At 63.0% G+C, this 43,136-nt stretch carries 41 protein-coding genes and 1 pseudogene (1 of these 42 only partly in view); 26 read left to right on the top strand and 16 right to left on the bottom strand.

Going from position 1 to position 43,136, the window contains the following annotated elements:
* Positions 1-130 precede the first annotated feature (130 nt).
* The gene (locus GDJ97_RS00465) at positions 131-616 is read right to left on the bottom strand and encodes a helix-turn-helix domain-containing protein (RefSeq protein ID WP_152069271.1); all 486 of its coding nucleotides are present in this window, start codon (positions 614-616) and stop codon (positions 131-133) included.
* Positions 617-1,180: 564 nt separating this feature from the next.
* Here GDJ97_RS00465 and GDJ97_RS00460 point away from each other — a divergent pair.
* The 3 genes from GDJ97_RS00460 (at position 1,181) to GDJ97_RS00450 (ending at position 5,900) form a co-directional block, all read left to right on the top strand.
* Positions 1,181-1,897 (top strand): DUF3800 domain-containing protein, encoded by a 717-nt coding sequence (locus GDJ97_RS00460; protein WP_226808631.1) that lies wholly within the window; start codon positions 1,181-1,183, stop codon positions 1,895-1,897.
* A gap of 312 nt (positions 1,898-2,209) precedes the next feature.
* Positions 2,210-2,671, top strand: a complete 462-nt coding sequence (locus GDJ97_RS00455) for a hypothetical protein (RefSeq protein ID WP_152069270.1) — start codon at positions 2,210-2,212, stop codon at positions 2,669-2,671.
* Between the two features lie 1,066 nt (positions 2,672-3,737).
* Positions 3,738-5,900 (top strand): InlB B-repeat-containing protein, encoded by a 2,163-nt coding sequence (locus tag GDJ97_RS00450; RefSeq protein WP_226808629.1) that lies wholly within the window; start codon positions 3,738-3,740, stop codon positions 5,898-5,900.
* A gap of 1,045 nt (positions 5,901-6,945) precedes the next feature.
* Here the strand turns inward: GDJ97_RS00450 and GDJ97_RS09730 are convergent.
* Genes GDJ97_RS09730 through GDJ97_RS00435 form a run of 3 tightly spaced genes read right to left on the bottom strand, consistent with a single transcriptional unit; the run spans position 6,946 to position 8,913 of the window.
* On the bottom strand, positions 6,946-7,041 hold the full coding sequence (locus tag GDJ97_RS09730; protein WP_226808637.1) for an IS3 family transposase: 96 nt from the start codon (positions 7,039-7,041) through the stop codon (positions 6,946-6,948).
* Positions 7,010-7,975 carry an IS3 family transposase gene (locus tag GDJ97_RS09295; protein ID WP_193221239.1) on the bottom strand — a complete coding sequence of 322 codons (966 nt, stop codon included), beginning with the start codon at positions 7,973-7,975 and terminating at the stop codon, positions 7,010-7,012. Before GDJ97_RS09295 ends, GDJ97_RS09730 begins: the two co-directional genes overlap by 32 nt.
* A 20-nt stretch (positions 7,976-7,995) precedes the next feature.
* Complete coding sequence (locus GDJ97_RS00435; RefSeq protein ID WP_152069268.1) at positions 7,996-8,913, bottom strand: helix-turn-helix domain-containing protein; 918 nt, start codon at positions 8,911-8,913, stop codon at positions 7,996-7,998.
* A gap of 1,251 nt (positions 8,914-10,164) precedes the next feature.
* On the opposite strand from GDJ97_RS00435, the gene GDJ97_RS00430 reads away from it, so the two are divergent.
* The 4 genes from GDJ97_RS00430 (at position 10,165) to GDJ97_RS09285 (ending at position 12,291) form a co-directional block, all read left to right on the top strand.
* Positions 10,165-10,464 (top strand): helix-turn-helix transcriptional regulator, encoded by a 300-nt coding sequence (locus tag GDJ97_RS00430; RefSeq protein WP_152069267.1) that lies wholly within the window; start codon positions 10,165-10,167, stop codon positions 10,462-10,464.
* Positions 10,464-11,696, top strand: a complete 1,233-nt coding sequence (locus GDJ97_RS00425; RefSeq protein ID WP_152069266.1) for a type II toxin-antitoxin system HipA family toxin — start codon at positions 10,464-10,466, stop codon at positions 11,694-11,696. The genes GDJ97_RS00430 and GDJ97_RS00425 overlap by 1 nt, the downstream gene beginning before the upstream one ends.
* Before the next feature lie 127 nt (positions 11,697-11,823).
* Positions 11,824-11,994, top strand: a complete 171-nt coding sequence (locus GDJ97_RS09290) for a GNAT family N-acetyltransferase (RefSeq protein WP_226808635.1) — start codon at positions 11,824-11,826, stop codon at positions 11,992-11,994.
* A 93-nt stretch (positions 11,995-12,087) separates the two neighbouring features.
* Positions 12,088-12,291: a tRNA-dihydrouridine synthase gene (locus GDJ97_RS09285; RefSeq protein ID WP_193221240.1), complete on the top strand. Its 204-nt coding sequence runs from the start codon at positions 12,088-12,090 to the stop codon at positions 12,289-12,291.
* Here GDJ97_RS09285 and GDJ97_RS00415 read toward each other — a convergent pair.
* A complete protein-coding gene (locus GDJ97_RS00415; protein ID WP_152069265.1) occupies positions 12,261-12,599 on the bottom strand; it encodes a helix-turn-helix domain-containing protein in 339 nt (112 codons plus the stop codon). The two genes, GDJ97_RS09285 and GDJ97_RS00415, sit on opposite strands and share 31 nt — an antisense overlap.
* Before the next feature lie 210 nt (positions 12,600-12,809).
* Between GDJ97_RS00415 and GDJ97_RS00410 the strand changes: the two genes are divergently transcribed.
* The 3 genes from GDJ97_RS00410 (at position 12,810) to GDJ97_RS00400 (ending at position 15,319) form a co-directional block, all read left to right on the top strand.
* Entirely contained in the window at positions 12,810-13,451 is a 642-nt protein-coding gene (locus tag GDJ97_RS00410) for an NAD(P)-dependent oxidoreductase (protein ID WP_152069264.1), read from the top strand.
* Between the two features lie 102 nt (positions 13,452-13,553).
* Positions 13,554-14,357: a protein-ADP-ribose hydrolase gene (locus tag GDJ97_RS00405; RefSeq protein ID WP_152069263.1), complete on the top strand. Its 804-nt coding sequence runs from the start codon at positions 13,554-13,556 to the stop codon at positions 14,355-14,357.
* A gap of 38 nt (positions 14,358-14,395) precedes the next feature.
* On the top strand, positions 14,396-15,319 hold the full coding sequence (locus GDJ97_RS00400) for a Sir2 silent information regulator family NAD-dependent deacetylase (RefSeq protein WP_152069262.1): 924 nt from the start codon (positions 14,396-14,398) through the stop codon (positions 15,317-15,319).
* A gap of 25 nt (positions 15,320-15,344) precedes the next feature.
* On the opposite strand, the gene rhuM is transcribed toward GDJ97_RS00400, so the two are convergent.
* The 10 genes from rhuM to GDJ97_RS00355 form a co-directional block, all read right to left on the bottom strand.
* Entirely contained in the window at positions 15,345-15,857 is a 513-nt protein-coding gene (gene rhuM, locus GDJ97_RS00395; RefSeq protein WP_226808627.1) for a RhuM family protein, read from the bottom strand.
* Between the two features lie 188 nt (positions 15,858-16,045).
* Entirely contained in the window at positions 16,046-18,544 is a 2,499-nt protein-coding gene (locus tag GDJ97_RS00390) for a glycoside hydrolase family 3 N-terminal domain-containing protein (RefSeq protein WP_152069261.1), read from the bottom strand.
* A 234-nt stretch (positions 18,545-18,778) separates the two neighbouring features.
* The gene (locus GDJ97_RS09725) at positions 18,779-18,889 is read right to left on the bottom strand and encodes an IS3 family transposase (protein WP_373422649.1); all 111 of its coding nucleotides are present in this window, start codon (positions 18,887-18,889) and stop codon (positions 18,779-18,781) included.
* A 281-nt stretch (positions 18,890-19,170) separates the two neighbouring features.
* Entirely contained in the window at positions 19,171-20,352 is a 1,182-nt protein-coding gene (locus GDJ97_RS00385) for an ADP-ribosylglycohydrolase family protein (protein WP_152069260.1), read from the bottom strand.
* Positions 20,353-20,361: 9 nt separating this feature from the next.
* Complete coding sequence (locus GDJ97_RS00380; RefSeq protein WP_152069259.1) at positions 20,362-20,808, bottom strand: hypothetical protein; 447 nt, start codon at positions 20,806-20,808, stop codon at positions 20,362-20,364.
* Between the two features lie 22 nt (positions 20,809-20,830).
* Positions 20,831-21,307 (bottom strand): 23S rRNA (pseudouridine(1915)-N(3))-methyltransferase RlmH, encoded by a 477-nt coding sequence (locus GDJ97_RS00375; RefSeq protein WP_152069258.1) that lies wholly within the window; start codon positions 21,305-21,307, stop codon positions 20,831-20,833.
* 36 nt (positions 21,308-21,343) lie between these two features.
* Positions 21,344-21,526, bottom strand: a complete 183-nt coding sequence (locus tag GDJ97_RS00370) for an Arc family DNA binding domain-containing protein (RefSeq protein ID WP_152069257.1) — start codon at positions 21,524-21,526, stop codon at positions 21,344-21,346.
* Between the two features lie 11 nt (positions 21,527-21,537).
* A complete protein-coding gene (locus GDJ97_RS00365; RefSeq protein WP_193221237.1) occupies positions 21,538-22,554 on the bottom strand; it encodes an SPFH domain-containing protein in 1,017 nt (338 codons plus the stop codon).
* A gap of 131 nt (positions 22,555-22,685) precedes the next feature.
* Positions 22,686-22,925, bottom strand: a complete 240-nt coding sequence (locus tag GDJ97_RS00360; RefSeq protein ID WP_152069256.1) for a hypothetical protein — start codon at positions 22,923-22,925, stop codon at positions 22,686-22,688.
* A 50-nt stretch (positions 22,926-22,975) separates the two neighbouring features.
* The gene (locus GDJ97_RS00355) at positions 22,976-23,347 is read right to left on the bottom strand and encodes a VOC family protein (protein WP_152069255.1); all 372 of its coding nucleotides are present in this window, start codon (positions 23,345-23,347) and stop codon (positions 22,976-22,978) included.
* Between the two features lie 254 nt (positions 23,348-23,601).
* On the opposite strand from GDJ97_RS00355, the gene rpmF reads away from it, so the two are divergent.
* The 12 genes from rpmF (at position 23,602) to GDJ97_RS00295 (ending at position 36,682) form a co-directional block, all read left to right on the top strand.
* Positions 23,602-23,781 carry a 50S ribosomal protein L32 gene (gene rpmF, locus GDJ97_RS00350; protein ID WP_152069254.1) on the top strand — a complete coding sequence of 60 codons (180 nt, stop codon included), beginning with the start codon at positions 23,602-23,604 and terminating at the stop codon, positions 23,779-23,781.
* 105 nt (positions 23,782-23,886) lie between these two features.
* Positions 23,887-24,918 (top strand): phosphate acyltransferase PlsX, encoded by a 1,032-nt coding sequence (plsX, locus tag GDJ97_RS00345; RefSeq protein WP_152069253.1) that lies wholly within the window; start codon positions 23,887-23,889, stop codon positions 24,916-24,918.
* Positions 24,919-24,993: 75 nt separating this feature from the next.
* Entirely contained in the window at positions 24,994-25,236 is a 243-nt protein-coding gene (locus GDJ97_RS00340) for an acyl carrier protein (RefSeq protein WP_152069252.1), read from the top strand.
* A 6-nt stretch (positions 25,237-25,242) separates the two neighbouring features.
* Complete coding sequence (gene rnc / locus GDJ97_RS00335) at positions 25,243-25,968, top strand: ribonuclease III (RefSeq protein ID WP_152069251.1); 726 nt, start codon at positions 25,243-25,245, stop codon at positions 25,966-25,968.
* A gap of 3 nt (positions 25,969-25,971) precedes the next feature.
* Positions 25,972-29,505, top strand: a complete 3,534-nt coding sequence (smc, locus tag GDJ97_RS00330; RefSeq protein WP_152069250.1) for a chromosome segregation protein SMC — start codon at positions 25,972-25,974, stop codon at positions 29,503-29,505.
* Between the two features lie 63 nt (positions 29,506-29,568).
* The gene (ftsY, locus tag GDJ97_RS00325; protein ID WP_152069249.1) at positions 29,569-30,480 is read left to right on the top strand and encodes a signal recognition particle-docking protein FtsY; all 912 of its coding nucleotides are present in this window, start codon (positions 29,569-29,571) and stop codon (positions 30,478-30,480) included.
* A 209-nt stretch (positions 30,481-30,689) separates the two neighbouring features.
* Positions 30,690-32,189, top strand: coding sequence for a signal recognition particle protein (gene ffh / locus GDJ97_RS00320; protein ID WP_152069248.1), 1,500 nt, complete (start codon positions 30,690-30,692; stop codon positions 32,187-32,189).
* Positions 32,190-32,482: 293 nt separating this feature from the next.
* Positions 32,483-33,424 carry a hypothetical protein gene (locus GDJ97_RS00315; protein ID WP_152069247.1) on the top strand — a complete coding sequence of 314 codons (942 nt, stop codon included), beginning with the start codon at positions 32,483-32,485 and terminating at the stop codon, positions 33,422-33,424.
* Positions 33,425-33,698: 274 nt separating this feature from the next.
* Entirely contained in the window at positions 33,699-34,547 is an 849-nt protein-coding gene (thyA, locus tag GDJ97_RS00310) for a thymidylate synthase (RefSeq protein ID WP_152069246.1), read from the top strand.
* Between the two features lie 59 nt (positions 34,548-34,606).
* Positions 34,607-35,119: a dihydrofolate reductase gene (locus tag GDJ97_RS00305; protein ID WP_152069245.1), complete on the top strand. Its 513-nt coding sequence runs from the start codon at positions 34,607-34,609 to the stop codon at positions 35,117-35,119.
* A gap of 33 nt (positions 35,120-35,152) precedes the next feature.
* Positions 35,153-35,737 (top strand): flavodoxin domain-containing protein, encoded by a 585-nt coding sequence (locus GDJ97_RS00300; RefSeq protein WP_152069244.1) that lies wholly within the window; start codon positions 35,153-35,155, stop codon positions 35,735-35,737.
* A 9-nt stretch (positions 35,738-35,746) separates the two neighbouring features.
* Positions 35,747-36,682 (top strand): RNA methyltransferase, encoded by a 936-nt coding sequence (locus GDJ97_RS00295; protein WP_152069243.1) that lies wholly within the window; start codon positions 35,747-35,749, stop codon positions 36,680-36,682.
* Here the strand turns inward: GDJ97_RS00295 and GDJ97_RS00290 are convergent.
* Positions 36,658-37,170 (bottom strand): annotated as a pseudogene (locus GDJ97_RS00290) (hypothetical protein); the annotation flags it as partial. The gene GDJ97_RS00295 and the pseudogene GDJ97_RS00290 overlap by 25 nt on opposite strands.
* Positions 37,171-37,490: 320 nt before the next feature.
* On the opposite strand from GDJ97_RS00290, the gene ftsH reads away from it, so the two are divergent.
* The 4 genes from ftsH to ileS form a co-directional block, all read left to right on the top strand.
* Complete coding sequence (gene ftsH, locus GDJ97_RS00285) at positions 37,491-39,428, top strand: ATP-dependent zinc metalloprotease FtsH (protein ID WP_193221236.1); 1,938 nt, start codon at positions 37,491-37,493, stop codon at positions 39,426-39,428.
* Between the two features lie 78 nt (positions 39,429-39,506).
* Positions 39,507-40,343 (top strand): NYN domain-containing protein, encoded by an 837-nt coding sequence (locus GDJ97_RS00280; RefSeq protein WP_152069242.1) that lies wholly within the window; start codon positions 39,507-39,509, stop codon positions 40,341-40,343.
* A gap of 45 nt (positions 40,344-40,388) precedes the next feature.
* The gene (locus GDJ97_RS00275) at positions 40,389-40,865 is read left to right on the top strand and encodes a DUF523 domain-containing protein (protein WP_152069241.1); all 477 of its coding nucleotides are present in this window, start codon (positions 40,389-40,391) and stop codon (positions 40,863-40,865) included.
* A 307-nt stretch (positions 40,866-41,172) separates the two neighbouring features.
* Positions 41,173-43,136 carry the 5' portion of an isoleucine--tRNA ligase gene (gene ileS, locus GDJ97_RS00270; protein ID WP_152069240.1) on the top strand. The gene runs 820 nt beyond the window's last position, so only the first 1,964 of its 2,784 coding nucleotides appear in the window; it begins with the start codon at positions 41,173-41,175; its stop codon lies off the right edge, out of view.

Here is a 43,136-nt window from a genome sequence, read left to right as displayed (position 1 = left end):
GCTATGACCGGCCGCTCGGTCGCCTGCCTGTCGGAGGGAGGGTTCGCCTCGTGGTAGTAGTAGGTGGAACGCGACATCCCCATGAGCTTCAGGAGCGTGGAGAGTGGGTATTCCCGCCTCAGCGACTTCACTATCTCGTGCTTCCGCCTGTTGCCGAGAGATCCGTCGCCGAGGCGGCCATTCGTTTTAAGATCTCCACCTCCATCTCGAGGCGGGCGCACCGCTGCTCGAGGGTCTCCTCTCTCGCGGGCTCCTTCCTCCTTCGCCCCGGCGGACGGACGACGAGGGCGTCCTCGCCTCCCTCTCGGTACCGCTTCACCCAGTCCCGTATCTGCGCGCCGTTGCGCGCGCCATGCTCGAGGGCGAGGGCTTTGCAGTCGCCCTCGCCGCGGAGATAGGCTTCCACGACGCGAAGCTTGAACTCCTGGGGGTAGCGGTTGTTCTTCCTCGGCCTGTCTATGGCCCCGGCGCCGCCTTGGTCGATCCTCTCCCTCCGAAGCTTCACGGTCGACTTCGTAAGACCGAACTCGTGTTGCAGCGCGGTGATGGTCGCGCCATCGGCGTACCTGTCCGCAAAGCGCCGCTTGAACTCAGCGGAGTAATCCTTGCTCAGCAAATCAACCCCCTAACGCAGAAGACCCCTATAGGAGAAGCAGAACATTGTCTGTCCAACTATAGGGGTTCACTGCACTCGATGGCTTCAGTTTTTGCCGCCCCGACATTCCAGTTGCATCCAGTTTCCGCTGCCGTCTTGAACCGATTGCCGCCAAACAACACCATGTCGTGTTTCATCGCCTTCGGGGACAAAAGCCGGAACAACCTCAAAAACTTTTTCAAACTCAGGGCTTCAAGTTTTTGTTTTTGTCCCAAAGAGCGCAGCGGGGCGCCTTTGGAGGCTCGATAGCGCCGAAAACACCCTTTTGAAACTCAACCGCTCTTTACCGCGCAAGCCACCAGCTTCAACCGCAAGTGAATCAACGCTAGCGGCTTTCGAGCCGTTCGCAAAACCGCAAGTCGGAGATCTGCGATATCGGCAGGAAAAGGGAGTAGCCTCAGGTGGCTTTCCTGTAAGTCGCCGAACGGGTTGGGGTTTCGCTATTGGCGCAATCTATTCGCGCGCTTGAATTTACGCGCAGCCCATGATATAAAATAATTGGTTTTCCGCAAGGAAGGCTTCCAAGTGCCGGGGACGTTTTCCCCGGCTTTTTTCTTATTCAGGAGAGCGATGCGAGAACTCAGCATCTTCGTCGACGAGTCGGGAAGCGACGGCCTCTCCGACCGATACTATCTGCTTACCGTCGTTATGCACGACCAATCGGACAGCATCGCGGAATCGATCAAGGCATACGAGGACGCCCTCCGCGCCAAGGAACTCCCGGACATACCCTTCCATGCGTCGCCGCTCATGAACGGCAAGGACCTGTACTCCAGACTCGACCTAAGGACGCGCAAGATGCTGCTCGGCTCGTTCCGAGTTTTCTTCCGCCACATACCCGTGAGGTACCACACATTCGCATATGCGACCAAACAGTTCGCCTCGCTCGACAAGCTCGCGGGAACGATGCGAAGGGACATCGTGAACTTCCTGTTCGACAACCTCGCGGAGCTGCAGGCCTACGACGCGGTCAAGGTCTACTACGACAACGGCCAGCACTCCATCGCCGAGTCTCTCCACCTCGCAATCGAGTACGCACTGTCGAAGGACGCAATAGTCTACCGCTCCGCACAGCCCTCCGAGTACCGGCTTTCGCAGGCGGCGGACTACATTTGCACCATGGAACTCACAGCGATCAAGTACGCAGACCATACAGCTACCGCTACGGACGAGAAGTTCTTCGGAAAGTGGTCAGACTTCAAGAAGGGCATTCTTAAGGAGACGCGCAAGAAGCTCGTCTAATGAAACACCAGCATCGAGTATTCGTTATGGAATTTCGCTGACACGTACCGCCGCTATTAATTTCACGCATTCGCGAAGCAGGCCGGACCTATGCCACCGACCATCTTCCCTAACGGCCTCCGGTCAGCTGACTTTTCGGCGAATGCATAAAATGAATCCAGAACATGACGCGACGGCTGAAAAAAAGAAAAAGGAGTTCATGGCCCATCTAGCCCTGCCCATGTGGGAACAGCCTTTCGAATAGCTGCGACGGGAACGAGACGGACTATTATTTCGTCGAGTACGGAGTCCTCGAAGCCCATCAGGACGACTTTGCCTTTTTTCGAGCTTGAGTACAACGACCTGTCAACCGAAATCTGGAAGTGCGGCGTCTGCGACAGGATGATGCTCTTCGACGGCCCGAGCGCCAGGGTTTCGCGTTACATGAGGCGTATCGACGCCGAATCGCTCGGCAAAGACGAGTTCGCCCGCGAGCACAAGAGCGGAGTCTGCTTCAACAACCTCCCGTTCAACGAGGTTGATTGGTTCCTCGACCGCAAGCACGAATCGAGTGGAGAACCGGACTACGAAATCCTCGGCAGCCCCGGCGAGCCGGACAGGGACCCGCTGTTCACTTGCCGCATGATGGGAGAGCGGATATTCAGCCACGAGAACGGAAGGTTCCGCAACTGGTGGCATGCGGACCTGTACGACGACCTCATCGCCCCCTACTCGCCTTTCAGGGACGGAGATAAGGATGCGGCCCCGATGAAAGCCTGGAGACAATACAACTAGGTCTGGCGGAGCGAGGAATAGCCGCGTCCCTCGCCATCGGTCGCTGTACGCAAGAGCCGACGTTGGCGAGCAGCAGCTCAATCGCTGCAACCACGATTTGAGTTTCACGGGCCCCGAATCGACCTCGTTTCGTCCTCGGGGACAAAAACCGCGCGTCTACTCACTTGGAATGAATCCTTACTCTCATTCCCCCGAATACCGCCCCGTACTTTGCCATCTTGAAATACGGGGGGGTAAATAGCGAAATCACAGGTGAACGGGGTAAAAAGGCGAAGAAAAAGCCCCCGTCCCAACGCAGGAACGGAGGCCAGATTATCGAATTAACTCATCATTTTCGCTGGTGGCTTTGCCGTGGCTTTCGTACGAAACGAAACTCAGCGACACAGTGCGGCATTCAAAAGAGCAGACCAAGGCCCTATCGGCTCATTTCCACTCTTTCACACTCGTTTACCGTAGCGTCATTCCAGTTAATTTCAGTTGGGTCGTCGGTCTTGGCCGGCATGCCGCCGAATCCCTCCGCGTGTCCTCGTATAGGCGTTTGAGACAAATCCTGGCACAAATCCGTAAACTATTTCGAAACCGAAAACCCGCAGTTTCATTTTTGTCCCGAGGACAAAACGAGTAGGTTTTGGAGCTCGAAATGAACGCAAAAAACAACCGTTTATCTTCTTTGGTGCCTGTTTAGCAAGGTGAATCGTAGCCAGTGGCTTTAACACCTTGCATTTCCGCAGGTCATGAGGGATACCCAAGAGCGGTGACTGAAAGAATCGTCGCAGGCGGCTTCGTTTGCAAATTTGAACGTGGCCTCGATCCGTGACTTGTGAAGTCACTGTTCCTGTCAGTTGCCCGTTTGTCATCGAATCTGTCGTCTTTGATAAGCACACATTTCTCTGATATACATTGGCGCAATAAGACAGAACGTAAATTATGTGGCATTCTCTGCATTTTACATCTTGTTTTTGTAAAAATAAGCTATCAAATAGTATTTTGACTGGCTGGTAGCGTTATAGGAGGCGAAACCAATATGAAAAAGCGAAGAGAAGCATTTGATGTGAAAAGGAAAGTAATGCCGTGGTTGTTGGCACTGAGTTTGCTCATGACCATATTCCCGGTTGCCGCATTTGCGACTGCCGGAAAGAGCACGGGGGGGGCAGGTGACTCGACCACTCCGGAAGCTGCCATTTATCTCGACCAACAGCATGGCGCAGATGAAAATGACGGACTGAGCAAAACGACTGCTGTAAAGACGATCGAAAAGGCAAACGCGCTTGCAAACGAAAAAAATATCAAAGATATTTGCCTTTCATCTTGTTATGAGGTCGCGGGGACAGAAGTTTGGGATCTTGGCGGAAAGACACTGCACCGCTATGGGTTCGGCGGCTATATAATCGAACTCGCCGATGCGTCCGCCTCACTGACACTGAGTAACATTGTGATTGATGGTGCGGAGTACGCTGCGGATGCAACGCACGCCGCGGAGACCGACTCGATCATCAAGGCGGCAAACGGTGGCACCATCGTACTGAAGAGCGGCGCTATTTTACAAAACAACAGGGCAGCTCAGTTTGGGTCCGGCATTTTTGCGAATAACGGCGTCAACATAACAATGGAGGACGGCGCGACCATTCGTAATAATACAAACTACAACTACGAATTGGGCGGCGGCGTTCTGATCGGCAACCGCAGTACCTTCACCATGAACGGCGGCGAGATCAGCGGCAATACGGCAAACGGCGGTGGCGGTGTCGCAGTCATCGGCTCAACGATGGTTATGAACGGTGGCACGATTTCCAACAATAGCACCTACCGGACATCCGGTCAGGGCAGCTACGGCGCCGGCGTTTATGTTGCAGACTATGCCAACGCAAGCGGCGGAGATACCTTGTTTAAGCCTGCACCGGCTTCTTTTGAAATGAACGGAGGCAGCATTAGGGAGAACACGGCGCTTGATTACGGCGGAGGTGTTCTCACCTTCCCCCAGCAAGGTCAGAAAATCACAATCAATATTAACAACGGCGATATTTCCGGCAATAAGGTTACAGGGGGAAGCGGCGGCGCAGTCGCAGCCTTCTTCGGCGTAACTGAGCTGAATATCAAGGACGGTACGCTAACAGGAAACAGCGCTCAAAACTACGGCGGCGGCGTTTTTCTGTATGATGCAACGAATGTAACGATTTCCGGCGGTACGATTTCCAAAAACAAGGCCTCGCAGGGTGGCGGCGTATACTTGTGGCCATCATCCGCTGCTAAACAAACTGGCGGTTCTATTGAAAACAATGTTGCAAACGTAGGCGGCGGCGTCTGCGGTGGTACCTATACCATGACGGGCGGCGTCATCAAGAACAACAACAACTCCCTGACTGAGACAAAGAGACGTGCGGCCAAAGGTGACGGTGTTTATGTAGGAACTGCCTTCAATCTGGGAGACGATGCTGAGGTCAGCACGAACAATGATGTCTACCTGGTACAGGGCAGCAGTATTCCCAAGGAAGGCCGTTATATCAATGTGATCTCCCCGTATACGGGCGCGAGCACCGCAAAACCGATTCAGATCCACAGCGAGGATCGCACGGTAGAGGATACAGAAATTGGTACGCAGCTTGTTCGTTATACGACGGACGCAGGCGGTGAAGCTGCGGCAGCGACGGCCGATGCGGACGGTGTTTTCGTCCCGAGCTGGAAAATGCCGAAGGGCCTGGTCATTGGACAGAGCAAGGGGGCAGGAAAGACCGACTGGATGACCTATGTATCGGCCGCCAAGATCCGGTATCAGTGGGTCAGCACAGATAATCCTACCGATGTAGCACCCCCCGCGAATGACTATATCCGTAACGGGGCAGCCTATACGGCGAAGGCACAGCAGAAGTCTCAGCAGGGCTACAGCTTTGATGGCTGGTACACGGATGAACGGTGTACGCTTCCGTATGCGGACGGTACGGTTCTGAACACGGACACCGTTCTGTATGGTAAGTGGACCAAGGATAGCGAAACTCCTAACCAGCCGAGCACGCCGGATGTGCCGAGCAAGCCGGAAGCCCCTGTCACACCGAACCAGCCGAGCAAGCCGGATGTGCCGAGCAGCCCCGGTGCGCAGGCTCAATTACCCCAGACAGGTGATCCGATGAATTCGGCGCTGTGGATTTCCCTGATGGGACTGTCTTTGGCAGGATTGCTTGGTTCGCTGGTCGTTGCGAAAAAGAACAACTATCGCGGCAAACAGATGAAATAGGCCATTAGGAGGCTGGGAGATTCCCAGCCTCTTTTTTAAGTTAGACGACTACAAACATGAAAAGAAAACAGCAGATTGCAGCAGAGATGGCAATCGTGTTTCTGGTCATATTTCTGATACAAGTGCATATACGCAGTGGGAAACCAAAGAACGGAAGGATCGATGCGTGGATTCGCTGATGGCGTGCTCAGCTTCAGCATAAGTGGATTTTCTCAGGGATACTCCTCTTTCGAGATCAGCAAAGACGGAGGGGCCTACTCTTACCGCCACAGCCAGTCGCGCCTTTTGGAGCAGAGAGAGAACCAGGGGATATTGAACAAAACGCAAGTTGATGCGCTCATGGCATTCCTCCGCCCTTGGCAGCAACGATTGGTTCACCTACTGCAATTCACCAGTGCTCGACGGAGAACAATGGAGCCTCTTCGACGGACACAGCTCGCACGGAGGCTCAAATGCATATCCCAAAGGTTTCGAAAAGCTATTGAGGTATTTGGGCGGCGAATTCAGCTGCGCGGAGATGAGACCGGAGGTCGGCGAGACCTACGACGGACCAACCGAGATGGAAGGCCTCGCGATGCTGCTTTTTTAATCTGCCGAGTGTCGAAGAGGTCAACCGAGGGCTCGAAGACGGTAAGGCTAACGACGGTTTTCATGAGGAGTGGCTGCAAACCATAGAGGATATAAAGCGCGATTTTCTACACGACGTATACGCCTTCGCGGAAGCATATCCTGAGTACAAGCGCTATAGCGATATTCTGACGCAGCATGGGTTGGAACTCGATATCGAGCAGATCATGGATCAGGACGTGTCCAAAGCAGATGCGAAGCTGGTCGTGGCCTCGATGATTGCAATCGCAAGATCCGATTGCTGGTGCGAGTGCGACGATTTCGGAAGATGCGTCGAGAACGGCACTTTCGCGCTTTGGACAAAAAGACATCGCGAGCTTTTGTAAAAAAAAGGGGGGGTGCGGACGAATAGTTGGACCATTCGGTCCGGTTAGGAGTTGGAGTGGGAAGGAGAAACTGGACCTTCTTTTAAGGACCCTCAAGCGTATTGCCGCCCGTATTCCACTGGAGACATGTAGTCCAAGGCGGAATGCATGCGCACCCTATTGCAATAGGGCTCTACGTACTTGAAGATGTCCTGCTCGGCCTCGTCCCTCGTCCCATAAGCTCCTTTCTTCCACCAATTCCCTTTTCAGCGTCTTGAAGAACGACTCGGCCACCGCGTCGTCCAGCGGCGTGCCGGGCCTTGATACCGACTGGACTATGCCATGCGAGCCCAGGCGCCGTTGGAGGGAGCGCGAGACGTACCGCGCGCCCTGGCCGTCATGGAAGACGAGGCCGCCGCCGTCCGGCGGGCCCTCCCTGCCGACCGCCTGCCCCATCGCGTCGATCGCGACCCTCTCGGTGATGCGCTCGGACATCGACCGGCCCGCGACCTTGCGGGAGAAGGCGTCTATCACGGCTGCGAGATAGAGCCGCCCCTCTCCTGTGGGTATGCAGGTGATGCCGCCCACCCGAAGCCTGTTGCGCCCGCCTACGGCGAAAGCGCGCTCCACCGGGTTCAGCCGGGGGCCTCCCGGCTCGACCTTCTTCTGGACGCGGTGCTTCCGGGTCGCGCCCTTTCCGGCAAGTCCGAGCTTCCGCATGGTGCGGAGCACGCGCTTCTCGCTCACGGCGATGCCGCTCTTTCGCAGCTCGTGGTCGATGCGCCGGTAGCCGTAACGGCCCTTGTGCCGCTCGAAGGCCTCGCCCACGACGCCCCTGTACGAGTTGTACCTGTGGTAGTCGGTCTCGCGGCGGATGCCGCAGCGGATCCCCATCTCCTGCATCATCTTGAGCACGGTCTTGTCGGCGACGCGCGCGCCCAGCTCGGCGCGCAGGCACATGGCCACCTGCCGGTGGCCGCAGCCGTTCGGCGTGCGCGAGAAGATCTCCGCGACCGCCCCGCGCAGCTCCGGCCTGGTCGGCCTGGCCGGGTGCGCAAGCGCGTAGTAGTACGTGGACCTCGCGAGCCCCGAGCACGCAAGCAGGCGCCCCAGGTCGTGCCCGTCCGACCGCAGCGCGGCCACCGCCTCGGCCCTCGCCCTGGTCAGAGACCGCCCCTCTCGACCAGGGCGCGCAATTTTTTTAGGTACGCGACCTCGGTCTCGAGCCTTCGGCAGCGCTCCTCGAGCTCCTGCTCGCGGGTGAGCCCGCGCGGCTTGGCCTTCGAGCCCCTGGGCCTGCCCTTCGGCTTGGGCCTGAGCGCCTCGGCCCCGCCCTCGCGGTAGAGCCTGCACCATCGGTCGAGCGGCGTCATCGACATGATGCCGAACTCGGCCATCGCCGCGGGCTTCGCCATGCCGTCTTCGACGACGGCCCTCGCGGCGGCGAGCTTCTGCTCGTATGTATACCTGGCCTGACTGCCATCCATGGTCAGCAGCACCTCGCTTCCGAACGCGCGGTATATCTGCTGCCATTTTCTCACGGCCGCTTCCGGAACGGACAGCCTTTTTGCGGCCGCCGCGCGCCCCGAGCCATTCGCGAAGAGCTCGGCCGCCAGCCTCCTCGTCTCGACATCGTGCTTCACCCTGAGATCGATGCGCATAAGAAAACCTCCCATTTCTCGCGTCCAAGAAATGGGAGGCAGTTCACCCGCGGGCTCCTTCCTCCTTCGCCCCGGCGGACGGACGCCGAGGGCGTCCTCGCCTCCCTCTCGGTACCGCTTCACCCAGTCCCGTATCTGCGCGCCGTTGCGCGCGCCATGCTCGAGGGCGAGGGCTTTGCAGTCGCCCTCGCCGCGGAGATGGGCTTCCACGACGCGAAGCTTGAACTCCTGGGGGTAGCGGTTGTTCTTCCTCGGCCTGTCTATGGCCCCGGCGCCGCCTTGGTCGATCCTCTCCCTCCGAAGCTTCACGGTCGACTTCGTAAGACCGAACTCGTGTTGCAGCGCGGTGATGGTCGCGCCATCGGCGTACCTGTCCGCAAAGCGCCGCTTGAACTCAGCGGAGTAATCCTTGCTCAGCAAATCAACCCCCTAACGCAGAAGACCCCTATAGGAGAAGCAGAACATTGTCTGTCCAACTATAGGGGTTCACTGCACTATAGGGGTTCACTGCATTTCTTGGACTTGAAAGTGAAGTCCGAGAAACGGGAGGCTTTCTTGACCATATACGACGAGACCCTCAGGGCGAGGGCGGCCGACCCCCTCGAGGAGGGCGCCGGCTGCGAGTCGACGGCGAAGGCGCCCGGGCATCAGCCGCGAGGCTGTGGGAAAACGGCGGCAGGCGTACCGAGCGACCGGGAGGGACGGGCCGCCGGGCATGGGGCATGGGACTTGCGGCTGGGAGGCGAAGGTCGCGCGCCTGAACAGCCTCACGCGCTTGTTGCGCTCGCGGTCCGACAGCTCGCGTTCGAGCAAGTCGGCGACGCACCTCATCTGGGCCGCGCTGGAGTTCTCGAGGAACCAATCGACCGTCTCGTTCGAGAAGTACATGGACCTCGCCTTGGAGCGGAACTGCCCCGCGTCGGCCTTGGACCTTACCGCCATGGTCACACCGACCTCCCGATGGCTGTGTCGTACACGCGCGGGTTCACCGGGTCGTCGTAGGCGACCGCAGCGGGGCCTCGCCAGAGGCCGCTATCGCGACCGACGCCGCGCAAGGCCGACGACCCGGGGCCGCGGCGCGCGGTCCGGGAGGAGCTCGACGCGCATTGGTCGCCCGAGCAGATCTCCGGCCGGCTTCGCCGCGGGCTCCCCGATAATGGCGCCATGGACGCTTGTCGCGAGGCCATATACCAGGCCGTCTGCGCCCAATCGAGGGACCGGCTCGGGCACGGTGCCGGGCAGGTGAGGGACGCCATAGCCAAGAAGATGGCCCGCCTGCCCGAGCCCATGCTGGATTGGCTACCTTCACGCTCGGGCTGCCTGCAGTTTGAGCGGGTTATTGCTATCTCGGGGCGCTTCCCGGCTGGACAACTTGGCTCGTGGGACGGAAGGGACGGGGGTACGTCAATTGTCCGCGAGCAACGATGCCATGAATGCAAATCAGCCAGTAGAAGCTGTAAATCGACTACTAGCAACTACGGCAATCGACCAGTAGGGATGTTCGGACGATTTTCTGCTCGTCTCTAGCTTCGGCTTCTCGACTGCGATCTCGTGCAGCTGGTTCTCGATAACCAAGGTGTGCCATATCTGAAGGTACTATCAATAACAGAAAGAAATGCTATGGTAACCTAATACAACAGTAAAAATCATTTCTGTTATGAGAGAAGTCCTATGGCCGGAAGAACACCCATACCAGTCGCTCGCGCGGAGCGCACCATCGCATCGAACCTAGAGCTCGCTCGCCGGCAGCAGCGGATCACGGTGGAGCTTCTGGCCGAGCGCGCCAACATCTCGGTGCCCACGCTGCGCCGCATCCTCAACGAGGGCAAGGGCTCGCTCGAGAACTTCCTGCGCGTGGCGCGTATCCTCGGGTTTCTCGACGGCGTGACCGCCTCGACAGACCCGCTCAACACGCCCCTCGGCCGCATCCGTGCCGAGGAGGACGTTCCCAAGCGCGTGAGGAGGATTTGATGGAACTACTGGTTACGGTTCAGATTGCGGGGGAGGATGTTCCGGCCGGCCGGCTCTTCCAGAATGTCCGTAACGGAGCAGAGACAGCCTCGTTCTCCTATTCGGAGGCTTACCTCGCGCATCCGGGGGCCTTCGCCCTCTCGCCGGATATGCCGCTCTCCCGCGGTAGCTTCCATTCCGAGGGGCTTCGGGACCTTCGTGCGTTCGAGGATTGCATGCCGGATCGCTGGGGGAGAAACCTGCTTATGCGTGCTGAGCGGAATGAAGCCCTTCGGGAGCGGAGGGCGGCCCGCTCGCTCTTCGAGTGCGACATGCTTGCTGGTGTGGGGGACGAAACGCGCCAGGGAGCCGTGCGCATCTGGGGCCCCGACGGCTTGCGTGCACTGGCGCCGTCGAACCAGGGGGTGCCGCGCGAGGTGAGCGTGCTCCAGCTACTCGAGGAGGCGGATCTTGCGGCGACCGACATGGATGCCGACGTGCGTGACTTGGTGGCGGCGGGATCGAGTCTCGGCGGCGCGCGCCCAAAAGCCTCTGTGCGTGGCGAGCGCGGCGCGCTTTGCATCGCGAAGTTCCCCAAAGTGGATGAGAGCGCGATTGACGATGTATGCGCGTGGGAGCGCGTGTCGCTCCAGCTGATGGAGCGAGCGGGAATCGTGGTGCCTGCCTCCAGGCTTCTCCGGGTGAGCGGAAGGTCAGTTCTTCTATTGGAGCGCTTTGACCGTATAGGCGACACGCGGGTGCCTTATCTGAGCGGACTGAGCGCCATTCAGGGGAATGACGGAGGGCGGTACTCGTACCTCGACTTGGTCGAGTTCCTCGAAGAGGAGGGGGCCGCGCCGGACGATGACATCCCAGAGCTGTGGAAGCGCGCGCTTTTCACCTGCGCGATCGGCAATACCGATAATCACATGAGGAACCAAGGGCTGCTTCGCGATGTCAACGGGTGGCGGCTGTCTCCCGCATTTGACGTCAACCCTTCAAAGGGAGACCAGTCGAAGTACCTTGCGTCTGCGGTTGGGTTCGATGATGCTCGCGCGGACCCGTCAACATGTCTGGAGGTATGCGAGTACTACCGGGTGAGTGCCAGAGCGGCGAAGCGCGTAGCCCGCGATATGGCGCTTGTGCTCTCCGACTGGCAGAAGGCCGCCTCTTCGAACGGCATATCGAAGGCATCCATCGACGCTATGGCATCCTGTTTCGAGAGCGGCATCGACCGGTTGAGGACTCTATAGCTGATTGTTGAATTCCTATGCAGCGACGTTCAAGGGCGACGGTTCGCTCGTCGGTGCCATAGCGTTCAAGGACCGCTCATCCAGCGATTTCGTTCAAGGCGACTCGGAACGCGAGCTCGGGTACTGAATCGGTAGGCCGTATTGGGGGAGGGGCTTCGCCACTGAGGCGATGCGTGCCATGATCGCCTATGGCCGCGATGAACTGTGCCTTTCCTGTATCTGGGCGGGGCATTGCGCGGGGAATCTCGCGTCTCGGCGCGTCCACGCCGCATGCTTCGGAGCTCTCGACCGCTACTAGACGCCGTTCGTCGCGCCGCCGCGCGCGGGGTCCACATCCGGTGGGCGCGCGGCTCGCGAGGTCGATTCGGAGTGCAACCGCGGGCTCAACGTCATCCTGCAGCTGCTCACGAAGGACGCCGACAAGTTCGTGTATGCTGCGGGGCTGCTTGCGGATATGGGCTACCGGGAGGTCAACCTCAACCTGGGATGTCCCTCGGGAACGGTCTTCAACAAGGGAAGGGGCTCGGGCCTCTTGCACGACCCCGAGGCGATCGATGCGTTCGCCTACGCTTCTGCGCGCACCCGCGCTTGGTAGCTCTCGCCCCAGGCGAGCATGGCATCCAGCACGGGCCGCATGCTCTCGCCGAGCGGTGTGAGCGAGTACTCCACGCGAGGCGGCACCTCGGCGTAGACGGTGCGGCAGACGAGGCCGTCTGCCTCCATCTGGCGTAGGCTTTGCGTGAGCATCTTCTGCGACACCTTGCCCACGGAGCGCTGGAGCTCGCCGAAGCGCATGGTCCCGCGGCCGAGCAGGTCGCGCAGGACGAGCACCTTCCAGCGGCTCGTGATGAGCGCGAGCGTGGTCTCCACGGGGCAAGCGGGAAGGGTCTCCTTGGTTAGCATTGCGCCTCCATAATTCCAACACAAACAAAACTGCTGATAAATATCAATAGTTACCGATAGGTATCTACCGTACTATACGGTGCTTACTTACCTATGGCGTGCGTTATCGGGATTATAGCCCCAGCAAGCGGGAGGGCAAGAAGCCCGACCGAAGAGACGGCGGGAGGGCCCGCCGAAGATATGGGGTGAACCCCGGATAGGAGCGCAGTCATGAAGGTCGCAGTCATCGCAGCCAACGGCAAGGCCGGCCAGCTCATCACCAAGGAGGCCGTGGATCGCGGTCACGACGTTACCGCCATCGTGCGTGGGAAGAATAAGTCCGCGTCGAGCAAAGCCATCGAGGGCAAGGACATCCTCTCGCTCGTGAAGGCCGACCTTGCGGGCTTCGACGTCGTTATCGACGCCTTTGGGGCCTGGACGCCCGAGACTCTGGGCGACCACGTCAAGACCTCGCAGCATCTTGCCGACCTGCTCTCCGGCACCGATACCCGCCTGCTGATCGTCGGCGGCGCGGGCAGCCTCTACGTGGACCCCGAGCACTCGGTGCAGCTCGTCGATACACCGGATTTCCCGGCAGAGTTCGTGCCCCTGGCGAGCGCCCAGCGCGACGAGCTCACCGAGATTCGCAAGCGCGACGACGTGCGCTGGACCTTCGTCTCCCCGGCGGCAGACTTCGTGGCCGACGGCTCGCGTACCGGCGAGTACATCCTCGCGGGCGAGGAGCTCACGACGAACGCCGCAGGTGCCTCGTCCATCTCCTACGCCGACTACGCCATCGCGATGGTCGACGAGGCCGAGCGCACGGGCTCCGATGCCCACGTGGGCGAGCGCATTTCCGTGCTCGGTAAGTAGCGGGTTGTTGCCGCAGCCCTCCGATGCCCCCAGGCAAGCTGATTTGCTTGGGGGTATCGCGGGGGCTACCCGATTGGATTGGCTGAGGGTGGGAAGGGCTTGATGACGCAAACGGAGCGGTTGCATTGGCTGGTTGCGTATCTACTGGACGAGCGCGACGAGCACCTGGGCGCGCAGGCGCCTGCGGGCGAGGGTCTCTACCGGCTCTACCGCTCGCTCGTGAACGTGCGCCCACCTGCGGAAATCTCCGATGAGTACCTACGCATCGAGGACGCTTACTTGCAGGGGCGCCTGCAAGAGCGCGGAATCGCCGAGGCATGTGAAGCGGAATCCGTAGGCGGCCTCTTGCTGTGGCGCGGGGATATCACGCGGCTTCGGACGGACGCCATCGTGAACGCTGCCAACTCTCAGGGGCTCGGATGCTTCGTTCCCTGCCATGGATGCATCGATAACGCCATCCACACGGCGGCGGGTACGCGTCTGCGCCTTGCCGATGCCGAGGAGTTGGCGCTACGAAGCAGGCACGGTCTGCCCTCGGAGCTGTTAACCGGCGATGCCATGGTCACGCCCGGGTTCAACCTGCCGACACGCTACGTCATCCATACCGTGGGGCCTATCGTGCGTGGTGCCGTGCCCAACGCAGACGATCGCGCAAAGCTCGCTCGATGCTACGAGAGCTGTCTCGACATCGCCGCGATGCGCGGGCTTCCCAGCATCGCCTTCTGCTGTATCTCTACGGGCGAATTTCATTTCCCTCGCGACCAAGCGGCGTGCATCGCCGTGCGCACGGTTCGCACGTGGATTACGCGGGCGCGGGAGGAGGCGCGTCCGGTTCCCAGGGTTATCTTCGACGTGTTCGATGCCGAGGACGAACGCATCTATCGCTCGGTGCTACAGGGTTCGTAGCGCGGAGGAGCGTCTGCTATATAAGATAGGAAGGTTATATGTTCTCATCACGCCTCGTGTTCGCGAGCACGGCGGTCCGTGGCCGCGAGCGTGCGCTCGAGCGCTTGCACAAAGCCCTCGACGAGGTAGATGCCGTGGTCGTCGGCGCTGGCGCGGGGCTCTCCACCTCCGCTGGCTTCACCTATGCAGGCGAGCGCTTCGAGCGGCATTTCCACCCCTGGCGTCTGTGCTATGGCTTCACGGACATGTACGCGGGCGGGTTTCACCCGTACTCCTCGCTTGAGGAGTTCTGGGGTTTCTGGTGCCGGAACATCCTGGTCAACCGCTATATGGATGCGCCGAGGCCCGTCTACGACATCCTTTTTGACCTGCTCGAGGGCAAGGATTACTTCGTCCTCACCACCAATGTGGACCATTGCTTCCAGAAGGCTGGGGTCGACCGCCACCGGCTCTTCTACACGCAGGGTGACTACGGTCTTTTCCAGTGCTCAAGGCCCTGCCACAAGAAAACGTATGATAACGAGGCGCAGGTGCGGGAGATGTGTGCCGCGCTCGACGCTCATATTGCCGAACAACTCAAGGTTGGCATCCCGGAGAACGAACTTGACCTCGCCATCCCTTCCTCCCTCGTGCCCCGCTGCCCCGTGTGCGGCGCGCCCATGACCACAAACCTGCGCTGCGACGAAACCTTCGTGGAGGACGAGGGCTGGCATGCCGCCGCCGTGCGTTACCGGGAGTTCCTCCGGCGCCACGAGGGCATGCGCGTGCTCTACCTCGAGCTTGGCGTGGGCGGCAACACGCCCGGCATCATCAAGTACCCGTTCTGGCAGATGACCTCGGCGAACCCACTGACCACCTACGCGTGCGTCAACCACGGGGAGGCTTGCTGCCCCGGGCCCCTCGAGCGCCAGGCCATCCTTGTCGATGGCGATATCGGTGATGCATTGTCGGTATTGGTGTAACCGGTCACGCTTCGCCCCAAACGGATCATTTATGTGTGGGAGCCTTGCCTGCGGGCGCGTGAAGGGTGCCGGAGTCATAGTCGTTGAGGAATTCAAGGCTGGGAAGGTAATCGTTGAGTAGCTCGGACGATCCTGCAATCTTGGGAACGTCCGCGCGCTCAAGATTCTTTTCGACGGTCTTGAGCGTATCGAGGTGCTTTTGATTTACGGTATAGCCTTGGACGAGGTGCTGTTTGAGCACGAAGTTCGCCCAGCGCTGGAAATAGATGCCCTGTTGGGACTTCACGCGGTAGCCCACGGACAGGATTATGTCGAGGTTGTAGTGCTCCGCTTCGCGCTCAACGGTTTGCCTGCCTTCATTTTGAACTATTGCGTTTTTTATTGGCATTACCATACGGGTGCCGTGTACCGGGGCGCGGACGGCAAGTTTCGCTACGACTACGCCTTTGGCGACGATGCGGGCGAGAGCGGCATCGTTGCCTGCGCGGTGAGTGCGGCCCTGTGCCGTCGCAATCAACGATAGCCAGCGGTGCAGCACGGCGGGGCAACCCCTGTACCGCGCCGTCGCGGTAACAGCTTGAAGACGGGCAGGCGGCGCACCGGGACCTTCCCCGGTGCGCGGCCTGCCCAATAAGGTGACGATGAACCCGGTACTCTGACACGTAAAGGGGCCGAGAGGGAAATCAACCCCTCCCGGCCCCTGAGCATGAACCTTTCAGGTTCGCGCTACAGCTGATCGTCCGAGCTGTTGGAATTCACATACGTCGCGGCGGTGCCCAGACCCACGGCCGCGATGCCGGTAGCGGCCGTAGCCGCAACGGCGGCTGTCGTGAAGTCGCCGGTCTTCGGCAGCTTACCGCCCGTGGCGGGCGTCTTACCGTTCCCCTTGCCGTCGTTGGGCTTGCTGCCGTTGCCGTCGCTGGGCTTGTTGCCACTGCCGACGTCGTCGCCCACCTTCACCAGGGCGGCACGAGCGTTCTTGAGCGCCTTGAGCGCGGCGTCGACCTGCTCCTGCGTGGCGTCCGCGTTGTCCAGGACGGTGTGCGCCTCTTCCAGGCGCTTGGCGAGCGCCGCCCACGAAGCCGCCGTGTAGAGCTTCTCGTCCTTGGCGAGGTTCTGCTCGATGTCGGTGACCTCCTGGGATAGGTCTCTCTTGTTCGTGGCGGTCGTGTCGTTCACCGCGGGGTAGGTGATGCTCGTGCCGATCGCGTACTTCACCTTGGTGGTGTCGATCACCGTGGCGCCTGTGTCATCCTTCTTCACCTCGAACACGTCGACGGGGAGTTTGCCACCCGCCGCATGCCCGCCGAAGATGACCTCCACGCCCGCAGGGACGTTGGGGCCGAAGGCGGCGCTCGGCGCCAGCCCCTCGGTGGGGTCCATGCCCTTGTTGCCGTAGACCGCCACGACAGCCGGGGACTCGTCGTATACCGCCACGTCGTAGGGCTTGGAGATGCTCATGACCACCACGGGCTTGCCGGCCTTGTTGGCGGCGCGCACTACCTGCAGCGGGAGGTACACACGAGTGAGCGACTCGTCCTCGGTGTTCAGGCCCGCGGAGTTGCCGATCTCGGAGATGACCACCACGTGGCTGGCCTTCTCGATCTTGGCCGTGATGTCAGCGATCGCAGACTTCGCGTCCTGGTAGTCGCTTGCGTAGGCGAGCGACGCGTACGTCACGTCGGCGGGGATGACCTTATCGTTGATGAGACGGCGCATGGAGAGCTCCATGCCCGGCTTCTCGTTGGTGTACGCCGCGACGAGAAGCACGTTGTCGCCCGACTTCGGGCGGAAGGGCAGGACGCTGTTCTCGTTGCGCACGACGGTGACGGCGTCGTCGGCCACCCGGCGCTCGATGGCGCGGTTCTCATCGCTGCCTACCTGTGCCTGGGCGTTGGCGAGCGCCTCGACGAAGGACGGGCTGGCCGTGTCGTAGCCGAGGATGCCGCGGTTCTTCTTCAGGGTCAGGATGCGCGTGACGGAGGCGTTCAGCTGCTCGTCGGTGATGGTGGTATCGTCCACGACGTCCTGGATGAGCTGCTCGAGCACCGCGACGTCGGCCGTGCTGCGCATGATGAGCGGCATGAGGGCGATGTCCACGCCGGCCTTGAAGGCGCGCTTGACGGCATCGGTCTCGCCGAAGTGGTCGGCGATGGCCTGCATGTTCAGGGCGTCGGTGACGCTTACGCCCCTAAAGCCCATCTCGGTGCGCAGGATGTCGGTCATGAACACGTGCGAGAGCGTGGCGGGCAGGTAGATCTGTGTGCTGTCGGCCTTCGACGTAACCTGGGTGGTCTCTACCTTCGGGTACTGGATGTGCGCGGTCATGACCATGTCTACGCCGTTTTCGATGGCGGCCCGGAAGGGGATGAACTCGAGGGCCTCGAGCTCATCCTTGGTCTTGTTGATGAGCGGCAGACCCGTGTGAGAGTCGGAGGACGCGTCACCGTGGCCGGGGAAGTGCTTGGCGGCAGTGGCCACGTTGTGCGCTTGGATGCCCTTCATCATGGGAACGCCCAGCTGGGAGACGAGCTGCGGGTCGCTCGAGAAGGAGCGCAGGCCGATGACGGGGTTGTTGGGGTTGTTGTTGGTGTCGAACACGGGCGCGAAGTTGACATTGATGTGCAGCGCGTTGAGCTCGCGACCGATGACCTCGCCGCAGTCACGTGCGTCCTCGGTGCTGCGCGTGGCGCCCACTGCCATGTTGCCCGGCAGGGCCGTGCCGCTGCCTAGGCGATAGACGATGCCTCCCTCCTGGTCGATGGTGAGCAGCAGGGGGATGTCGCCGAATGTATCGCCGGCGGAGTTCTTAAGGGCCGCCGCCTGGAGGTCCATCGTGAGCTTGAGGGTCTGCTTGGTCTCTTTGACGTTGTTGGCGAACAGGATGACGCCGCCGAAGTGATACTTGTCGAGAATGCCCGCGACCTCGTCGTTCATTTCGGTGAAGTCGGGGTTGTTTTTGTCGTTCGTGTCGGAGGAGCCGCCCTTGGCCCACTTGCGGAAGTCGGGCATGAGCATCTGCTCGATCTTCTGGCGACGGGTCATGCCGTTCACGATGTCGGCGATGCTCGCGTTAGCGACGGAGGTCGCGGCGAACGCGGGACGCGGGTTCAGTCCGAGGCCGGCGAGCACGGCGAAGCCGACGAGTCCCGACGCGACGAACGCGCGGCGCGTCGGGAGGTACTGCTCAGATGCGGCGCGTCGGGAGGTGAGCGGTGCGGACATATGGTCTCCTGTCTCCTAAATCGAGTGCGCCCGCCACGGCGGTCGCACTCATTGGCGTATACCAAATTTATGGCAGCTTAGGTTCTAATCTGCCATCGCACCTACACTATTTTGTGAGCGGTTAAATGCAATGGATACACGGCAATATAACGGTTCGGCAACGTCGTGGTTGCACACGTTGACAAAACGACCCGACCGCTTGGGAGTGCGGTGGTGATCCTGGACCGGCTCTTCCTATGCCGCCAGTCCCAGTTTCCTGCGGTACCGCATCGGGCTCTTGTAGCCCAGGTCGCTCTTCCGGCGCTTGTCGCGGTACCAAGCCAGGTAGCCATCCAGCATCTCCATGAACTCCCCCGTGCAAGCAGCGTCCCAGCCCCTCCCGCGGAGAACTCCACCTTCAGCCTGCCGACGAAGCCCTCCGCCCTTGAATTGTCGGGCGAGCGCCCTTTCCTCGACATCGGCCGCACGATGCCGTGCTCGTCGCAGATGGCGATCCAACCGGGCCAGCGATAATTGGCGGCGGCGTAGGATCGCACGGAAAAACGTCAACACCGCCGTTTGGTCACTCCGGTTTTTCGGAATTGAGCACGAAAGTTCTTCGGTCGCCGACGCTAAAGCGGAGTTGATTAAACGTGGGATGATTCATCTGACCCTTCCGGTCTTTGGGTAACGACCCACTCGGCGTAGTCGTTATACATGTACTTGTGCTCCCAGATGCCATCGGCTGAGCCTGTGTACTCGTCAATCTGGCAGTCGTGGTAGAGGTCGTCCGCGAAGCCCTCGATTACGTTCAGCAACTCGAGGCGCTCGGTGTACTTCATGGGGATCCCGCTAAAGCCCAGCCTCGCCCCGAGGATGTTGCCGCACACCGCGCCGGTGGAGTCCGAGTCGCCGTTGTGGTTCACGGCAGCAACGATCCCCGCCTCGAAGTCGTGCTCGTGCCGCAGCGCACAGAATACGGCGATGGCCAGCGTCTCCTCAGCCACCCATCCCTCGCCGAGCTCGTGGATGCAGTTGAGGTCGCCCTTGGTGGAGTCGGCGAGGCGCAGCGCGTGCATAAGAAGGCCTTGCAGTTCCTTCACATGTTTGGCATTCGGATAGGCTTCGGGGAGCGTGTCCAACGCACCCATGACGGCCTCGCGCACGCCGCAACCTGGCTTGTGCGCCAGCATGCTCACAATCACCGCGAGCGCTCCGGCGGGCAGCCAGCCCAACGCGTGGCCGTGCGTGAGGGCGGCACACTCCGCGCCAAGCCGGAGGGCGTCGGCATAGCCGCTGCAGTGGGCGCTATCTTCAGGGTCGAGGTAGAGCCCTGCCGGAGCCACGCGCATCACGCCGCCACAGCCCTTGCTGCTGTTGACGGGGCGCTCGGTCGTTCCCTCGCACCCCTCCGCGCAGGCGGAGAGGCACGTGTTCCCCGGCGCGCGCTGCTCGAAGAACTCGGGCACGCCGACGAGCCACGAGTAGTGGTAGACGCTACTCCGCCCTTCGTCGAGTGGATACCTCTCGGTCTGCGTGCGGTACCAGTCTCTGTAGCAGTGGCGGACATAGCTTTCATACGGCCCCATAATGCCGCGCGTCATCCCACGCGTGGTACCTAAGAGCAGGCCGTTCGCCGTGAAGAGGGTCATCTGCGTATCGTCGGAGAAGCGCGCCACGCCTTTGGCATCGAGTTCGTACTCAGTTATGCCGCGCTCACCATAGCGGGAGAAGATACGCTCCTCGTCCCAGAATTCCACGGCGTAACCAAGCGCGTCGCCTGCGGCCCCGCCCACGAGGCAGCCTCGGTATTTGTCGAGATCTTTCATGAAACCCCCTTACGCCTCATCGTTTTCAACGAATGCCATTAGGTCCTCGGGCGTCTCGAACACGTGGTATCCGAGCTTGGTCACGAAAGAGCGATCCTCGGGCTCGCTATCAACCATGAGGGCGACCGGTTCGCCGAGGCCGGTCTGCAAGCCGTCCGGCCATGCAAGGTCAACGATCACGGTCTTAGACATGCCGCTCACCCCGAAGTTCGCCGCCCCGTGCCCGTAACCCCTCTCCCTCAACCAGTCCGAGAGCCTGGAGAGGGCCTCGTCATCGTGGTCGAGGATGCTCGCGGCCCCCGGCTGTTTGAAGGTGGCGGGCAGCTCGCCCAGATCTTTTCCATTGTAGAGGGCAGATAGGATCGCGTTGGCCTTCTCGGAGAGAAGCTCGCGCCTCCGGGCGAGGAAGGCCTCGTAGTTCCCGATTTCCCAGAGGGAGGGATCGTCGGTCGGCACGGCGTGAGATAGACGAACTCGCCTACTTGTGATATGGCTCGCCGCGCGAGATCTTCTGCGCGCGGTACAGCTGCTCGAGCAAAACGACGCGCGCGAGGTTGTGCGGCAGCGTGATGGGTCCGAACGAGAGCGTCTCGTTCGCGCGCCGGCGCACCGCCTCGCTTACGCCGTCTGACCCGCCGATCACAAAGGCAAAGCTGTTCGCGCCGCCCAGCGCCAGCGTGTCGAGCCGCCGCGACAGATCCTCGCTCGAGCGCTCGCGTCCGCCGATGTCGAGCAGCGTCATGTGCGCCGACCCCAGGGCGTCGAGGGCGGCGCAGATGGCCGCCCCCTCTTTCTCGCGCGCGGCCTCTATGCCGCCGGCTTTGGCCGGGTCAATGTCGGCGACCTCGCGCACGACCGTCTTTGCATACGGCTGCAGCCGCTTGAGATACTCCTCGCAGGCGTCCTTCCAGAACCGCTCCTTCAGCTTGCCCACGGCTATGACGGTGAACTTCATGCGTGCCCCTCCGTTCCAGGCGTCCCTAAGCTCCGGTTATTTGGATTCGCCATCCGGTTCGCGCGCGTCCTTCTTCGGCAGCCGGCCCGCCCGCTTGAGTGACTCGCGCAGCATCCATTCGATCTGGCCGTTGGCGCTGCGCATCTCATCGTCCGCCCATTGCTGGATGGCGGCCCAGATCTCGGGGTCTATGCGGAGGGGATATTGCTTGCGTGCCATGGGACTCGAGCTTAGTACAGCGATCCGGTGTTGACCACGGGCTGCGCCTCGGACTCGCCGCAGAGCACCACCATGAGGTTCGAGGCCATGGCCGCCTTGCGCTCGTCGTCCAGGTCGAGCACGCCGTCCTCGGAGAGCTTGGTCACCGCCATGTCCACCATGGAGACGGCACCCTCGACGATCTTCTTGCGAGCGGCGATGACGGCCTCTGCCTGTTGGCGGCGGAGCATCGCCGGCGCGATCTCCGGCGCGTAGGCGAGGTGGGTGAGGCGCGCGTCGTCCACGGCTACGCCTGCTGGGGCAAGACGGCGGTCGAGCTCGGCCTTGAGGGTTTCGGAGACCTCCTCGATGTCGGAGCGCAGCGTGATTGACTGGTTGGAGGCGTCGTCGTCCTCCATGTGGTCGTAGGCGTAGACGCTTGCCACGTGGCGCAGCGCCGTCTCGGCCTGCATAGACACGTAGCTGGGGTAATGGTCCACGTCAAAGAGGGCGCGGGCAGTGTCGGCCACGTGCCAGACCACGACGCTCGCGATCTCGATGGGATTGCCCATGCGGTCGTTGACCTTGAGCTTGTCGCCGTTGAGCGTGCGGGCGCGCACGGACACGGTGGTGGAGAGGCCCTTACTGGTCTTGTTGCCAAGCGAGTAGAGCTGCTCGGCGAGTGACGAGGCATTCTGGTTGCCGAGCGTGCGGCTGAAGAAGGGGTTCGCCCAGAAGAAGCCGCTGTCGCGCACCGTGCCCTTGTACGTGCCGAACAGGATACAGACGCGCGCTTGGCCGGGCTGCACGGTGAAGAAACCCATGGCGGGGATGGACCAGAGGCAGAGAAGGACGATGGATGCCGCGAGCGCAAGGCCGGCGCCGGCGGGAACCGAGTCCTCGGGGTATGAGCCGACGTTCATGCCCGCGAAGACCACGAGTGCGATGAGAAGGACGAGAAGGACCAGCAGGGCCACGAGCATGCCCCAGCCGCGCCTTGCCTTGAACGGGCGCTCGACATTGACGGTGTTGGCGGAAGAGACGCTCATGAGAGCTCCTTTCGAATGCATGCGCGCGTTGAGCGTCGCATGCGGCTCCGTTATGAGTCGGGGGGGGGCCGTGCCCCGCTGCATCGCCTCCTGCGATGCTGAGACCATTGTGATATCACATTGGTCTCAAGTCAAGGAGAGGAGACTGTAGTTTCAGAATGATCGACCTCGCCTGTGGCTTCCCGGCCCATGAGTATCGACCCTTCGCGCCACGGGAGTTCAAGATGGACGACGTTTTCAAGAAGTCGACCGGCGTCCCGATTGGCGTCTGAGAAGGCGACGCGGCGCATGCCCGGATCGACGGCGTAGTACTGCTTGCGGTCGACGAGGCCATATTCCTCAAGCTCATTGAGCGTGCTCGTGAGCATCATGTTCGTGGCATCGTGTATCGCTGCTGCCTATGACGCTCTATCGTCTGCGGTCACCCTTCGTACCCGTGGAGCACGGCCTCGATGTTGTTGCCCTCGGGGTCGTGGACGAAGCAGGCGTAGTAGCCGGGTTCGTAGTCGCGCGGTCCGGGCGCGCCGTTGTCTCGTCCGCCCTCGAGCGCCGCGGCGTAGAAGGCCTTGACCTGATGAACGTCCTTTGCGCGCCAGGCAAAGTGCGAGGGGTCCGGCACCGTGCCCTCCTTAGCGGGGGAGAGCCAGACGGCATCGCCGTCCTCGTCGTTCACGAACTGGACGCCGCCGGGATACTCGATCCCCTTCCGGTATCCGACGGTGGAGAGCACGCGCTCGTAGTACGCGGCCATGATGCCGATGTTCTTCACGTGGATGCTGATATGGTCAAGCATGGGAACTCCTTTCGCCGGGTCATGCTTGGGTGGGTTATACCCAAAGCGAGCGAGGCAGGGCGCGCGTGCGGAAAACTGTCCAAACGTTTACGAAGGCGCTCTTCATCGGTTTCGGTATGATGAAAGCCGAGAAATGGCCAGCATGTGAACGGTGTTTGCAGGGCGAGAAATCCACTTTACAGAGTTTTACCCTGTGCTATCATCGGTCTCTGCGCGTAAACACCGCCAGGTAAAGTAAGTAAAGAGAGGTCAACATGCCAGTACCTAAGCAAAAGAAGGGCCGTGCGAAGACTCATTCCCGCCGCTCTGCAAACATGAAGATCAGCGCTCCGGCCAAGTCCACGTGCCCCCGTTGCGGTGCCGTGAAGCTGCCGCATCACGTTTGCCTCAACTGCGGGTACTACAAGGGCCGCGAGGTCATCGTCGTCGACTAGCTCGATGACCCCGAGTTTTTGCATCGCTGATGGCCGGCTCATCTGAGCTGGCCATTTTGCTATACGGAGGACGGGCGCTCGCCCGTTGCGAGAGAAAGGCCGCTCATGGCGTCTCAGGATCAGGTCACCGTCGTCGTAGACGTAATGGGCGGAGACGAGCCTCCCCAGGTGGTGCTCGACGGCATCGCCGCGGCGCTCGCGGCCGACCCAGCGCTCACCATTCTTGCCGCCGGCCCCGCCGATCTCGTGGCGCCCTTCTGCAACGAGTATGAGCGGGCCCTGCCGCTTATCGCCGAGCAGGCGATCGGAATGGGCGACGACCCCATCGAGGCCGTCATGCGCAAGCGCAAGAGCTCGATCGTCCTGGGTTGCCGCGCCGTCAAGAAGGGTCGGGCGCAGGGTTTCTTCTCCGCCGGCTCCACGGGCGCGATCGTCGCGGCCGCGACCGCCTACGTCACGCCCGAGAAAGTTCTCGGTTCGGACGGCAAGCGTCGGCCCATCCGTCCCTGCATCACCTCGGCCCTGCCCAATCGGGCCGGTGGCCTGACCGTCTTCTGCGATATGGGCGGCTCGCCCGATGTTGAGCCCGAGGACATGGTCCGCTTCGCCCAGATGGGCTCGGCGTACGCCACGGCCGTTCTGGGCATCGAGCACCCGCGGGTGGGGCTTCTCTCCAACGGCACGGAGGAGCACAAGGGCTCCGCCTTCACCAAGCGGTGCTACCCGCTCATGGCAGAGCGGGTGCCCGGGTTCGCCGGCAACTGCGAGGGCGGTGACCTCACCTCGGGCAACGTCGACGTGGTGGTCTGCGACGGCTTTACCGGCAACGTTGCGCTCAAGGCGACCGAGGGTGCCGCCAAGCTGCTCCTCGGCGAGATGAAGACGACGCTCCTGGGTTCCCTCAAGGGCAAGATCGCCGCGTTGCTCATCAAGGACGCGCTGCACGGCATCAAGGACAAACTCTCGGGTGACGCGCGCGGCGGTGCCATCTTGCTGGGCCTTCACGGCGTGGTGCTCATCGGCCACGGTGCCACGAGCGTGGAGGCCGTCAAGAACGGCGCCCTCGCCACGGCCCAGGCCGTGCGCGCCGGGCTCGTTCAACGCGTCGCCTCCTCGATGCCGAACGTGGTGGGGTAGGGTTTCGGTTGAGCCTCGCCCTCGTTGCGGGTATCATCCAAGAGACTTTGTTCAACCACCGCAAAAGGAGCCCTGATGGAGCGCACGGAGATTCTGGAGAAGGTTCGCGATATCGCCAGCGACGTGCTCGGCGTGGATGCCGACGAGATCACGGAGGAGACCACGTTCGACGACCTTGACGCCGACTCGCTCGACCGCCTGCAGCTCGTGACAGCCATGGAGGACGAGTTCGATCTCGAGATCGATGACGACAAGCTCGCGGCCATCAATTCCGTTGCCGACGCCGTGGACGCCATCGAGTCCGCTCAGGAGGCCTAAGCCCCCTTGTCCATCGCAGAGAAACTCGCTCGCGCGGAGCGCATCGTCGGCCATGAATTTAAGGACCACGACCTGCTCCGGAGCGCTATCACCCATCCCTCGGCCGTGGAAGGGCAACCCGTCTCGGCCAGCTACGAGCGCCTTGAGTTCCTTGGCGACTCGGTGCTCGGTGCCGTGGTCGCCATCGCACTCTTCAAATCCTATCCCCACTTCGATGAAGGCAAGCTCACGCGGCTGAAGGTCTCCCTCGTGGCGGGTCAGACGCTTTCCGACGTTGGCCTCGAGCTTGGTATCGACCAGTGCATCATCTTTGGTCCCTCCGAGCTGGGGACCTCGGCCCGCGGCATGCACTCCGCGCTCGAGAACGTGTACGAGAGCCTGGTGGGCGCCCTCTACCTCGACGGCGGTTGGGACGATGCCGAGGCTTTCATCATGCGCACGCTGAAGCCGCATCTCGCCGACGATCGCGCCGAGCACCCCGCCAATCCTAAGAGCTATTTCCAAGAGGTCGCGCAGGGAGATGGCCTTGGCACGCCGTCGTACAAGCTGGTGGACGTCTCCGGGCCCGCGCACGAGCCCGTGTTCACCGCCGTCACGCTGCTGAACGGCGTGCGCGAGGGGCGGGGCTCGGGTTCCTCTAAGAAGGAGGCCGAGGCGGCTGCCGCGCTCGACGCCCTCGAGCGCTTGGGATACACGAAGGACGGCGTCATCCTCGAGCGGAAAAACGGGTAGCGCATGTATCTGAAGTCGCTCACGCTCAAGGGATTCAAGTCGTTCGCCGACCGTGCCCATATGACCTTCGAGCCGGGGCTCACCGTGATCGTGGGCCCCAACGGGTCGGGCAAGTCCAACATATCGGACGCGATCCTCTGGGTACTGGGCGAGCAGAGCGCCAAGCAGCTGCGTGGCCAGGCCATGGAGGACGTCATCTTCTCCGGTTCCTCGGCGCGTCAGCCCGTGGGCGTGGCCGAGGTCACGCTCGTGCTCGACAATTCGGACCACCTGCTGCCCGTCGACTTCGACGAAGTCGCCGTCACGCGCCGCATGTACCGCTCGGGTGAGTCCGAGTACCTCATCAACGCGAGTCCCTGCCGCTTGATGGATATCCAGGACATCCTGCATGACACGGGCCTTGGCAAGGACACCCACTCGATCATCAGCCAAGGCAAGCTCGACGCCATCCTGCAGAGCCGCCCGGAGGAGCGCCGCGCGCTCATCGAGGAGGCCGCGGGCATCTCCAAGCACAAGCGCCGCAAGGAGCGCGCACTCAAGAAGATCAAGGGCATGGACGAGCACCTCGTTCGCGCCCGGGACATCAACCGCGAGGTCAAGGCGCAGCTGAAGCCACTCGAGCGCCAGGTGAACCGGGCGCGGCGGCATCAGGAGCTTACCGAGCGCGCCAACGAGCTCACGCAGATCCTCGCCGTCGACGAGCTCCGCCGGCTCCAGGCTCGCTGGGCCGAGATGGAGACCGCCGCCAAAGAGGCTTCCGCCGCGCTGGAGCTTGCGGGCTACCGGCAGGCCGAGAAGGAGCGCGAGCTCGAGAAGCTCCAGGTGATGCTCGAGGAGAAGGGCCTCTTCGTTGGCGACCTGGGCGAGCGCCGCCGCCACATGCAGGACGTGGTGGGCCGCCTGGGCTCGGACATGCGCCTGCTCGAGGAGAAGGGGCGCAACATGGTGCGCCAGCTCTCCGATATGCGCAGCACGCTCTCCGGGTCCGAGCACCAGCGCCGCCGCGTGGCCGAGGACCTGAAGGCCGTGGAGCGCGAGCTCGACGAGGTGCGCGCCGCGGCCGAGGTGGCCCAACGCGACGTTGACGCAGCCGCTCCCGCTGCCGAGGAGCTCCATGCGCGTCGCGTGGAGCTCGACGAGCGCATCTCCGCGCTCACGCGCTCGCAGCGCGAGGCGCAGCGTGCCGTGGACGACCGCTCGCTCGAGCTCGCCCGCGTGAAGGAGTCCCTTGCGGGGGCTGAGCAGCAGGACGCGCTCTTCGCATCCCGTTTGGAACAGATCGACGACCAGGTTGAGAACGTGCGCGCCTCGCTCGAGCACCGCCGTTCCCGTGCCGAGGAGCTCGAGGCCGCCCTCACCGATGCCCGGACCGCGCGCGAGGAGGCGGTCGCCGCGCTCGAGACCGCGCAGAAGGCGATCTCGGCTTTGCGCGCCCGAGAGGGGGAGGCGCGCGATCGACTCGCTCAGGCCCGCTCCGAGCTCTCCGGGCTCCGTAGGCTGGATGAGGCTTCCACATCCTCCCCGCTGGTGAAGAAGGTTGCCCTGGCGCGCGGCGAGAGCATCCTCGCCCGCCTGGGCGATGTGATCGAGGCCCCGACCGAGCTCGAGGGTCTGGTGGAGGGCCTGCTCGCAAGCGATATCGATGCCTTCGTGGTCGAGGGCACGACCGAGCTCGCCGACGTGGCCTCCTTTGCCCTCGACGAGACCGCACGGTCCGGCGAGGCGCTCGTGGTATCGCGCGCCGCGCAGGTATCCGAGCCCGCAGCGGGCGCCGCGGGCTTTCGGTTGGTCGAGCGCCTTGCCGTGCGCGATGGATATGCCGCCGCCGTGGCGGCGGTGCTGGGGCGCGTGTACGTGGTCGGTTCGCTCGCCGAGGCGCTCGCTGCCCCTGCCGTTCCCGGTGTGGTGTACGTCACGCCCGAGGGCGCGCGCGTGAGCTATGCCGGCGCGGTGCGCGTGGGGTCCGCGGAGGACGCCTCAACGGGCGCGCTCGAGCGCAAGCGCCGCATCCGCGAGCTCGTCCGGCTCGAGCCCGAGCTCGCGGCGGTGCTCGATCACGCCACGGCCCAGGTTGCCGAGGCCGAGGACGCCGTGGCCACCGCGCGCGAGCAGCGCGATGCCGCCGCCGGAGAGATCGCGCGTCTGGACGGCGAGCGCTCGTCGGCCCTCTCCGAGATCGGCCGGCTCGAGCACTCCATATCCCAGATGACGGCCGAGCGCGAGCAGGTGGAGCATCGCCGTGCCGAGGCGACGCGCCTGGTGGCCGAGGCGCAGCCCAAGCTCGAGGAGCTCACCGCCGCCCGCGACGACGACCGCGAGCGCGTGGACTCGCTCGCCGCCCAGATTGCGGACGCCAGCGACGAGCTCGACCGGGTGCGCGCCGAGGACGCGTCCGCTGCGGGCCGTCTCTCGGATGCCAAGGTGCGCCTCGCCCAGGCGCGTGAGCGCCAGCGGAGCCTGGAGGCCCGTGCGCCCGAGCTCCGCGGTCGCTTGGAGGGACTCGAGCGCCGCATTCGCGGCACCGAGCAGGCGAGCCGCTCACTCGAGGTGCTCCGCCTGCGCGTGGACCCGCTCCATAGCCGCTACGAGGCGCTTTCCGAGCGCGCGCTCGACTGGGCTGCGCGCCTGCGCGACCAAGCTAGTCTCGAGGAGGCCGATTCCGCCTCGCTCAAGAAGACCATCGAGGACGCCAAGGCGGCTGTCGCCGATGCCAAGGCGCAGGTCGAGACCGCTACCGCCGAGGTGAATGAGCAGAAGGTGGCCCGGGGCAAGCTCGAGGTCCAGGTGGAGGCCGCCATCAAGGCCATCACCGCGGACGGCCACACGGTGCTCGAGGACGCCCTCCAGCTCCCCGCGCCCGAGGACCCCGAGGCCGCGCGCGCCGAGTTGGAGGAGCTGGCGGTCAAGATCAACAACCTCGGCCCGGTGAATCAGGTGGCCTTCCAGGAGTACGAGCGCCTCCGCGAGCGCGCAGACTACGTCGAGTCGCAGCTCGCTGACCTCGAGGCGGCGCGCGGCGCGCTCACCAAGATCACCGCCGCCATCGACCGCAAGATGCGCCGGGCATTCGTTTCCACCTTCAAGCAGGTGGACGAGAACTTCCAGGAGGTCTTCGCCATGCTCTTCCCGGGCGGCCAGGCCCATCTGGAGATGACCGATCCTGAGCATCCGGCCGATACGGGCGTGGAGGTCGTGGCGCAGCCGCGGGGCAAGCGCATCGCCAAGATGACGCTCATGAGCGGTGGCGAGAAGAGCCTCACGGCGCTCGCGCTGCTCTTCGCCGTGTACCGCACGCGTACCGTGCCCTTCTACGTGCTGGACGAGGTGGAGGCCGCGCTCGACGACGCTAACCTGAGCAAGCTCATCGGCGCCATCGACGTGCTCCGCTCCTCCACGCAGCTGCTGGTGATCAGCCACCAGCGTCGTACCATGGAGGACGCGGACGTGCTCTACGGCGTGTCCATGCAGGCGGATGGCGTGAGCCGCGTGGTGAGCCAGCGACTGGACCGTGCGACCGGCAGGGTTGTGAACGCGTAAAGCAAACGTGGCGCGAGGGAATGCTCCCGATGTGCCATTTGAACAGGAAAGGCAGGGTAGGCCATGGCATTCTTCGACAGCCTCAAGCGCGGGCTCGAGCGGAGCCGCGAGGCCCTGAACGAGGTCTTCTACTTTGGCGGCGACGTTGACGAGGACTTCTGGGAGGAGCTCGAGGACACGCTCGTCATGGCCGACATGGGTGCCGAGATCTCCATGCAGGTAACCGATGACCTGCGCGACGAGGCCGCCCGCAAGAACCTCACCACCGCGCCCCAGCTCCGTCGCGCGCTCGCCGAGCGCCTTGAGCGGGTCTTCGTGGAGCCTGCGACCGACATCTTCTCCGACACGCCCTCCTGCGTGCTCTTCGTGGGCATCAACGGCGCCGGGAAGACGACCACGGTCGGTAAGATCGCGAGCGCCGAGGCCGCGGCGGGCAAGCGCGTGGTCATCGGCTCGGCGGATACCTTCCGCGCCGCTGCCATCGAGCAGCTGGACGTGTGGGGCCAGCGCGCCGGCGTTCCGGTTGTCAAGCGCGACCGCGGGTCTGACCCCGCGAGCGTGTGCTACGACGTGCTCGACCAGGCCGACCGCACCACCTCCGACCTCGTGCTCATCGATACCGCCGGACGTCTCCACACGAGCCCCGAGCTCATGCGCGAGCTCGCCAAGGTGGTGAACGTCACCCGCAAGCGGGCGGCCGCGTGCCAGGCGGGCCCCATGCCCGTTCACGTGGTGCTCGTCATCGATGCGGCCACGGGCCAGAACGGGCTCAACCAGGCTCTTGAGTTCAACGAGGCGCTCGGTTTGGACGGCATCATCTTGACCAAGCTCGACGGCACGGCCAAGGGCGGCATTGCGCTCGCCGTCGCCGCCCGCCTCAAGCTCCCCATCTACCGCATCGGCGTGGGCGAGCAGGTAGACGACCTCCAAGCCTTCGACGCCCACGACTTCGCCCGCGCCCTGGTGGGCGAGTAGCCCCAACCAAAGGTACCTTTTGGGCTAGAATCATTATTTAAAGCGAGGGCGGTGGAACGCCATGTGCTCCTCGCTGCAGCGTCGGGACGTATCGTCCCGTGCGCAGTTCTGCAGGCAAAGCGCAAAGCGCAGGCCGAAGCCGTTTGAGCGCGGGACGATACGCCCCGGTGCTCAGGTGCGCTTCGGTTCGTTAAGTTTCTGGAGCGACCATGTTCAACAGCCTTTCCGATCGCCTGAACGACACCTTTGAGCGCCTGCGCGGCAAGGGCAAGCTCACCGAGGCGGACATCACCTCGGCCATGCGCGACATCCGCATGGCGCTGCTCGAAGCCGACGTCAACTTCAAGGTGGTCAAGGACTTCGTGGCCGCCACCAAGGAGCGCTGCCTCGAGGCCGATGTCTTGGAGTCCCTCACGCCCGCGCAGAACGTCGTCAAGATCGTACTGGACGAGCTGACCGAGCTGCTGGGCTCCACGGAGAGCAAGCTCGTCCTCTCCAACCGCATTCCCAACGTCATCATGCTCGTGGGCCTGCAGGGCTCCGGTAAGACCACCGCTGCCGCCAAGCTCGCCTACCTGCTGAAGAAGCAGGGCAAGAGCCCGTTGCTCGCCGCGTGCGACGTCTACCGCCCCGCCGCCGCCGACCAGCTCGCCACCCTCGGCGGCGAGATCGGCGTGCCGGTGTTCCGCGGGGACGGCCAGCATCCCGTGCTGATCGCCCAGGACGCCGTGCGCGAGGCCGTGGACACCATGCGCGACGTGGTGATCGTCGACACCGCCGGCCGTCTGCAGATCGACGAGCAGATGATGCAGGAGGCCGTGGACATCAAGCGCGCTGTCAAGCCCGATCAGGTGCTGATGGTCGTGGACGCCATGACCGGCCAGGACATCGTCAACGTGGTGCAGACCTTCGCCGAGCGCACGGACTTCGACGGCGTGATCGTCTCCAAGCTCGACGGCGACGCCCGCGGAGGCGGCGCCCTCTCCGTGCGCGCCGTCACCGGCAAGCCCATCAAGTTCGCCTCCGTGGGCGAGAAGCCGGATGCGCTGGAGCCCTTCGTTCCCGAGCGCATGGCCAAGCGCATCCTCGGCATGGGCGACGTGGTCGGCATCATCGAAAAGGCCCAGGAGCTGGCCGATGCCGAGCAGATCGAGGCCGCCGAGCGCATGCTTCGCGACGGCTTCACCATGAACGACCTGCTCACGCAGATGGACCAGATCAAGAAGATGGGCGGCATGAAGAAGATTCTAGGCATGCTGCCGGGCGGCCAGCAGGCGCTTCGCCAGATGGGCGGGGACATGGATGAGTCCGCACTCGACCGCAACCGCGCCATGATCATGTCCATGACGGCCGAGGAGCGCATGCGCCCGAGCATCATCAACGGCCAGCGCCGCGCGCGCATCGCCCGCGGCTGCGGCCTCACCCCGGCCGATGTGAACGGCCTCATGAAGCAGTGGGGCGAGATGAACAAGATGATGGGCAAGATGCGCTCCATGACCAACCAGATGGCCGGGGGCAAGGGTAAGAAGGGCAAGAAGGGGAAGAAGGGCAAGGGCGGTCGCGTCCGCATGCCCGGTATGGGCGGCATGGACATGAACCAGCTCATGCGCGGCATGGGCGGTTCCGCTGCCGCAAATCCCTTTGGGGGCGGCGGCTCCGATATGGACCTGCTGCGCCAGATGGAGCAGCAGATGAAGAATAAGCGATAGGAGAGCGGTTCGCGAGAGTACCGATAATCACGGCGCCGTGTGCGGGAACGTGACTATCGGTATGCTCGGCGTAGTTTTCCACCGGAGTCGAGGCAGATTGAGACGATTCTCTGTGGTGGATGCCGGTTGCGTCTGTTTTTAGACCTTCTGCCGACCGCTGATGCCTCGAATATACCCCTGAGCTGTGCTGTCAGTTTTCGACTAGATTGCGCGGACTAGTATTTGCGCCGGGCATTTGCTCCAATCGATGTGTGCGTTCGATTGGAGCCCTCATGTCCCTTGCCGTCTCCCATATGCTCGATGAGCTCTTTCTTGAGGCTGAGCGTTCGGGCATGCTCCTCGCCCCCTCGGACCGGGCGACGCGCATGGCGCTTTCGAGGCGGATGCGACGCGGGGATGTCGTTCGTCCTTTCCGGAACATGTATGCGCCTGCCTCGATGTGGGATGCCCTGCCTTGGCAGGAACGCACGAGCCGTATTATCCACACCTATGCGGCGCTCTATCCTTCGTGCGTGTTCTGCTCGTACACCGCTGCCTTTATTCTGGGCCTGCAGGTTCCCAAGTACCGTGTGACGGGAGGTTTGCACATCTTGTCGGGCAAGGGGGTGGCGGGACACGGTGTCGTGCATCATGCGATACCGCATTGTCCCGTTGAGTACCGGGGGCAGCTTGCCGTCACTTCCCGCGAGCGGACAGCGTACGACTGCATGGCTCGCGCTGGGTTCCGTCGCGGTCTTGCCGTCGCTGATTCCCTGCTGAGACTAACGGGTCGGGATCGCGGGGACGTCCTTGATTGTCTTGAGCGCAGTTACGCCGGCTTTCGCGGTATCAGCCGCGTGCGGCAGTCGATGGCACATGCGGATGCCAGGAGTGAAAACGGCGGGGAGTCTTATGCACGCGCCGTTATGATCGAATATGGGGTTCAGCTGCCCGATTTACAGGTTGAGATTCCTCGACCCGACGACCCTCATCGGCCCTTCCGACTCGACTACTACTGGGAGCTTGCGAACGGCAAAAAGATCGGTGGAGAGCTCGATGGTCTTGATAAAACGGAAGATGAGTCGATGAGGGGAGGGCGTTCGCGCGCCGAGGTCCTCTTCGAGGAGCGAACGCGGGGCTCCCTTATCACGGCAATGGGCATCCAAGTCGTCCGCTTTACGTTCAAGATGGCTCAGCAGACCTATCCGTTGCTTGAGCGCCTGGATTTGTATGGGATTCCGCGCCGAGGTCGGTAGCCGCCCTCTTGCACATGGCAGACGGGGGACCAGTTGGCGTCCCGAAGTACCAACAGGAACGTTTCTACTTGTAGGGCCGTGACTATCGGTATGCTCGCGAAAAGAGCTCTTGGGCGAGCATACCGATAGGCACGCTGTACCAAGTATGTTCGTGCCTATCGGTATTGTGGGCTTCATCCTGTGGTTTATGATGCCGTCTCGGGGATGCGCTCGAGGCGCTCAGGGCGTTCCGTGCGTGCTCTATAATGGGCGGACCGACGTCGAGAGGACCCGCATGAGCAAAGCCGACGAACTCTTCGTATCCATGTGCCGCGATATCCTAGACCACGGCACCACCACCGAGGGCGAGAAGGTTCGCCCGCACTGGGAGGACGGCACGCCTGCCTACACCATCAAGGGCTTCGGCGTCACCAACCGCTACGACCTGCGCGAGGAGTTCCCCGCGCTCACGCTGCGGCGCACGGCTCTGAAGTCCGCTATGGACGAGGTGCTCTGGATCTACCAGAAGAAGTCGAACAACATCCACGACCTCAACTCGCACATCTGGGATGAGTGGGCCGATGAGACCGGCTCCATCGGCAAGGCCTACGGCTACCAGATCGCCCAGAAGTCGCATTACAAGGAGGGCGACTTCGACCAGATGGACCGCGTGCTTTACGACCTCGCCCACACGCCCTTCTCCCGGCGCATCATCACCAACATGTACACCATCGCGGACCTTTCCGAGATGAACCTCTATCCCTGCGCCTACAGCTGCACCTACAACGTCACGCACCGCGCGGGCGACGAGAAGCCCACGCTCAACATGGTGCTCATGCAGCGCAGCCAGGACATCCTCGCCGCCAACAACTGGAACGTCTGCCAGTATGCGATCCTGCTCATGATGGTGGCGCAGGTGAGCGGTATGGTGGCCGGCGAGTTGCTCCACGTGATCGTGGACGCGCATATCTACGACCGCCACGTGCCCATCATCAAGGAGCTCATTGCGCGCCCGCAGTTCCCGGCGCCCAGGGTGAGCCTGAATCCCGATGTCACAAACTTCTACGACTTCACCACGGATGACCTCATCGTGGAGAACTACGAGCACGGACCGCAGGTGAGGAACATCCCCATCGCGGTGTAGGGGGAAGCGCTGCCCACGCCCCCCCTGGCGGGGGCGGGCACCAAGATAAGGAGGACAGGTTGACGGAACTCAAGGCGATTGTGGCCGTGTGCGACGACTGGGGCATCGGTCTCAGCGGCGACATGGTGGTGGTCAATCGTGCGGACATGCGGCACTTCGTGCGCTGCACCACCGGGGCGCCGGTCATCATGGGGCGTCGCACGCTCGAGAGCTTTCCCGGCGGGCGCCCGCTCAAGAACCGGCGAAACATCGTGCTCACGCGCGATGTCGCCTTCCAGCGTGAGGGCGTTGAGGTCGTCCACTCCGTGGACGAGGCGCTTGCGGCTGTGGAGGGCGAGCCAGCGGCATGGGTTATCGGCGGCGGCGAGGTCTATCGCCAGCTGCTACCGCGCTGCATCGAGGTCGTCGTCACCAAGAACCATGTGACGCACCCGGTGGACACGTTCTTCCCGAATCTGGACGAAGACCCGGCCTGGGAGCTTGCGAGCGAGACCGTTCCCGAGACCGTGCTGCCCGGCGAAGGCGACGCGGGCGTATCATATTCATTTGCCACGTATCGCCGCGTGTCCTGAACGGAGCGCGACGCCTCCTGAAGAAAGGCTCTCATGAAGACCGTCATCTTGTATCGCTCCAAGCACCACGGCAACACCAAGAAGCTCGTGGATGCCATCGTCGCCGCGCATCCCGAGGTGGACACCATCGACGTCGCCACGCTCGGCAAGAACGAGTACCCCGACCTCTCCTCCTACCATTGCATCGGCTTTGCCTCGGGCATCTACTACGGTAAGTTCGACGCCGACCTGCGCCGCGTGGCCGACCACGTCCTCCAAGCCGGGGACAAGGTCTTCCTGATGATCACCTACGGCGGCGCGAGCAAGGACTACGGCAAGGACATGGCCGCGATCGCCCAGCTCAAGATGGCCTCCATCGTGGCCACGCACGGCTGCGTCGGATTCGACACCTGGGGTCCCTTCAAGCTCGTCGGCGGCATGGGGAAGGGACATCCCACCGCGGAAGAGGTGCAGGGCGCCGTCGATTTCTACGACACGTTCGAGCGCGATTATGGCGAGATTCTCGTGAATGAGTACGAGAAGCGCGCGAAGCGCCTGGCATGGGAGGCGGCGCATCCGCGCGGCGGTCTGCTCGACGACATCAAGCGCACGGCGAAGAAGATCGCCGGTAAGCGCTAGGGCGGATCCATGGAGGAGAAGTCTCAGGCGGCGGCATCCGGGTTCCAGGTCATCTCCGTCGACGCCTTGGATGACCCTCGGCTCGATGCCTACGCCCGCCTGACCGAGCACGAGCTCAGGAGCGTGGTCGAGCCGGAGCGCGGGATCTTCATCGCGGAGAGCGCCAAGGTGATCGAGCGGGCGCTCACGGCGGGTATGGTCCCCGTGAGCTTTCTGCTCGGCGAGCGCTGGCTGCCGCAGCTGATGCCGCTTCTGGAGCGCGCTGTCCCCGCGGGTTCCGATGGACCGGTTCCTGTCTTCGTGGCGCCCATGGAGCTCATGGAGCGCCTGACCGGCTTCAACGTCACCCGCGGCGCGCTCGCCGCCTTCAAGCGTCCGCCGCTCGTACCCGCCGACACGTTTCTCGCAGGGTTGAGCGCGGCGGCGGGGGAGCGCCCGGTGCGCATCTGCGTGCTCGAGGGCATCGTGGACCACACCAACGTCGGCGCGATCTTCCGCTCCGCCGCGGCGCTCGGCGTGGACGGCGTGCTCGTGAGCCCCACCTGCTGCGACCCGCTCTACCGGCGCGCGGTGCGCGTGAGCATGGGGACGGTCTTCCAGGTGCCCTGGACCCGTATCGGCTCTACCGCGCATGCCTGGCCGCGCGAGGGGCTGGAGGCGCTGCATTGCGCGGGGTTCACCTGCGCCGCCATGGCGCTCACGGACGATTCGGTCTCGCTTGCCGACCCCGCGCTCGCCGAGCATGGTCGCCTCGCGATCTTCATGGGCACCGAGGGCGACGGCCTTTCCGCGCATACCGTGCGCGGATGCGATGTGACCGTGCGCATCCCCATGGCACGCGGGGTCGATTCGCTGAACGTTGCCGCCGCGAGCGCGGTGGCGTTCTGGCAGCTGTGCCCGCACGGGAGCAACGACTACCGCTACCAGCCCGGTCTGTATTCGTAGCCCGTCGGCGAGCGCCACCGTTCGCGCGGGCGCGGCATTCGTCCGCTCGTCGAGACGGAAGAGTTCGCAGAATCGAAAAGGGCCCGCGGGCCCTCCGCGCGCCTAGGCGCGGCGTGCCGCTTGGGCACGGGAGGGTACGCGGGGCCCGAAGGCGACGTGCCGTCGATGGTCAGCGTGTACACGGAGTTGCCGTGCATGACCTTGGGCCTATCGGAGTCGGAGAGATCCTTCGTCTTCTTCTCGACCTCGTCGACCGTCTTCGTGAGCTCCTTGTTGTACTTGTCAGCGATCTTGGGGGCGTTGCCACCAAAGATGGTGTCGGAGAGCTCGATGGACTTCTTCATCTCGTCGAAGGTGGCGAACAGGCAGTTCACGACGGGGATGCCGACCTCGGCGGCCTTGTCGCGCAGGGTGTCTTTGGAGTCGAAGATGACCTGCGGCTTCAAAGCGGCGAGCTCCTCGAAGTTGAAGTCGGTGCCGTCCTGCCGCGAGGTCGAGGCTTCGGTCGGCTCCGCGTGCCATGTGTCCCCTTTATACTCGAGTGAGAATAAAACCGGACGTGTACTATACGAACGCCTGCGACCAAATCAACAAGTGACCGGTAGCAAGTTCATTCGTCATCATCTCTTATCATCATCTCTTAACAACTGACCTAAATTAAGTTGCATAAGCCATGGTGGCGAGGATGTGCGGAGTCGATCGAGGGCGGGCGGGGCGGCATGTGACGTAATTCTCGGCCTCCCGACTATGCGCCGGCCATTTGGGTACTAAAAGAACCATTGCAAGCCCCTTCAGATGGAGTAGCCCCATGGACATGGATGACCAGAAACGCCGAAGGAACATGCTCGTCTACGTGCTGATCGCCTTCGTGATCTACGTGGTCCTGAACGCGCTCGTGTTCCCCAACTACAAGGGCGCCACGAGCGAGCAGACGGTGAGCTACGACACGCTGTGGACGGCGCTCGAGAAGAAGAAGGTCGATAAGATCGACTACGAGGTGGGTTCGTCCGACGCGACGATCACCTACACCTTGAAGGACGACGCCGACACGCTCTACAAAACCACGCCGCTTCCGAGCGATACGGGCTTGGCTGAGCTCATCCGCACGTCCGGCGCCACGATCGACGTCTCGATTGCCGATACGAGCACGAGCCTCTGGCTCTACTACCTGGTGAGTTCCATCCTGCCGATCGCGATCTTCGTGCTCTTCGGCTGGTGGCTGAACCGCCGCATGAAGAAGGCCATGGGCGACGACGGTCCCTCCATGAACTTCGGCTCCGGCGGTTTCGGCATGGGCGGCGGCCTCGGCAAGTCCGGTGCGCGCATCATCGCCAGCAAGGACGTGGGCGTCACCTTCAAGGACGTCGCCGGCCAGGAGGAGGCCAAGGAGTCGCTCAAGGAGGTCGTGGACTTCCTGGAGAACCCCAAGCGCTACGAGGACATCGGAGCCAAGCTGCCGCGCGGCGCCCTGCTCGTGGGCCCTCCAGGCACGGGCAAGACCCTCATGGCCAAGGCCGTCGCCGGCGAGGCGGGTGTGCCGTTCTTCAGCATCTCGGGTTCCGAGTTCGTCGAGATGTTCGTGGGTCGCGGCGCCGCCAAGGTGCGCGACCTCTTCAAGCAGGCCAACGAGAAGGCTCCCTGCATCGTCTTCATCGACGAGATCGATACCATCGGCAAGCGCCGTGACGGCGGCGGCTTCTCCGGCAACGACGAGCGCGAGCAGACGCTGAACCAGCTGCTCACCGAGATGGACGGATTCGACAACCACAAGGGCATCGTGGTGCTCGCCGCCACCAACCGTCCGGACACGCTGGATCCCGCCCTCACGCGCCCCGGCCGCTTCGACCGTCGTATTCCCGTGGAACTTCCCGACCTGCGCGGGCGCCAGGCGATCCTCGAGCTGCATGCGCGCGACGTCAAGACGCGCCCGCCGCTGAACCTCTCCGCCATCGCCAAGGCCACGCCCGGCGCCTCGGGCGCCGACCTCGCGAACATCATCAACGAGGGCGCCCTTCGCGCCGTGCGCCATGGACGCGACCGCGCCACGCAGGATGACTTCGAGGAGAGCGTGGAGACCGTCATCGCCGGTCAGCAGCGTAAGTCCACCGTGCTCTCCGACCACGAGAAGCAGGTGGTTGCCTACCACGAGATCGGTCATGCGCTCGTGGCGGCGAGTCAGACGCATACCGCGCCGGTGACCAAGATCACCATCGTGCCGCGCACCTCGGGTGCCTTGGGCTACACCATGCAGGTCGAGCAGGACGAGAAGTTCCTGACCACGCGCCAGGAAGCCCTCAACAAGCTTGCGGTGTACTGCGGTGGACGCTGTGCCGAGGAGCTCATCTTCGACGAGATGACCACCGGCGCCGCCAACGACATCGAGCAGGCCACCAAGCTCGCGCGCAACATGATCACGCGCTTCGGCATGTCCGACGACTTCGGCATGATGGCGCTCGGTACCGTGCAGAACGCCTACCTCAACCAGGACACGTCGCTCACCTGCGCACCCGGTACCGCCGAGAAGGTCGATGAAGACGTGCGCCAGATGATGGTCGAGGCGCACGACCGTGCGATGCAGATCCTGCGCGAGAACAAGTTCAAGCTGCACGAGCTCGCGCACTACCTGTACAAGAAGGAGACCATCACGGGCGAGGAGTTCATGACGCTGCTCAAGCGCGAGAACCCGCTCATGCCCGGACAGGAGGCGGGCGACGACGCTTCCGCCGGAAGCATGCCGACCGCTTAGCGTCCCTGCATGCACGTGCCCCGTCCCCGCATCGGGTGGCGGGGCACGTCTGTTCAGCCCCTCTGAAAGCGAGGTTTCATGGAGAAGAGCGGTACCTCGCGGTTCGCCATCCTCATCGACGCGGACAACGTGTCCGAGAAGTACATCAAGATTATCCTGGACGAGGTGTCCAACTTCGGCGTCGCCACGTACAAGCGCATCTACGGCGACTGGACGAGCACGCGGATGACGAGCTGGAAGAGCTGCCTCCTCGACAACTCGATCACCCCGATCCAGCAATACAGCTACACCTACGGTAAGAACGCCACGGACTCCGCGATGATCATCGACGCGATGGACATCCTCTACTCCGGAAACGTGGACGGCTTCGCCATCGTGAGCAGCGACTCCGATTTCACGCGCCTGGTGGCCCGTCTGCGCGAGAGCGGCATGCAGGTGATCGGCATGGGCGAGCAGAAGACCCCCAAGCCCTTCATCTCGGCATGCAACCAGTTCAAGTACCTCGACCTGCTCTATTCCGAGAACAAGAAGGCGGCCGACGCCGCAGCGGCCGAGGAGAGCCGGCAGCAGGCGCGCGGCAACCGCATAGGCGCGGCCGACCAGGCAGAGGACGCCGGGGACGAGGAGGCTCCCTTCGGCGAGATGAGCCGCGCCGACCGCCGCCGCAACCTGCGCGCGATCCGCACGGCCATCACGGGGATCATCGAGGCGTACGGTGACGAGGACGGCTGGATCACGCTCGGACAGCTGGGCGACCAGCTGGGTCGCCGCCTGCCCGACTTCGACGTCCGCAACTACGGGTTCAAGCGACTGCGTCCCTTCCTGAAGGGGCTGGGGGTCTACGAGTTCTACGATCCCGAGGGCGCCTACGGCCTGCAGCAGATCTACATCCGCGAACGCGATGAGAATGACTAGCCAGCCGGTCCGGTCACGCGCCTTCGGTCGGGGAGGTTACGTGCCATGCGAATCTGCGTGAGCGCGTGCCTGCTGGGCGAGCGCTGCAAGTACAACGGCGGCGACAACGGGATTGTCGGCCTCGCGCATCTGCTTCTCGGTCACGAGGTCGTGACTGTCTGCCCCGAGGTGCTGGGCGGTCTTCCCACGCCGCGTTCTCCCGCGGAGCTTCGCGCGGGGCGTGTGCTCAATACGGCGGGGGAGGACGTCACCGCGCCGTTCGATCTGGGGGTGCGGCGTGCGCTGGAGCGGGCCCGGACCTGCGACCTTGCGCTGCTCCAACCGAGAAGCCCTAGCTGCGGGGTCAACCGGATCTATGACGGCACCTTCTCGGGCACGCTCATCCTGGGAAGTGGGCTCTTCGCCCGCGCGCTCGCACGTGAGGGAATCCCCGCCTTCGATTGTGACGCTTTGACAGATGCAGAATGGGCACTCGCCTGTGTGCTATCATCCCGGACTACAGGCGTTGAAGGGGACGAGTAGACGGTTCCCGCGCGTATGAGAGAGCGAACCCTGGGCTGGAAGGTTCGTACGCGCGACCGATCGAATATCACCCCGGAGCCGCGGCCCGAACGGGTGCGAGGCAAGCTCATGTGAGCAGGTTGTCTCCCCCTCAGTAGGCGTCGCCGGGTTGGTCGCCGTCATAGGCCAGCCGAGTAACCGGGCAAAGCGCAGCCGCGCGGAGCCTCGAGCTGGGTGGTCAAGCGAAGAGCTTTTCTGAGGCGCTTCGTCCCAGCTTGGTGGGACGGGCGCTTTTTTCATGCGTCCACGGAGAGAAGGGGCATGTCTCATGGCCAACGAGTACAAGCAGACCATGATCCTGCCGAAGACCGGGTTCCCCATGCGCGCCAGCCTGGCGCAGCGTGAGCCCGCCCGTCTGAAGGACTGGCAGGAGAACAAGGTCTACGAGCAGGTTCTCAAGAAGAACGAAGGGCACGACAAGTTCGTGCTGCACGACGGCCCTCCGTACGCGAACGGCCCCATCCACCTGGGCCACGCGCTCAACAAGATCTCCAAGGACATGATCAACCGCTACTGGATGATGCAGGGCCGCGAGGTTCCCTACGTTCCCGGTTGGGACTGCCACGGCCAGCCCATCGAGCACAAGGTCGAGGAGGCCGTGGGCACCGAGAAGTTCAACCAGATGGGCACGCCCGCGATCCGCGAGATGTGCAACAAGTTCGCCGTCGAGAACATCGAACTCCAGAAGGTCGGCTTCCGCCGCCTGGGCATCCTCGGTGACTGGGACCATCCCTACCTCACGCTCTACCACCAGCATGACGCCGCCGACGTCGAGGTCTTCAAGAAGATGTTCGATCGCGGCATGGTGTACCGCGGCCACAAGCCCGTGCACTGGTGCAAGCACTGCCACACCGCCCTGGCCGAGGCCGAGATCGAGTACGGCGACGAGACTTCGCCGTCCATCTACGTGCGCTTCGAGCTGGTAGAGGGCGAGCGCCCGGCGGGCCTCGAGGACTACGCGGGCCCCGTGGACTTCATCATCTGGACCACCACGCCCTGGACGATCCCGTCCGACCAGGCAGTGTCCCTGAAGCCCGAGGCCACCTACGTTGCCGTTGAGCACGAGGGCCGCGCCGAGATCATGCTGAAGGACCTAGCAGAGAAGGTCTGCGAGGTCGCCGGCTGGGAGTACACCCCGGTCATGGTGGACGGCAAGCCCTACGAGGCGCCTGCGGAGGTCTTCGACCACCTGCACTACCACCAGCCCGTCTTCGACGAGCCCTACGGTGTGGCGCTGCTGGCCGACTACGTGGGCACCGATGAAGGTACCGGTATCGTCCACAACTCGCCCGGCCACGGTGTCGACGACTACTACGTCTGCATGAAGGAGGGCATGGACATCTGCATGCCCGTTGACGACGACGGTCGCTTCTACAAGGGCGAGGGCTTCGGCACCGGCGGTCCGTTCTCCGGCATGGATACCGATGAGGCCAACCCCAAGATCATCGACTTCCTGCGCGAGCGGGGCACGCTCGTGGCCGAGGTCAAGATCACGCACAGCTACCCGCACTGCTGGCGCTGCAAGCAGCCGGTGCTCTTCCGCGCCACCGACCAGTGGTTCGTCTCCATGGACAAGACCGGTCTTCGCAAGGAGGCCGTGGACCAGGTGCGCAACCACGTGAAGTTCTACCCGGCCCGCTCGGTGAACCGCATCGGCGCCATGGTTGAGCAGCGCCCGGACTGGTGCATCTCCCGTCAGCGCAACTGGGGCGTGCCCATCCCGAGCTATACCTGCCAGGACTGCGGCGAGAAGGTCATGAACGACGACACGCTCGACGCCGTGATCAAGCTCTTCCACAAGGAGGGTTCCGACGCCTGGTTCACCCGCAAGCCCGAGGAGTACCTGGGGGAGGCCTGCGTGTGCCCCAGGTGCGGCGGTCATAACCTCAAGGCCGATCGAGACATCCTCGACGTGTGGTGGGACTCCGGCGTGTCCTGGAAGGCCGTCTGCGAGTACCGTCCCGAGCTCACCTATCCGGCCGACATGTACCTCGAGGGTTCCGACCAGCACCGCGGTTGGTTCCAGAGCTCGCTGCTCACCTCCGTGGGCGCGAACGACATCGCCCCGTACAAGGCCGTGGTCTCCCAGGGCTTCACGCTCGACGGCCAGGGCCGTAAGATGTCCAAGTCGCTCGGTAACGTGATCGATCCCAACAAGATCTGCGACGAGATGGGCGCCGACATCATCCGCCTGTGGGTCGCCTCGGTGGATTCCTCGGTGGACGTCGCCTG

Source organism: Collinsella sp. AK_207A (genome assembly GCF_902501965.1).
Lineage (GTDB): Bacteria > Actinomycetota > Coriobacteriia > Coriobacteriales > Coriobacteriaceae > Collinsella.
Note: the sequence above shows the minus strand (reverse complement) of the source record. Positions and strands in the feature narration are given on the sequence as shown.

Coding starts and splice junctions, on each gene's coding strand:
- GDJ97_RS00405 (WP_152069263.1), top strand. CDS start 13,554: ATGACGCAAACGGAGCGGTTGCATTGGCTGGTTGCGTATCTACTGGAC.
- GDJ97_RS00410 (WP_152069264.1), top strand. CDS start 12,810: ATGAAGGTCGCAGTCATCGCAGCCAACGGCAAGGCCGGCCAGCTCATC.
- ffh (WP_152069248.1), top strand. CDS start 30,690: ATGTTCAACAGCCTTTCCGATCGCCTGAACGACACCTTTGAGCGCCTG.
- ftsY (WP_152069249.1), top strand. CDS start 29,569: ATGGCATTCTTCGACAGCCTCAAGCGCGGGCTCGAGCGGAGCCGCGAG.
- GDJ97_RS00295 (WP_152069243.1), top strand. CDS start 35,747: ATGGAGGAGAAGTCTCAGGCGGCGGCATCCGGGTTCCAGGTCATCTCC.
- GDJ97_RS00365 (WP_193221237.1), bottom strand. CDS start 22,554: ATGAGCGTCTCTTCCGCCAACACCGTCAATGTCGAGCGCCCGTTCAAG.
- GDJ97_RS00385 (WP_152069260.1), bottom strand. CDS start 20,352: ATGAAAGATCTCGACAAATACCGAGGCTGCCTCGTGGGCGGGGCCGCA.
- rpmF (WP_152069254.1), top strand. CDS start 23,602: ATGCCAGTACCTAAGCAAAAGAAGGGCCGTGCGAAGACTCATTCCCGC.
- smc (WP_152069250.1), top strand. CDS start 25,972: ATGTATCTGAAGTCGCTCACGCTCAAGGGATTCAAGTCGTTCGCCGAC.
- GDJ97_RS00370 (WP_152069257.1), bottom strand. CDS start 21,526: ATGGCACGCAAGCAATATCCCCTCCGCATAGACCCCGAGATCTGGGCC.
- GDJ97_RS00280 (WP_152069242.1), top strand. CDS start 39,507: ATGGAGAAGAGCGGTACCTCGCGGTTCGCCATCCTCATCGACGCGGAC.
- GDJ97_RS00340 (WP_152069252.1), top strand. CDS start 24,994: ATGGAGCGCACGGAGATTCTGGAGAAGGTTCGCGATATCGCCAGCGAC.
- GDJ97_RS00360 (WP_152069256.1), bottom strand. CDS start 22,925: ATGATGCTCACGAGCACGCTCAATGAGCTTGAGGAATATGGCCTCGTC.
- GDJ97_RS00400 (WP_152069262.1), top strand. CDS start 14,396: ATGTTCTCATCACGCCTCGTGTTCGCGAGCACGGCGGTCCGTGGCCGC.
- ftsH (WP_193221236.1), top strand. CDS start 37,491: ATGGACATGGATGACCAGAAACGCCGAAGGAACATGCTCGTCTACGTG.
- GDJ97_RS00315 (WP_152069247.1), top strand. CDS start 32,483: ATGCTCGATGAGCTCTTTCTTGAGGCTGAGCGTTCGGGCATGCTCCTC.
- thyA (WP_152069246.1), top strand. CDS start 33,699: ATGAGCAAAGCCGACGAACTCTTCGTATCCATGTGCCGCGATATCCTA.
- GDJ97_RS09725 (WP_373422649.1), bottom strand. CDS start 18,889: ATGGAGATGCTGGATGGCTACCTGGCTTGGTACCGCGACAAGCGCCGG.
- GDJ97_RS00375 (WP_152069258.1), bottom strand. CDS start 21,307: ATGAAGTTCACCGTCATAGCCGTGGGCAAGCTGAAGGAGCGGTTCTGG.
- GDJ97_RS00355 (WP_152069255.1), bottom strand. CDS start 23,347: ATGCTTGACCATATCAGCATCCACGTGAAGAACATCGGCATCATGGCC.
- GDJ97_RS00390 (WP_152069261.1), bottom strand. CDS start 18,544: ATGTCCGCACCGCTCACCTCCCGACGCGCCGCATCTGAGCAGTACCTC.
- GDJ97_RS00425 (WP_152069266.1), top strand. CDS start 10,464: ATGGAACTACTGGTTACGGTTCAGATTGCGGGGGAGGATGTTCCGGCC.
- GDJ97_RS00275 (WP_152069241.1), top strand. CDS start 40,389: ATGCGAATCTGCGTGAGCGCGTGCCTGCTGGGCGAGCGCTGCAAGTAC.
- GDJ97_RS00430 (WP_152069267.1), top strand. CDS start 10,165: ATGGCCGGAAGAACACCCATACCAGTCGCTCGCGCGGAGCGCACCATC.
- GDJ97_RS00415 (WP_152069265.1), bottom strand. CDS start 12,599: ATGCTAACCAAGGAGACCCTTCCCGCTTGCCCCGTGGAGACCACGCTC.
- GDJ97_RS00300 (WP_152069244.1), top strand. CDS start 35,153: ATGAAGACCGTCATCTTGTATCGCTCCAAGCACCACGGCAACACCAAG.
- plsX (WP_152069253.1), top strand. CDS start 23,887: ATGGCGTCTCAGGATCAGGTCACCGTCGTCGTAGACGTAATGGGCGGA.
- GDJ97_RS00450 (WP_226808629.1), top strand. CDS start 3,738: ATGCCGTGGTTGTTGGCACTGAGTTTGCTCATGACCATATTCCCGGTT.